We start from the raw sequence: 57,240 nt of genomic DNA on the forward strand, positions 1-57,240 counted from the left end.
GGAGCCGCTCCGCGGCACATGATCGGTATCGCCAATGATCAGCCTCAGGTCGCCAGGGGAGAATCCGAACTGCTCGATCAGCATCAGCTCAAGTGTGGCAAGCAGCCCCTGCCCGAACTCTTCATAGCCGAAGGCAGCCTCGATCCGCCCGTCTCCCGCAAGGGTGAGCCTTCCTCCAGCAAAATCCGGGATGCCCACGCCAAGACCCGAGCCATGCATAAGGTAAGCCGCTCCCACTCCGGTATGCAGCCAAGGCTCCCGGCTGCGCTCCGTCTCCTGCTTCTCGGCGGAATGCCTATCCCTCCAGATCGGCGCTTCCGCCATAGCTTCCCATGCCTGGCGTGCTCCGTCCGTTACGGCAATCGGCTGGCCGAAGGGACCCGGGTCAGCAGGCTCACGCAAATTTATGCGGCGCAGCTTCCAGGGATCCATGCCCGCGGCCAGAGCCAGCCGGTCCAGCTGACCCTCCAGCGCGAAGACCGCCTGATTTCCTCCGAAGCCGCGGAATTCTCCGGACATCCCGTTATTGGTATAAACGGATATGCTTTGAATATCCGTATGCTCATAGCGGTAGGGGCCAAGCACATGCTCGGTAGCGAAATTCAGCACCTCAGCTCCAAGTGTCGCATAAGGGCCGGTATCCGCCGTTATTTGAACCTCATGCGCCATAATCCGGCCGTTCCCATCGATCCCTGTCTTCATATGGATGGTCATGGGGTGGCGTTTGAGTCCGGCCCGCACCGATTCCCCGCGGGAGTTGTGAATACGGACCGGACGCTTCGCAGCCAGTGCCAGAAGGGCGCCATACGGCTGTACATTCAGCTCGTCTTTGCCGCCGAAGGAGCCGCCGATAGGACTCGATATGACGCGAATCCCGCTCTCCGGCAGTGCGGTGATGCGCGCCAGCTGCAGCCGGTCAAGAAAACCATGCTGCGTTGGCGCATATACAATCAGACGGCCATTCTCGTCAGGAACAAACAGACCGCCTTCCGTTTCCATATAGGTATGCATCTGCCTTGGCGTTGTATAAGTTTCCTCCACGATATGGCGGCATTCGGCAAATCCGGTTGCAATATCGCCATGACTGTAACCGGTTCGATGAAGCACATTGCCATGGGCATGGAGCAGCGGCGTTTCCTCCTGGAGCGCCTGAACGGGATCCCCGATAACCGGCAGCACCTCGTAATCGACCTCAATCAATTGCAGCGCCAGCTCTGCCAGCTCTGCCGTTTCCGCTGCGACCGCTGCGACGGCATCCCCAACGTACCGGACCCGGTCCGTACAGAAGACGGGCTGGTCCTGAACGGCAATGCCGAAAGCATTCAGCCCCGGGACATCCCCGCTTGCAAGCACCGCATGAACGCCGCGCAGCTGTTTGGCTTTATCCACGCGTATTTCAATGATCCTTGCATGGGGATGGGGGCTCCGCAATATACGGCCAACCAGCATTCCCTCAGCGGTCATATCCGTCAGGTAGGCGAGCTTGCCTGTGACCTTGCCCGGACCGTCCGGTCTTACCCGCCAGCGCTTGCCGCTGGCCTTGCGGTTTAACAGCATATTCTCCACCGCCTCTGTTTTGGAATCGGTTGTCAGGCAGATCACAACGGAGTACATCACATATATCGGGTATCGCCGTTACTATTCCAGCTGCGCCAGATCCTTGCCGCAATGAGATTGGCAGCCGTTTGCTTGCGGTATGCAGCGGATGCAAAGGCATCGCCAATCGGCTGATATTCAATAAGAATCTGCTCATAAAGGCCGCCAATAAGCTCCTCATCGACAGATCTGCCCTCCAGCAGCGTTTCAGCCGCATGCAGACGGACAGGGACCATCTGTCCCCCGCCAGCGGCAATGCGGACATCTGACAGCCGGCAGCTTCCATCCATGGCTCCGGTTAACGCCGTTGTTACCAAAGATGGCGTAAAGCTCTCCCTCCGCCCCACTTTCTCATAGGCATAAAAGTAATTTTGCGGAAGCACACCGGATGGAAATGCTATCTCCCGGATATAGGGCAGCTTGACCTGAAGCAGCAAACTGCCCATTCTGCCGCTTCCGGTTGTTGACCGCTGATTCAGCCACTCTGCAAGCGGCTCCGTAATCAGCCTGCAGCCGTCATGCCAGATCAGCTCGGCTCCATATACAAGAAGGGCAGGAAGAGAATCGCCAATCGCTGACACGATATTTCCGCCGATTGTGGCCAGGTTGCGGATCGAAGGCGCCGCAATGACGCAAGCCGCATCCTGCAGCAGGTGAAAGGTTTCAGCCAGAATCGGATTTCGGCGAACAGCAGACAAGGTGGTGCATGCGCCAATTACAATGGAATCGGAGTGAATGGAGATACCTCTTATGCCGCTTACAGCGCCCAAATCAATCAAATGCTTCGGAGCCTTGGCCTGCCCCGATTCCCACTGGGTGCGAAGCAGCGTTGTGCCTGCCGCGTAGACGGCCTCACCTCCGTATTTCAGCTTGAGCCTGCAGGCTTCGGCGGCATTCGCCGGCTGCCAGACCAAGGGCGGCTCCATCGCATATTCTTCATCTGCCGCCATCATCGCCTCTCCTCCTTCCTCATCTTTGCTGCGGCGCATCCTTTGACTTGAAGTTGATCTGATCCATCCTTGGTCTGCTCCGGCTGGCTTGCCGTTCATGTGGAGTAGAATAAACCAATAAATCCCTCATGCAAGGGATTTATCGGGAGCTTAATATGATTGCAGCAGCTTTATATAACATCAGATTATTTCACTTTTATTTGCAGCTCCGACCAGATATTTCTCGCTCTTGCCAGCTCCTCCGGCGTATCCACATCCATAAATGCCCATCCCGCCGTATGCGGGACGATGATCCCGCGGTATTCCGGCGATTGAAAAATATGCCTGGCTCCGGCATCGCCGGTCAGCTTCTCCAGAACCGGAAACAATGACCGCCCCAGCACCGCAGGCGGGGCTGCCGCCGATACTCCCATTCCCCCCGCCACATAATCGGCATCCGGATTTTTCGCAAATACGGAAATCAGTCTTTTCAATAATGCGGCGGTAATGAACGGCTGATCCGCCAGCGCGACAACAATAGCATCCGGCTCTTCGGACAGCAGCGCAGCAAGCCCGTCGCGGATGGAATGCGACATGCCCAAATGAGCATCCTTGCATGCGACAATCCGGTATTTGGCAAGCGGACTCCTGTAATCCTTCCGGTCATATAACCAAAGCAGCGGATCCTCCGGACGGACAACCACCGTCAATGAATCGAGCCCGCACTGACGCATTTCACGAAGTGCCCGGCTACCGAGTGTTATTCCGGGAGACAGCTCTAGCGACAGCTTCGTCTCTCCCATTCTTTTGCTGGAACCAGCTGCCAAATACAACCCTGCGACTCTGATTGCGAGCAGCCCCTTTCTTGACTGTTATGTCGTATCCTGCCTTGACCGCGATAATTTCGGCGGCAATGCTGACTGCGATTTCCTCCGGCCCTTCGGCGCCGATAGCCAAACCTACAGGCGAATGCACATTGGATGTGATGGCCAATCCTTCACTTAATTGATGTATCCTGGCCCGGGAACCGAGTATTCCCACATATCGCAGCCGGTGCGGCAGCAGCAGCTCCAGCATTTCCCGGTCGCGCTGAAGCTGGTGGCTGCATATCACGGCATAATCACCGCTGCCCGGATGCAGCTTTTCTATAATAGACTCCGGATTTCCCGAAGCAAATTGTACGTCCTGAAATCGTTCCTCCGTGCACAATCCGGCCCGCCAATCCGCAACAACAACGCGGAAGCCGATTTTTCGGATCAAATGAACCATAGGAATGGAATCATCGCCAGCACCGAATATGATGACTCGCGGAGGCCGCTTGAACACGGCATCGAAGAATGGTTCAGCGCTCTCCGGAATACCGGACCTGAATGGAATTGCTGCGCCGTCTTCGGGTATTCCAGGCAAACGATACATCAGCGCGTCCCCGCTGAATCTCCGCCTCAGGCAGACATTGCCTCCGCTCTGCACTCTGGCATAGATCGCCGCCATTATGCCTCGCAGCTTGGCAAGAACCGGTTCAAGCAGAACCCGGACGGATCCGCCGCAGCCGACGCTCCCGCCCCATACCGCATCTTCGCCGGCATTCAAGTTATAGTCGATGATTTCACAGCTGCCGGCTGCAAGCAGGTCATGAACCCTTTCTTTAAGATCGGATTCCAGACAGCCGGGACTGAGGCTGCCTGTCGTACGTCCATCCTGCCAGAGAATCATGGACGCGCCTGCCTTTCGATAGGCATGACCCTTCACGCCAATCAACGTAGCCATCACGGCAGGTTCGTCACGATGAACAATTGTCTCAAGGACGGAATAGTTATCCATGCAGCAAACCTCCTCCAAAGATCTTTTCGGACTGCGGAAGTCTTACTGTAATTAGCGAAAGCGGCAGGAAAAACGGTGTAATCCGGATGTTAGGACAAGGTAAACGGAGATGGGTTTGAAAAAGGAGATTCAGCTTTTCGTTAATGTTATATTACTTAACATGATAATCCCATTTCGATAATTTTTCAATAGTTATGTTAACTTATGTAACACAAAAACAGCCCTTAATCCCTGAATCATCAGGAACTGGGCTGTCAGAAGATCAACCACGCAACGGCATGTTTTAAAGGATCAGCTCTTCCAGGCGAATGCCTTCGGGCATGACGGACTCGATATACGGTCTAAGCTGGTGAGAGCCGGATGCTTCTTCATACAGAATGGAGACGATGCCGGTATCCGAGCTCGTTCGGATCAAGCGTCCGATCCCCTGTCTCAGGCGAAGCAGCATATAGGGCAGATCCACCTCGTGAAAGGGGTCCTTCGCGCTGCCGCGCTTGGCCATGAAGACCGGATCCTGAGGAGGAAAAGGCAGCGCCCAAATAATCACATTGGACAAGGATGGGCCCGGCACATCAAGCCCCTCCCATAAGCTGACCGCACACAGAATGCTTGCTTCATCATTCTGGAAGAGGTCAATCAGCCGGCTGATTTCGCCATCCCCTTCAAACAGAAAGGTCATGCCGAACACTTCCGGATAAGTGGCGATCTCCTCTTTGAACTGCTTCAGCTCTTCTCTGGACGGGAATAAAATCAAGGCCCTGCCTTCGGTCCGCTTCAACAGATGAACAGCCGCAGCCATCTTCTCTTCGAATCGGCCGCCAAAGGTCCATGAAGGTGCGAATGCCTTCATATGGGATGCATAATCATAGGGCGATGCCGCCGAGAAGGACAAATACTGCTGAATGCCCAGGCTGTCCGCCACGTAATCGAAGGAACCGTCAACCGACAAGGTAGCCGAGGAGAAGATGATCGGCATATGCGAGTCGAACACATGCTCCTTGAGCACTTCCTTTACCGTTCTGGGCATGATGGACAGCGTCGGGCCGTCTTTGCCCTCGGTGAGCCAGCAGATCAGGGAATCCGAGATGAAAAAGAGCGCCAACGCCTTCTGCATCATCTCCAGATGCTCCTCCACAATGCGCAGCTGATAATGGTTCAATACGAATAGCTCGCCTTCGAAAACCAGTTCATCCTCGATCGAGGCGAGCAGCCCCCTGAACTGGTTCACTTCATGCAGCAAAGCGTCATCCAGCAGAATCTGCTTGCGGTCCGAGCCGGGGATGACCAGACTTTTGCGCTGCAGCGCGGCGAACATTCTCTCGCTCTGAAGAATCGCATCGTCGATCAGCAGTGCAAGCGATTCCCGGATTTCATTCTGCAGCAGCCGGATAATCAATTCTTCGAACACATCATGCTTGATCTTGTAGCTGAGCGCCTTCTGGCTGGCTGACTCCAGCAGATGCCCCTCGTCAAAAACAACCGCGCAATGATCGGGCAGCAGCGGCAGCTGTCCTTCGCGTTTGCGGCCTTCGTAAGTCCACACATGCTCCATATAATAATCATGGGAGCAAATAATCAGATCCTGTGAACGGCGGTAATGATCGCGGGAAAGCGTCTGGCCGCAGCGGTGCCTTTTCTCGCAAATAAAGCAATCCTGGAAGGAATCCCAATTGATCTTGTTCCACTGCTCATCACTAAGTGTCGGATAATCCTTGCGGTCTCCATAGGAATGAAAGGTCTGCATAGCCGCAGGCGTCTGGACAAATGTCGGGAGCTCCTTGGTGATGTCCTCGAACAATCCCGCTTCATCATCTCCTACTCTGGCATGCTCAAGCTTGATCAGGCACAGATACTGATCCGGAGACTTGCCAAGTCTCGCATCGATCGCAAGCCCCAGATGCTCAACCAGCTTGGCAATATCGCCTTCCGGCTTCACCAGCTGCTCAATAAGCGACTCATCGGCACAGGCGATCACGGCCGGCTTTCGCATGTAACGCGCATAGCATACCGTATAAAGGAGATAAACAAGCGTCTTTCCCGTACCGACTCCAGCTTCCGCAAAAATCGTCTTCTTGTCGGCAAAAGCGCGCTCTAATTGAAAGGCCATATAAATCTGTTCATCTCTGACTTCAAAGCCGTGCTCCGGCAATATATCATAAAACACATCCGCGATCCATTCGCCTGCCTGCTGAGCGAAGGAAGAGCGGGACGGGTCATATTCAAAAGGGTATCGTTCCACAGTCTGTTATCCTCCATAAGCAAAATATCATAATGCCGCGCAATAGATAATTATCACATGGCTTGCCCATAAAAACAACCTTGAATGAAATGGCTGCGCGGGGTTTGACGTAATGGAAAAAGCATGTATAATAAACAGGCAAACATACGTTTGCCTTCTATCTTATCCTACACATTAGACACAGGAGGTATTATGAAAGGAACCACCCATCTTACCATCGGCGTCGCCATTGGCGCAGCCGCAGCCGCTTATTATCCTTTTACATTCAAGAATGCCGCGATTTATCTGGCTGTCGCCGCCTTCTCCGCCCTCAGTGCGGATCTCGACGGGACAAGCATGCTAAGCAGCAAGCTCGGGAAGGCGTCCAGGCTGCTTCGAAGCTATGTATTATGGGGCAGCATCCTGCTGGCAGGAGGGCTCGCCTATATGTATTTCATGTATGACCAGATGCATCCGGAATTAGCCGTGGCATCCATAATTTTGTTCCTGCTTGGCTTCATGACCAAGGAAGGCGTGATCCGCAATGCCATGGTAAGCATAATCGGCGGCGGACTGCTCTATGCGGGCATTCGCTATGAGATGAACTGGCTTATGGGCTTTGGTTTGTTCGTGGCCTGGGTTCCATGGCTGAAGCATAGGGGGATGACCCACACGTTATGGGCGGTGTTGATCTGGGGAGCGATCAGCCGCGGGCTGGAAGCGCAGCTGCAGCTGGAAGGCATTACGATGGTCGCAACTGCCGGCTACCTCTCCCATCTGCTTGCGGACACCTTGACCCCGAGCGGGGTCAAATGGTTTTATCCGCTTTATAAGAAATCCGTCAAGCTACCGGGCTAACTACGTGAATGCCGGTCGATGATGTGGCTCGACCGGCGTTAGCTCCTGATTTCATTTCAATAAACCGTTGAACAGCTCTCCGCATGCCATGACTTCATGCCAATCGTCCTGGCCATCCTCTACAGACCACCAGGCAGAAAGCACACAATGGCATACTCCCCATGAGATCATCCGCTCACGGTCCAGTTTCAGATGACTGGCAAGCTGATCAATGCGCCTCTCCAGCACCTGCCCTGGCTTGTCATGCTTCATCAGATGATTGCGCAAGTAAGCAATCACTTCGAATTCGGACTCCCCGATCAATCCCTTTGGATCGATGGCGAGCCATGGCTCCCGCTCTGCGGAGAGAATGTTCCCATGATGCAAATCTCCGTGCAGCACTCTTGTTTCCTTCATGCTGGACAGCAGCTGCGGGTAGAGCGCTTCCGCCCTTGCGACAGACCGGTCCGGAAGCGGCCCGGTGCCCCCGTCATATTGGCTGCGCAGGCGCTCAAGTCCCTTGGCCCAATCTGCCAGAGCGGGAAACGGGAACGGATCGCTTGCCGGCTCCGCCGTCCACAGCTTCCGCATCACCTCAGCCGCAATCTCCGTCGCTTTCTCCTCTGACAGCACACTGGACAGAACGTGACCGGGCCGCAGATCCTCCAGCAGAAGCACACCTTCGGAAGCGCTGGAATCGATCAGGTTCACCATACCTCTTCCGTTATAATACCGAAGCGCCTCAATCTCGCATAAACCTTCAGCGTGAGGCACACCTAGCTTGACAATCAGCTTCATTCCTTCCTTCGCCGTAGCAGGAGCTACATAGTTATAAGATAAATCCAGAAAAGGCTGATGGATCGTAATCTCCCACCGCTTCTCACAGTCTCGTATAAGCGAATCAAGCTGCCCGAGCCAGTTAATCCCTGCATCCCGGTGCACGCCGATTATGGTTTGCCGCCATTTTTCCAGGTGATCCGGCTTTGTCATGAATTGAATCATCTCCTTCCAGAGATAAATTGTGATTAGCGCCTTTACAGGAGCCTTCTTAAATTACCGTCAAATATTTCTGCGGTCATAAATAAACAGGGATACCAGCCAGGAGAGCAGCATCAAGGCCATGCATCCGGCGGCAAGCCAGATCACGGATGCCAGTGTGTCACCGGTGAGCAGTCCGGATATACGGAATCCCAGGTTGATCCCGGACCATTCCAGCACCCTCAGTGTAATGATCACAACTCAGCCTGTTGTGAATAGGACAATAAGATCAAGCGTCTGCACGATGCGTGAGCCAAAGGCAAAGAAAAGCGGAAAATAGATCGAGTAGAAGATCAAAAGAGCGCCAATGGTCAAAATCGTCGACTGCAGGCTGAACCAGGGCAATTCCCCTTCCGGCAGCAGGAGCGAAGCGGCTATCCGCCAAAAGCATGTCAGCAGGAAAGCTAAGAGCATAAACATAAATATGCCCGCATACTTGGAAGTCACAATGTCAAATCTCCGCAGAGGAAATGAAGCCAGCATTCGTCCGTTATGATTCCGCTCGTCATTTTGCTGGACACCACGATCAGAAAATGGCTGAAGATAGCTGCGGGCACAGAGAGCGGCAGCCCTTTAAAAGCCCCTAGAGCAAAAAAGACTATGCCGATAAAAATAAAACCAAGAATCAAAAACGGCTTCTGGATTCTCAGATCCTTTACAAGAAGCTGAACCATGACTACCGCACCTCCCGCGTATAAACCATGATATCATCCAGAGAAGGCTGCTCCACCATACAATGATTTTGGAGCATGAAATCGGTACAATAACGTCCCTTGGCCAATAAGCCTTCAAAACCAAGAGCGTTTTTCTGTAAACCGATAACGTCCAGCTTTTCGGAGTGCAGCAGCTCAAGCGGCCCTTTGACCAGCACATAGCAATCGAGCAAATCCTCTTTCGCGCCGCTGAACTGCAGCTTCCCGCCCTGAACATAAACAATATAGTCGGCAATCCGTTCCAGATCCGAGCTGATATGGGTCGAGAACAGTACCGAGCGTTTGCCGTCCCCGATATACTCACTCAACAGACCGAGCACCTCTCTGCGAAAAACAGGATCCAGGCCTGAAGTGGGCTCATCCATAATGAGCAGCTCCGGTTCATGGGACAAGGCGACCGCCAAGGCGAATTTGGTCCGCATTCCTTTGGACAGCTCGCGCACTTTTCTGCCCTCGGGAATGCCGAACTGCTGCATATAGCGGTGGAAAAGAGCATCGTTCCAGGTCGGGTAAAAGGCCGCCGCGATTTTCTTCATTTCATGTACCTTCAAGTGATTATAGAAAAAGTCCTCATCATATACAAAACCGATTTTGCGTTTTATTTCCCGTTCATGCTCCTTGTACATTAAACCAAACATTCTTACCTCGCCTTGATCCGGACGGACAAGGTTCATCATCGAGCGGATCAGAGTGGTCTTCCCCGCCCCGTTAGGCCCAATAAGTCCCGTAATATAACCGGTCTCCACATGAAAGCTTAATTCGCTTATGCCAAAATCCCCATTTCTTTTGGAGAACTGCCTGAATTCAACCGCCGTCATGCTTCACTCTCCTCCCCATAAAAAATTTCGAATAATTGCAGGATTTCCGCTTGTTTCAAGCCCAGGCTCCGGCCTTCCGCAATCACTGCTTTTACTTTCTCCTCCAGCTGCCGGTATTTCACTTCCCTGATGGACTGCTTATTCTTCTCCGATACAAAGGTGCCCTTGCCCGATACGGATGTGACCAGACCCTCCTGCTCAAGCTCGTCATAGGCGCGTTTTGTTGTGATGACGCTGATCTTCAGCGTTTGGGCAAGACTGCGGATGGACGGCAGCAGCTCTCCCTCCTTCAATAGTCCGGTTATTATTTGTTTCTTGATTTGCTCCTTGATTTGCAGGTATATCGGATCTCCGGACGTTAAGGATACGGAGAGATTCATGTATTCACCTCGCATCTTCTGTATATATCGTATATAAACAGTATATATTAACTGCTGCTCTTGTCAAAAATTCCGCAAAAAAACCCTCCATACAACATGCTGCGGAATGCTCTTTCTAGCGCTCCACAACATATGTATAAAGGGCTGTCGGTCCTTCAAGCTTCGTCTTAAAGCTTTTATTGAAATTGCTGCGTTCCTGATTGTTGGGAAGAAGCATCTAGATTGGACATCGTGCGCTGCACCAGTTGCTCAGCCTGCTGCAGCTGCTGGTGAATATTTTGGATTTGGCGCTTCTGGGCGTCCATTTGCATCTGCAGCTGATTCTCGGCAAGCTGCAGCTCACGGCCAATGCTTTGCAGCTCGAGCACAACCTGATTGACCTGCTGCGAGCGCCCGTCCAGACCTACGTTGCGGAGTGCCTGCTGGGCCAGGATTCTCTCCTGCTCCTGCTGACGCTGAACCTGCTCCTGAAACTGCTGATAGCTAAGCTGCTGACTATTGTTCTGCTGCCCTGGTTGACCCTGCTGGTTGTACATTCCCTGTTGGCCTTGCTGACCTTGATTATCCATAGATGCGAACCCTCCTGTTGGTCTTAACGTCCACATTTAAGGTGTCCCGCCTAATGGATATTTATGTATGAGGTCAGCTTACCGTCCGCCTTTATCCTCACGCTCCAGGATACGCTGCAGCTCCTGATCCGTAATCCTTTTGCCGCCGTAACGGACTTCGCTGTATGGCTGTGCCAGAGGTTCGGAGGGAGTCTTGCCTGCCCGCTGCTCCTGCAGTTCATTGTCCGTTTCCAGCGGCGTCAGGAAGGGCTTGAAGGAATAGCCAGCCTTTATCTGCCTTCCAAGCCTTTGCCGGTACAGATAGCGCAGCCGGGACTCATTATCCTGAAGATCCCTGTAGCGAATGCGCGGTTCCTTCGATTTGCTGCGAAAAAATCCGCCAAGGCGGCCTGTCTTGGGAATACTTGCCACCTCATCGACATAGCCTTGAGCCATATTTATCTTTTCCCGGCCGAAGAGCTTCAGCATCTGCTCCCGAAGCTTCTTTAACCATTCCGGCAAATGACGGAGCTTTCGCAGAAGCAGATACAAGACAAAGAGTCCGACCAGCGCGACAATGCCGTACATTATATAATCAACCCAGGGAGGCAGAGTTTTCGCGTCTCCCTGCGGCAGTGCCGGCGGCGCGGCTGGAGGCTCCGCCTGTGGCGGAGGTGCATTCTCTGTCCCGCCTCCGGCAAACAGCTGCTGAAGCCAATTCCTGAAAGCATTCCACAACGCGGTAAGTGCGGCCTGGATCTGATACGTAAATACAATCAGCACTGCGATGGCCGCTATGATGCCAACAAGCATACGGTTCTGTTTGCGTACCGTTGGCTCGACGGATGGACGATCGCTTCCGGATAATGACTCGTCATTGACATAGCTGCTGTTGGAAGCAAACAGCGTCAGCATCAAGACAGCAAGACCGAAGACGATCAGCGGAATTTTATAAGACTGGAACGCCTCCGCCCGGCCAAAAAACAACGAGACAAAAAAATAAACAAAGATCCCGATGATGTAATGACGGGCCTGCAGCCTGAATAGCCGCATGGAGACTGCCATCAGCCCGCCCCTTGAAAGACTGGCCGACAAGACGACCGCGCTGAGCGCTCCTGTCTTTGTGACACCAAACAAGAGCGCGCTGCAGGCGCAGCCTATCACAATGCCGACCAACGTGATCATGAAAGGATGCTTGAAGGTAAAGAGACGATTAATGAGAAGTCCTGCCGGATAACCGAGCAAAGCCAGAATAAGCCATAGCCAGCCCGCTTCATTGCCCAGCAGGAAGGCCTGAATGAGAAAAGCCACCGGCAGGAAAAGCAGAAGCTCAACCGCGCCCTGCAGCAGTACTCTGGAGCTGTCGCGAATGTTCCCCGTCACGCTGCATCACCTGCCTGTATTGCGAGCGGCAGCCACTCGACACCATGCCCGCGGCTGAGCAGCCGCTCGACCGCAAGCTCGATCTTGTCGCTCATGAAAGCCGACACAATCACCACATCGCACCGCTCGTCCATTTGCTCCTCAAGCTTGTCGATAAGCAGATAGAAGGGCGTAACGCTGGCAATAGCAAGCTTCGCCATCCGCTCAAGCATATACAGCAGATGCTCGCTGCCGCTGCTCATCTCCGTTATCACGGGCAGCCCGGGTATGTCTAAATCATGGCCGTTAGTGGCAAAACCCGTCTCAAGTCCCTGCTCGGTGGCGTATTGGACAAGCGCGGCTGCCAGCCTGATTCCCTGCTCGATAAGCGCCGTATTATTCACGATCTCCCACATATCCGCATGGTCTTCCACATTGAGCAGCACCATGAGCCTGTAATCGGCGGTAAAATCCCTTCTGTGCACCTGCATCTTGCTTGACCGCGCAGTCGCATTCCAGTTAATGGACTTCAGCGAATCGCCGGCCTGATAGTCGCGGACGCCTGTCACATAGAATGGATCCTCGACAATCCAGCGGCGTACCGAAATATCGCCCTGCCAGCTGCGCGAGGGCAGCTGGATCAGCGAGCGGTCCGCCGGCATGGGATAGACGATCAGCTCCTCCTGCAGGGTTACGGACTTCCACGACCTGAATAATCCGAACAGATCCCCGAATGTGATGGATGCGCTTGTCAGCCGGTAGCAGCCTCTCTGCACGCACTGCACAGGATGGCGGCGGGTCAGCTGCTTATTCCCCATCAGGCTGAACAAGCTCTTGTGGTTCTGATAGAATTGTCCATTGCTTACATCAAAATTAAAAATATTTTCAAACTTCAACCCCGTATGTAGAATCGATTCCACCCGCATCCACGGGACCGGGAGCCATTTGCGGTTCTCCAGACGCTCAATCATCTCAATCTTGTCACCTTCAAAGCAGCTTTTTACACTAAATTCCCTCGCATAGCTCAGCCGTTTCATCCCAAACCGGCGGAAGATCCAGCCCTGTATTAGAATAACTGCAGCAGCGCTTAAAATAAACCAATGTATACCCATCGCTTGCACCTCCCACTGTGGACCGACCTATGCCCGTGTCATAAGCGGCGTATCCGACGGGACCGCAACCGTCTGCAGGAGCGATTCGACCAGCTTCTCCGCTGCTTCGGGACGAAGCCGCTGCGCGCTCCGAAGTGCGATCCGGTGAGCAAGCACCGGAATAGCCATAGCCTTTACATCATCGGGCATCACATAATCTCTGCCTTTCAATGCCGCATAAACCTGGCTGGCCTTCAGCAGCGCCTGACTGCCCCGCGGACTGACGCCAAGCGCCGAATCCGCATGTGTTCTGGTTGCTTCGACAATGGCCATCATATAGCGGAGCATGTCCTCGCTGACCCGAACAGACGTATAGGCATTTTGTGCTTCCTGAATATCGGCCGTGCTTGCAATCGGTTTCAACAGCTCAAGCGGGTTGCCCGACATGAACCGTTTCATGATATCGATCCCTTCCTCCGAGGACGGATATCCCATTTTGACCTTGAACAGAAAACGGTCCAGCTGAGCCTCGGGCAGCGGAAATGTCCCCTGCTGCTCGATTGGATTTTGTGTGGCGATGACGAGAAAAGGGCGCTCCAACACATGAGTCGTCCCGTCAATGCTCACCTGGCGCTCTTCCATACATTCCAGCAGGCTCGACTGCGTCCGCGGCGTTGCCCGGTTGATTTCATCAGCCAGCACGATATTGGTAAACAAGGGGCCTGGCCTAAATTCAAACTCGGAAAGCTTCTGATTATAGAAATGGATCCCGCTCAAATCGGAGGGCAGTAAATCCGGCGTGAACTGGATCCGTTTGAACGAGCAGGCAATGGATTTGGCAAGCGCTTTCGCGAGCAGCGTTTTACCGGTGCCGGGCACATCCTCGAGAAGGACGTGTCCGGATGCAATGATGGCGATCAGCATTTTGTCAATAATCTCTTCTTTGCCGATAATAACCTGGCTGACGTTGTTGCGGATACGATCCGCTAATTGATGAATGGCTTCAATACTCATAGTCGAAGGTGCTCCTCTCTTCTCTCCAAAAGGTGGTATGCTCTATTATGCCACATTACAGATCCTTACAGAGGCAAATTTTTCTCTCCCTGGATCGGACTGACGCCGGAATTGACCAATGTATGGCTCTCTTTCCGTTTGGTTCTGTATTGAACGATGGCAAACAGGATCAACAGGACCAGGCAGAAAATGATATACGTAATGGTCAGCCATTTGATATCCGTGCCGGGCATCAATATCGTAGAGCTGATTATACCAAACAGCCATATATGGGATAAATTCCCTAATAGCGAAGACCAAATATAAGAAACAGAGCCTATTCTTGAAACAGAGGACATAAAAGATATCAGGTTATTAGGCATGATCGGCAGCGTCCGCAAAAAAATAATCGCCCAGATTCCATAACGCTGGAAGGAATTCTGCCACTTCTCATAACGCTGTATCCGCTTCGACAGCTTGCGGTCCACCCATCCGGAAATGAAATAACGGAACAAATAAAAAATCACAACGGATGCAAATGTTCCTGTCAGCCAGCTCATGACCAGCCCCGCTTCCAATCCAAGCGCGGAAATATAAAGCAAAATAAGCGTTGTAAAAGGAAAAAAACCAAGCAGCCCCTGAATGACAGCCAGCGGTAACGTAACGAGCAGGATACCATAGCCATCCAGTGACGTGACCTCAAGCAACCAGTCAATTCCATCCGAAATAAACTCTCCCATAAACCGATCGCCCCCTTTAAAGAAAACATGCTCAGAACCATAAAATCCATGTTCATAAATCTGACTATTTCCGCAGCTTCGTATCCGCAAGTACTTTCTTCACTATAACACATTCCCGCTCCTTCGTTCATGCCGATCGGACTAAAGTCCTTCCGGGAATAAGATGCAAAGCGTATCGTGAATGACAGCGGAGCCTAATTCTTCCCATAATCTAAGTGAAAGAGGCATGCCAGAAATACTTGCACTCTCCATCAAATTAAAGAAGAGGGGCTTCGCCCAAATGGGTGTCGCGCCCTCTTCATCCATAGCTTTAACCGGTGATCAACAGCTTGTCAATTCCCTTCATATAGGGCCGAAGCGCTTCAGGGATGACTATGGTACCGTCCTCCTGCTGATGATTTTCAAGGAGTGGAATCAATATTCTCGGGCTGGCCACCATCGTATTGTTGAGCGTGTAGGCAAACTGCAGATTGCCCTGTTCATCCCGGTAGCGGATGCGCGAGCGTCTGGCCTGAAAATCAAGCAGCAGCGATGCAGAATGCGTCTCGCCATAACCGTTCCGGCTGGGCATCCAGGTTTCGATGTCAAATTGCTTGTAGTTTTTCTGCGACAGATCCCCGGTGCAGACGGCGACCACGCGGTAGGGAAGGGCAAGCAGACGGAGCAGCTTCTCCGCATGCGATGTGATGAGACGCAGCATCTGCTCGGCGAGTTCAAGCTCGGCACGGCAGATGACCACCTGCTCCACTTTGGCAAATTGATGCACGCGATATAGACCATGCACGTCGCGTCCGGCCGATCCCACTTCCTTGCGGAAGCAGGGGCTGCAGGCCGCAAGGAGCCTTGGTTCGGCAAGGTCAATCACTTCCCCGCTGAACAGCGAAATAAGCGGCACCTCCGCCGTTCCCGCCAGCCATTTGTCCTCTCCATCGATGCTGTAGGTCTGATCCCGGTTTCCGGGGAAAAATCCCGACGAGACCAAGGTTTCCTCTTTCACCATCACAGGGACGTCGAACAGCTCAAACCCCTCTTCCTGCAAAAGATCAAGCGCCAGCTGCTGAACGGCCCGATGAAGCAGCAGCCCGGCATTTTTGAGCACCACCTGACGCGCGCCGCCGATCTTCACCCCCCGCTCCGAATCGATCATTTGATGCAGATGGCCAAGCTCGACATGGCTCAATGGCGTAAAAGGAAACACCGGTATCTCGCCTGTCCGGCGCACCTCCACATTATCTTGATCGCTAAGGCCGACAGGCGTTTCCGGTGAAACAAAATTAGGCACATCCAGCATAAGCCGTTCGTATTCGGCATCGATGATCCGCAGCTGCGCCTCTCCTTCCTTCAACCGCTGAAGCAGCGCTGCGACGGCAACCTTCTGAGCTTCAGCGTCCGCTATCCGGTTATCCTTCAGCAGCCTCGGCACCTCCTTGGAGCGGACGTTCCGCTCTGCGCGGAGCCCCTCCATCTCCGTCATCAGCCTTCTTCTTGCTTCATCTGCTTCCAGCAATTTCGCAACATCCAGCTTGATCCCTTTAAGCTTCGCCGTCTCCTGCACCTTCCGAACCTGTTCCCGAATCGTGCGAATGTCCAACATGGGCAGCACATCCTCTCGCAAAATATAATAAACGCGCCCCTCCATCCCATATATGGGACGAGGAGCGCGCTCGCGGTGCCACCCAAATTAGCCGGCGCCTGATGCACACGACTCTCTTGATCCGCAGGTAACGGTGCGGTCTCCGGACTACTTAAGGACGCTTGCAGCAACAATGCCGCACAGATTCCGTTCGCAGCGCCTCCGAGTTGGATTCTCTTCATCGGCCTGATCTACGTATACGGTTATTGTTTGCCATTATAACAAAGCAGTCAAAGCAATTGCAATAGCGTGCTTGTTTTTCCGCGTATTCCACAGCTGTACACCTTGTGCCCGCGAAGCTTACTCGTATTTTTTCAGAGCAATAACCGCATTATGACCGCCGAATCCGAAGGAGTTGGACAATCCGATCGTCAGTTTTGCCTCGCGTGCCGTTTGCGGAACATAGTCCAGATCGCATTCCGGATCCTGCTGCTCGAGGTTAATCGTAGGCGGGATAATGTTCTCCTGCAGGCTCTTGATCAAGGCTATCGCCTCGACTCCGCCTGCTGCCCCCAGCATATGGCCTACCATGGATTTGTTCGCCGTAACCGGAATACGGTAAGCGTCCTCTCCGAATAACTTCTTAATGGCTCTCGTCTCCGAAAGGTCCCCAAGCTCCGTGCTCGTCGCATGAGCGCTGATTACATCCACCTCGCCCGGAGCGATGCCCGCATCCTGCAGCGCTATTCTCATGGCCCGGTAAGCACCCAGACCTTCGGGATGCGTAGCTACCATGTGGTAAGCGTCGGAGCTTGCGCCATAACCGATGACCTCAGCGTAGATGCGCGCCTCTCTACGGAGGGCATGGGAGAGCGATTCCATGATCACGATCCCTGCACCCTCCGCCATAACGAAGCCGTCACGGCCCGAGTCGAAGGGTCTGCTTGCCCGCACCGGTTCATCATTGCGCGTCGATACGGCTGTAGCATTGCCGAAGCTCGCGAGCGAAATATCCGTTATTGCCGCTTCCGCTCCACCGGCAATGACGATATCCGCTCCTCCTGTGCGGATGAGACGCGCTGCCTCGCCTATTGCCGTATTCCCCACCGAGCATGCCGTAACGGGGCAAAGCGTCGGACCGACTGCGCCAAACTTGATGCTGATCATCGCCGCTGCCATATTGGCAATCATCATCGGCACCAAGGTCGGGCTGACCCGTTCGGGTCCGCGGCCCTGAAGGACATGATCCTGATCAAGCAGCGTCTGGATTCCGCCAATGCCTGAACCGACATAGACGCCCATCCGCTCCAGATCGACCGCATCCAGCTTGATGCCGGCATCCTCAACAGCCTGCTCCGCCGCCGCTAACGCAAATTGGCAAAAGCGGTCCATACGGCGCGCCTCTTTGCGCCCGAACCGGCCGTCCGCATCAAAATCACGGACCAGTCCGGCGATTTTGGATTTATGTCTGCTCACATCAAATGTATCGATAAGCGTAATGCCCGATTGCCCCTGCTTCATCCGTCCCCAAAAGGTGTTGACATCGTTTCCCAGCGGCGATATTAATCCCATTCCGGTTATGACTACTTGTTCCATTTCCATTTCGGACACCTCTTTCTGGCATTGACTTCCTGCTAGCTTGTATATTGTCACAAACTTTATCCTATTACAAGTTGCTCTTTATTATAGTATAATCACTACCAGTATAAACTTATATTTAAAATGGAGGCTGCCATGAACCGGCAAGCAAGACTTGAAGCCTTATCGGCTTTCCTAAAAACGCAGCGAGCCAAAATTCTTCCCCAGTCTGTCGGGCTTCCCGTCGGAACACGCCGGAGAACGCCAGGGCTCAGGCGGGAGGAGGTCGCCCAGCTCGCAGGCGTCAGCCCTACCTGGTATACCTGGCTGGAGCAGGGGCGTGACATTACCGTATCCGCTACCGTTCTGGATTGTGTGGCAGCCGCTCTGCAGCTCACCGTCGATGAGCATAAATATTTGTACGCCCTGGCCCTGGACGCAAGTCCAAGCTTCAGCGTGATGAAAGAAGAACGGCCGGAGATCAGCCCTTCCTTGACCCGGATTTTGCAGGAGCTGCGCAGCTGCCCCTCCATTATTTCCGACAGACGCTGCCAGATTGTAGGCTGGAATGAAGCGGCTTCGCATGTTTTTCTGGATTTTGAGAAAATTCCGTTCGATAAGCGGAATATGATTCAGCTTTTATTTGCAAGGAAGGAATTCCGGAGGCTTGCTGTCAACTGGGAGCATTTTGTCAGCGGCTTTCTGGCTATCTTTCGGGCCTATTACGGCCAATATGTCGAGGATGAGTGGTACGAGCGGTTTCTTACCGAGATGAAAGTGCTGCATCCCGATTTCGAACGTTTATGGGCGCAAAGCCAGGTGAGCTCAGCGCCCGAGGTACTGATTGAATTCAGGCATGCCAAGGCGGGAAAAATGCTGTTTCATCTGACCTCCCTGCAGGTGCATGGAAGTTCCGATTTGCGCTGCAGCATTTATACACCTGTTCCCGAGTCGAATACGGAGCTGAAGCTGCAGCGGCTGATGGAAGCCAAGCCGTCAATGACCTGACCCGGAATAGGATAATTCATTGAATCTACCTGGATACATGCCTGCATCGCAAATACAGACAATGATCCGCACTAGCGGCAGGAAGTATGATCTTAATTCAAACGAACGTTGCTGCTGCTGTATACAAAATGCCCCCGCCGCTCTTCCGATGATATCTCCATCAGAATATGCGCCGGGGGCGTTTATATCGTTAACATGCCGGATGCTCCTACGCACCTGTCTGCATCGCCAGCGACTGCTGCATATCGAACTGGGTGGTATAGAGCTTGCGGTACAAACCGCCGGCCGCAATCAATTCCTCGTGCGTGCCCTGCTCCGATATGGTTCCATTCTGCACGACCAGAATGAGATCGGCATCCCGGATCGTCGACAGCCGGTGAGCGATAATGAAGGCGGTTCTCCCTTCCAGCACGGTCTGCAGGGCGGCCTGAATGTGCTGCTCGGTTTCTGTATCGACGCTGGAGGTCGCTTCATCCAGGATGAGAATTCGCGGGTCGGACAGCAGGACGCGGCCGAATGCCAGCAGCTGGCGCTGGCCGACCGACAGCTTGGAGCCCCGCTCCTCGACCTGCGTTTGATAGCCATCCGCGAACTGCGAGACGAACCGGTCAATGCGCACATTTTCCGCGGCTCTGCGCAGCGCTTCATCGGAAGCGTCCTCATTGCCGTAGCGCAAATTCTCCTCAATCGTACCGGAGAAAATAAATGAATCCTGCAGCACAATGCCCATCTGTCTGCGCAATGAATCCAGCGTAACGCCCTTCACATCCTCGCCATCGATGAGAATCCGGCCTTCTGTCGTATCATAAAACCGCATCAGCAGATTCACAATTGTGCTCTTCCCTGCTCCTGTCGGCCCAACAAGCGCAACCCGCTGGCCCGGTTTAATCCGCAAATTGACATCGCGAAGCACCTGAGGCTTGTCGTCCCCGTAGCGGAACCCCACATTCTCGAAAACGACCTCGCCGCGGATCGGTTTCATCGGCTTCGCGTTCGTCCGATCCGCTACCTCGGGGTCCGTATCCAATATCTCGAAGATCCGCTCAGCCGATGCCATAGCGGAGAGCACCTGGCTGTATACCTTGGACAGCGCGCTGAGCGGCCCCCAGAAGCGCCACAAGTAATTGATGAAGGCCATCAGAAACCCGAGCGTCAGCGCATCGTTCATCACCTCTCTGGCGCCAAACCAGATGACGATGCAGGTACCGATCATGCCGATCATCTCCACAGACGGCCATACGGTGGATTCCAGCGTAATCGCACGCATGAAAGCCTGCTTGTTGTTGCCGTTGAGCTTGTCGAAGCGGCGGTTGTTCTCCTTCTGCCTGGAGAAGGCCTGAATGACGCGGATCCCTTGAATCGTCTCGTTGAGATTGCCGTTTATAGCCGACATCGTCTTGCGCGAGCGCGACCAGGAGCCTTCGATTTTCGGCTGCAGAACGACGATAATCAGATACAATAGCGGCATTGTGATAAAAGAAAGCAAAGCCAGCTTCCAGTCCATCCACAGCAGGATGGCGACAATGCCGATCAAATGCGTAAACTCCATTACCATCGTGATCAGACCGCCGTTAATCAGCTCGCCAATGGCATTCGTATCATTGGTAATCCGGGACATGATCTTGCCGGCCGGCCTCCCGTCGAAGAAACGGAAGGAGAGCGTCTGCAGATGATTAAACAGCTGCTGGCGCAAATCGAACAGAATGCGCTGCCCCGTAAAGTTTATCATGCGCGTATCCAAATACCCGAACAGCCAGCCCAGCAGCCGGATTCCCAGCAGGACCCCGCCAATCCAATAAATAATCGTGAAGTCCTTCTTCAGAATTCCTTCATCGATCAAATATCCAAGCAGAAGCGGCTCCGCCAGGCTGAGTGCCATATTAACCAGCACGATCAGGACAACAATGCTCAAAATTCTTTTGTAGGGCAGCAAATATTTGATTAACCGCTTCATGTACTGACGATTAAAGGGCTTTTCCTCCAGCTCGTCGGAATCCCATTCCACCTGACTCATGCGCTCACCCCAAACTATAAATAATGGCATTAATTATTAATATCATAAAATATAAATAACCGCGTAAATGCTGCATCGTCTATGCTGCCCTTCTGAATTATGAGCTAACGGAAGCCACTTCCTGCATTTCGAACAACCCGCGGAAAAAACCGCCCCGTTCATACAATTCCTTATGGGTGCCCTGCTCCACAATCCGCCCCTTATCCAGCACGATGATGCGGTCGGCCCGCTTCACCGAAGACAGCCGCTGGGCAATAATAAAGGTGGTCCGTCCCTTCATCACTTCGAGCAGCGCCTCATGGATTGCCGACTCCGTTGCGGTATCGACACTGGCTGTCGCTTCATCCAGCACCAGGATCGGAGGGTCCATGAGGATTGCCCGGGCGAGTGCGACCCGCTGGCGCTGACCGCCGGAGAGTCCTACGCCGCGTTCCCCGATCAGAGTGTCATACCCGAACGGCATCGATTCGATAAATTCATGAATCTGCGCTTTGCGCGCCGCCCATTCAATCTGTTCGCCGGTAGCTTCGGGCAGACCGTAAGCGATATTGTCGCGAATCGAGGCCGAGAACAGGAAAGTCTCCTGCGGCACAATGCCGATTTTGCGGCGCAGCCCGTCAAGCTCATAATCCCGGACGTCGATGCCGTCGATCAGCAGTCTTCCTCCGCTCACATCGTAGAAGCGCGACATAAGCGCGATCAGGCTGCTTTTACCGGAGCCCGTGGCTCCAAGCACCGCAACCACCTCTCCCTGATTGATGCTGAGCGATATGTCGTTTAGAACACCAGCTTCCTTCTCCGCGTCCTGATCGGCAAAATGGAAGGATACCGCTTCGAATGACACATTACCGGTTATCCCCTGCGTATCCGCTCCGCCATCCTTGTTCGTGTCGATATCGGCGGGGGTATCCAGCACTTCAAAAACACGGGGCGCCGCTTTTATCGCCTGCTGCATCACGTTGATCTGCCAGCCCAGCATATTAAGCGGCCAGATGATCCCCCAGGTGTACCATTGAAAGGCCATAAAGGTGCCAAGGGTCATTTTATCGTTGGCCATATAGAGCGCGCCGACGACAATCATAAGCAGGAATGTTACCCCGCCATAAAAGCCCATGAGCGGAAACGCTTTGGCCTCGAGCTTTGCCCGTTCCATATTCGTCTCAAAATTCTGATCGTTCCGCGATTCGAATTTGTTTTTCTCCGTATTCTCGCGGGCGAAGGCCTTCACTACCCGGATTCCGGAGATATTTTCCTGCAGAGTTGTGGTAAGCCGCCCCATCTGCTCGCGTATTTGTCCCCAGGCCGGGCCGACTTTCTTGTTGAACCGCAGGAGGGAGAGAACCAGCAGCGGAATGGCGGCCATACTGATCAGCGTAACCTGCCACTGCATCGCCATCATGAAAATAATCGTTCCGATAAAGGTGAGCAGGCCGCCGAACATCATCATGGAGCCGAAGCCAATGAAATTCTTGACCGCTTCGATATCTCCGGTCATTCGCGACATAATCTGTCCGGTCTGAGCTTTGTCGTAATAGCTGAACGATAATTTTTGCAGATGCGTGTACAGCTCCTTCCTGAGCATAAACACCACATTTTGCCCGACAAGCTCCTGAGAGCGGCCCTGTACAAAGCTGCCTACGCTCTTGACCACCTGGATTCCGGCAAGGGCCAGAGTCAGCATCAGGATCAGATTCACATTTCGTTTGTCGATGCCCTTATCGAAAATTTCCCTGAGCAGCCAAGGCGCCACAAGATCAATTAAGGTAGCTAAAATCATGAGCGAAATTGACAATACAATCCATTTGGTACTGGGCCGCAAATACTTCGTCAATCTAAGCCATATTTTCATTTGTCCCTCTCCCTGGGCGCTAGCAGTTACCCGCCCCAGACTATAATAAATTCATCCATCCAATGACGATCTCACATTCCTTGTCATGTTCCGGGCGATAAAAAAGAGACTTCAAGCCATAGTGGCTCAAAGTCTCTTTGTAAGCGCCAGTCAATTGTTACGCAGGAGCTGTAAGCTCAGGCTGCGTGTGACAGGGCATGCAAAAAGGAGGGCCGATGGATCGAGTTTCCTATCCAGTTAAGCTGCTGGTTAAACATTAGGAATTTCATAGCCATCACCCTCCTTTCGTCGTTTACCTATTATTGGAACAACCAAATCTTATCATCTCTTCCAGCTGCTGCGCAAGAGGCTATTGCAAAATAAATTTTTTATATATCCCGGTGCGTTTCCCAGTCTTCCGCTGAGATTCCCTCTTCCACCGCAAATTCGTAATCCTCGATATCATACATTTGAACAGGCACCTCGGCTTCGATCAGCCGGTCCTGGAATTCGAACTGATCGGATAACAGCGGCACATTGAGCTTGAGTGAAGTAAGCAGCAGCTCCGTCTCGATAGGGTCAAACATCTCTCCGTAGTGCGCATTATCCACTGCATATACGACCGTAAACTGAATCATATCATTTAGAAGAAGCGGAGAGCTCTCACGCCAGGGCATCTGCAGGGAACGCTCGATTTTTTTGCGGTTGAAGGGGTCCTCGAAAAACTGGATCAGCTCGCCTATTTTCTCTTTGACATGAGCGTCGTCCTGGGGATCGTCCATCACCGGGTCGGTCCCTTCTTTCATTTCGTAGAGCTCCATGATGGTCGAATAAGGAAGGACAAAATCGACCGGCTTGCTGGGTACAAGCAGCTGCCCGTATGTGGCAACCATTACGGCTTCTATTACAAAGCGCCGTCGCATTCTATCACCTCTTCTGCACTTGTCTTCGGTTACTAATTCAGCTTATTATACAACATTCAGCCGCCTGTACACAGAGCTAATTGCCTGTTCATCCCCCGGAATACGAAGTAATCGTGAACATCCCCCTCCCGGAGGCTGTATCCAGCCTCAACCTGTGCTAAAATGATGCTATCATTCGCAAAAAGGCACCGATTGCTCGTGTTTGCGATTCACAGGGAGGCTCAACCGACTTTTATGAATGAAGAACAAGTGATTATTATCGGCGCAGGCCCATGCGGTCTCGCCGCTGCCATAGAGCTGCAGTCGATTGGGCTTGCGCCGCTTATTATCGAGAAAAGAAATGTCGTCCACTCCATTACGCAATATCCGATAAACATGCATTTCTTCAGCTCCCCGGAGCTGCTGGAAATCGCCGATATCCCCTTTACGACAGCCAATGAGAAGCCTTCACGTCTGGAGGCGCTCAATTATTACCGCAATGTCTCTTTGCGCCGGCAGGTGCGGATCCATGCTTATGAAACAGTGAAAACCGTTGCTGCGCTGGAGAGTGGAGGCTTCGAGCTTCAAACGATGGACCGCTATGGTGAAACGATTGTTTACCGGGCCGGCACCGTTATTGTAGCCACCGGCTACTTTGATCATCCCAATCGTCTGGGCATTCCCGGCGAGGAAATGGATAAGGTCAGTCATTTCTTCCACGAGTCCCATCCCTATACCGGCATGCGGGTCGCTATTATCGGGGGCAGCAACTCTGCCATTGACGCTGCGCTGGAGCTTGAAAGAGTCGGAGCACAGGTGACCGTCGTATACCGCGGAGCTGCATACTCCCCCAGCATCAAGCCCTGGGTAAGACCCTCCTTTGAGAGCCTTGTCAACAAGGAACGGATCGGCATGCGCTTTTCCTCCCGTATCATTGAGGTCGGACAGCGTACGGTCACCATAGAGGGGCCTCCAGGAACTCAGCTGGAGTATCTGCCCAATGACTTCGTGCTAGCCATGACCGGCTTTCATCCCGACAGGGCCTTTCTGAGCTCCATTGGCGTCACCATCGAACCTGAAGGTTATCCCACCTTTAACGACAGCACCATGGAGACCAATATCCCCGGAGTTTACCTGGCCGGCGTTGTCGCATCGCGCCGGGAGGCCAATGAAATATTCATCGAAACCGGCCGCTTCCACGGCCGCAAAATCGCCGCTCATCTGATGGAGCTTGGACAAAGCTGAAGCTCCTCCGCACTGCCGCTTGATCGATAAAAAAAGCTCACGTTGCAAGGAGAGTGTCTCCAAGTAACGGTGAGCTTTTTCAGCTTCAAATAAACCCATGTACGATCCCGATGGTCCCGGCTCGACTTCACTTACATTTCCTCGCGATCCGATCCGGCAAAGGTGATGAGGGTATCGATTTTTTGCAGGCGCAAATATTCATTGTTCAACAGGTCGGTCCGGAAATAGGCAAACATATAGACGGCTTCCATAAAGGTCAAGGCGGGGTATACGGCTATATTCTGGTTGGAATACGGATTATCCAGCAGCACCTGCCACTCCCCTTCGCGTCTGGCTTTACCGATTGAAGCCAGCACCTGCCTTTTGGTCTGGATGATGCCCTCGAACTCTTTCCAGATGTATACCCAGGAGGGACTCATGCGGCCCGGCTCCGGAAGGGCGGCCTTGGCATATTGAAGCAGCTCCGCGGCGCGTTCGCCATCTTCATCTCGAAATTCCCGCAAATAGGCACGGAAATCATCCAGAAAACGTCTGACCGCAGTGAATCCTCCGCCAGCCAAATGCTCGCCCAGCCGGGCCGCGTCCCTATAGCTGTTTAGCCCTATCAACTGCTGAAAATGGACATGGTCCGCCGCATTCAAGGCCATGCGCATCCTCCTTTCTAATCTTTATCCTTGAGAACAAATATCAACCCGTCACGATCCAATATCAGCCTGCGCTGACCGTCATTGTTCAGCTTGACGTTGAAAATCTTCAACCGCTCCTCCTTGACTTCAAGCCGGTCCCAGTCCCGCACATCCTCATATCCGGCATCCTGGAGGCCCTGCTGCATCTGCTCCTCCGCAGTCTCTTCATTCTCCCACCACAGCGCGCCGTAGTAATCAAAGTGGTACACGTTGCGCAGCTTGCCGCAGGCGATCTCCCCCGTATGCCGGTGCCGAAGTACGATTGGCATTGCTTGCTCCCCCTCTCCCTGACCTGTCAGAACCTGTGCGGCATAGCCGGACACTGCTGTTTTCTTCTATGCTGGAAACACAACAAACAGGACGCGAGCAGCTTCTTCTGGCTGCGCCCTGCTTGCCGAACCGCAAATCCCCACAAATTAATTCATGTGATTAATCCTTATAGATACGCATTTTCGTGTTTGGCTTTCAGCCGCATCCAGCGCCGCTCGACCTCGTCCTCGAACGATTTGAGGGCATCGGCATACTCCGGTCTCGTCAAATGCTTCGTCTTGCCCATGTTTTTGAGCCAGTCGCCAAGTGGTATCCGTTTCCCCTTGTCCTCGGGATTGTAGGTGATTGTCGTAATGCCTTCCTCGATATCGTACAGCGGGAAGAAGCAGGAATTCACCGCTTCATCGATCAGCGTCTGTCCGATTTTCTCCTCCGACAGCCAGTTCAGCGGACAAGTAATCAGAATCTTGCCGTAGACAAGGCCGACATTCTGGGCATAATATTGCGCTTTGGCCGCTTTTCTCAGCAGATCCTGAGGAATGGATTCCGAGCCGGTGAACACATAAGGGATGTTCGTTGCAGCCATAATTTGCGCTGTATCCTTATGATGGAACAGCTTGCCGCCCTGATGCTTGCCTACGTTGGACGTGGACGTGCGGTGACCCAGCGGCGTTGAATACGATTGCTGGGCGCCTGTATTCATGTAGCCCTCATTGTCGTATTCCAGAATAATCATCTTGTGATTGCGCAGCGCGCTGCCGATTGCCGGCCCCATTCCAATGTCCATACCGCCATCGCCGGTAATCATAACGAAAGTAAAATCATCCTGCAGTCCATAGCTGTCCAGCTCGCCTCTGCGCTTGCGCTCCCAGAACATCTCGACCACTCCGGAAAGCGTTGCCGCTCCGTTCTGGAACAGATTATGGATATACGTGGCTTTATGCGATGAATACGGGAAGCCTGTCGTTACTACCATCGCACAGCCGGTTTGGTAGAGCGCTACGATATCGCCTTCTATGCCTTTGAAGAACAGCTCAAGCCCGGAGAAGATTCCGCAGCCCGGACATGCGCCGTGGCCGGGAGCAAGCCGTTTCGGCTTCTTCATCAGCTGGCGGATCGGCGGAACCTTGACCTTCAGCTTGCCCGTCGCTTCATCGCGGGCAACGGTTATCAATCCTGTCTTGAGATCCTCATATTTCAGCGGCTCCAGCACCCGTTTCGGCGCATTGTTCGGATCCCCGGGCGTATGCCCGTAATAATCGAAGGGAACAGCCACTTCCTTGGCTGCCGCCGCATCGATAGCAAGCTTGAACATATGATGGCCGTCTTCCGCGTAGAAATCCTTCCCGCCAAGACCGTATATACGGCTGATGACGAGCGTATCGGTCACATGATGCGTGAATAACGCCGCTTTGATTTCGTTCGTCATATTACCGCCATGTGCACCATAGGAATCGGCGCGGTCGCCGATGGTTACGGCTTTTACGCCGCGCAGCGCTTCGGCGATTTGCTTCGCCGGGAACGGGCGGATCATGTTAGGTGCAACCGATCCCGCCTTGATTCCCTGAGCGCGCAGCTGATCGACCACATCCTTGACAATTTCCGATGCGGAATTCATCAGGAATACCGCTACCTCCGCGTCCTCCATCCGGTACTGGTCGAGAATCGGGTAGTCGCGTCCGGTAAGTACCGCATATTCCTGCCTGATTCTGTCGAATACATCAGCCGCGTTGTACATGGCCACAGACTGCTGATAGCAGTTATTGATATAATCCGGTTCATTCATGTATGGACCGACTGTAATGGGATTGTTGCGGTCGAGCACCTGATTATAGCCCTCAGGTGGCTTCTCACCGACGAAAGCATGAACATCGGCGCGGTGGGTGAAGGTTTGGACGCGGCGCTTCTGATGCGACGTGAAATAACCGTCGGACGCGACGAGCACAGGCAGGCGCACCTGCGAGTCCTCGGCGAGCTTCAGCGCCATGATATTCATATCGTAGACCGCCTGCGGGTCGCGGCACATCAGGATCGGCCAGCCCGTATTGAGGGCAAAATACAAATCGGAATGGTCGCCATGGATATCAAGCGGGCCGGAAACCGACCGGCAGACGAGATTCATGACCATCGGGAACCGGGTTCCGGATTGAACCGGCATCTGCTCGAGCATATACAGATAACCGTTGGAGCTTGTCGCGTTGAACACGCGGCCTCCGGCAGCCGACGCGCCGTAACAGATGCCTGCGGAGCCGTGCTCGCCGTCCGCGGGAATAAGCTTGATATCATGCTGTCCGTTTGCTTTCATCAAGTCGAGAAATTGCGCAACCTCCGTCGAAGGCGAAATCGGGAAATAGCCCATCACATGATAATTGATCTGATGTGCGGCATATGCCGCCATTTCGTTGCCGGACTCGTAAACCATACGCTGCTCGACAGTTCCCTGGCTGACCTCTTTATTGATTTCAATAGCCATTGTTTCTCTCCTTTCTTGCTCTTAAGCGTGAACCATTCAATTCGCCCAATTGAAGCGGTGCGGCACCCGGTTCTGCTCCCCGTAACCATCCGTCTCCCTTGCGGAAGCAAGCGCTTCCGTCGGACAAGCCACAACACATTTCAGACAGCCCTTGCAGTATTGATAGTCAATGCCCTGCAGGAACATTTGCGGACGCCCTTTCTTGTCCGGCAGCTCATCCCAGACGAAGCAAAAGTCCGGACAAGCCGTGTCGCAGGCAGCGCAATGAATGCATTTTTCTTCATCAAAATGCGGCATCATGCCCTCGCGGGAAATGCTTAAGTCCTTCAGCACGCTGTTGCCGGGATTGGTGATCATTCCCCCGAGCGGCTGCGTCAAATAACCAAGCGCCGGAATATCCCAGCGGGTCGGCTCCGGCATGGCTGTTCCTTCCGGCAGCGCGAAGGTGTGGAATTGCACCTCGTCGTAGCCTCTCTGGAAGGTGCGGAGCGCAGGTTCCACTGCCTGCGGGTATTTCTTCTCCAGCGATTTGCGGATGATGCCCTTCATATGTTCGAAATCAAGAAAGTCGCAGAGACGGAACAATCCGCCAAGCATTCCCATATTTACCCGATTATTCTCTTCGAGCGAAATCCCCGTCGCATCGACAACTGCAATCGTTCCCCCGAGCAGCTTCAATTTTTCCTTGAGCTCCTCCGGTGTCTTGTTTGAGTTGACAAGTACTACACTGTCTTCATAGACGCCGCTGACAACATTGACAGTTTTGGACAAATTCTCATGAAAAATGCCCACAATATGAGGTCGTTCTACGGGTGTTGTGTCCCTGATGTTCGTGCTCAGATCGCAAAATCGAATATGCGCCTTGACCGGAGAACCTTTTTTCTCAGAGCCGTAAGAAGAAAAACTGACCCCATTGAAACCGCTTCCAACAACACCCGCTTCCGCCAGCATCTTTCCTGCCAGGTTTGCGCCCAATCCACCAATTGATTCAAGCCGAATTTCGAAGAAACCGAGATCGTTTTGCTTAGGCAGAATTGTCAATTCTCTCACTTCCCTCCTAATTATCTGAAAATATTATAAATTCCCAATAATCAGTATATCACTAGAGGTTATGGACGAATAGTGTCTTTTCACAAAATAGCCACATTAAATGGATTCGGACTTCCAAGCTTTGTGTACGCATTCTCCAGGGTGCGTGGACTTACGGCGCAGCAGAACGGCAGGGGCAGAATATGGGCCATATCTATCTATATGGCAGCAGCCAGGTTGTTCATTCGCAAAAGATGCCCTTCACGAACAAGAAGAAACGGCTGCCACCGTCCTTATGCGGCGCAGTCAGTTTCTTCCCTCAAAAATATAAGCAAAGCATGGGTCAAATTTTATACTTTCTTATATTTCAAGAAACCAGGCTGCCTGGTGAAAATTTTATCGAACCTGCTGCTGAAGACACTCCGCGAACAAGCGGTCAAGCTTGTCATGGCGGCGGTCGATCCACTCGCAAACAAAAGCGGCACGGGCAATTTGCCGCTCCCAAATCTCGGGAGAATCAAGACCTTCGGCATAGCGACCGGCAAAATGAAGATACACATCCATCATTCTCAGCTTGATCAGCTCTGGCAGAGCTTCAAGCTCCTGCTCGGATAATCGCACGGCCGAGCCGAAGCCGCGGCAAAACAGCCGCATTCTCTTCATTGCCAGGTCTTCCGTGTCATCCGGAAAATCGGCCAGCACAACGGCCAGCTCCATTGCGGCAGCATCTTTTGTGCAAAATTCAAAGTCAAGCAGTCCCGTAATCGATTCATTACGGGCCAATGCATTTGTAAAGCCGATATCGCCGTGAATCCACTGCTGCGGCAGCCCGGAGAACAAAGGCCTCAGCTCCCTCAAGCGCCGCCTGAGCCCGGCCAGCGTTTCTAGTTCTCCGGCACGGCCTCTCAGAACAGGCGAGCGCTCCGCCAGGACAATTATATTTTCATCCGTCAGTGCACCGTGAGTTTCTTCAAATTCGTAATACGGTTTATACAGCGGCCTCTCCGCGATTGCCGATTGCCTGAGAGCCAGAATGAGCAATCCGGCTGCACGCCCAAGCTCTTCCACATGGTGGTTGTTATGAACAGTGGGACGCTCGCCCTCAATATAATGATAAAGGGCTCCCAGCTTATCGTCCTCTGTCATGGTCACGGTCTCAAGACGCTCATTCGGCACCGGCCGCGGCACAAGATACGGCAGCTCTGCCGATTGCAGCTCATGAAGCACATGATGCTCAAGCCGCACAATATCGGGATCGCGATGATTATCATAGATCCGCATAACATATTTGTCCGCTCCCGCATATACCATGCGGGTTGTGTTATTCATTCCGCTTTCTTCCAGAACGGCACGCCAGGGCGCCGAAAATTTATATTGATCAAGAAGTTCCGCAACTGCAGCTTCGTGCTCCTTACCCATTTACCGTGAATCCTCCGTTCAATCCTGAGCAGCTTCGAGCGCCGCCAGCCTGCTGCCAATCGTTTCCCGCCAGCTGCCTGACAATTCCTCCAGCGCCAGCAGCCTTCTCATTCCGGCTGCATCCTTCTTGTCGAGATACATGATCCGGTTCGCTTCCGCAATGGTGACCCCGGCGGGATGGCGGCTTGCCAGAACCAGCTCGTCGCCTGCGGCGACAATACCCTCCTGCAGCACGCGAAAGTAAAAACCGGAATAGCCTGTCTGCTGCACCTGAAGCGGCAGCTTCGGCAGCCCATGCTTGATCCCAAGCTTGAAGCAGGGCTGGCGCGGCTGGCTGACCTGAACGGCCGCCTCCCCTACGCGGACAATATCGCCAATGCATATCGACTGCTCCGTTATCCGGGACACCGTGAAGTTTTCGCCAAATGCCCCTGCCTCAGCATCTTTGCCCCATTCCGAAGCCCAATAGGGATAATGCACGCTGGAATAGACGCAGACCGCCTTATCCTCCCCCCCATGATTGATGAGGTCCGCCTGGCCGTCTCCGTCCAGTCCGGTTTTGGCGAGATAAAGAGGTCTGCTTGAAGGCTTCTTGAAAATCCCGGTCTCGACTTCCCTCGATCCGTGCAACACAGCAACCGGCAGTGCAATGTTAAGCGACAAAAGCTGGCCTATCACAGACATGGTATCCCTCCATCTATCTAACTTTGTCTACAAAATTATAAGATGAAGGAGAACCGGAAGGCAATCCCGTTTGATTCATGGCATTAATAATAAACTATGCTAATAACAACAATTTCCTTTGAATTATCAGCAATCTAGGACAATATGACCAGGTGTCGAATGCGATCTCATTGTGTTGTTTTGTGCGCTTCCCCGGGAAATGAAGATTCATTTCCGGGAAATTATTGCTGCGGGAATTTTCTTTCTATTCGGATTATTTCCTCTATTGTTCTCCGGTTAAACCGGAAATGTCCTTTTGCCTGGACAGCCGCCAAGGTATGGGATCTCCGGTGTGCAGCCTCCACGCCCGCGATCAGAAGCGCCGCACCGGCGAGCAGCAGGATCAGAACAAAGCCATTCATATAATATAAAGCAATGCCCGCTGACGAGATCAGCCATATTACGGAGACCCTGTCGAGGAAGAGGCCGAGTCGGCCGGGCTGCCATGATTGATGAAGGGCTTGCGATTTGCTCCAGCGCTTGGCGTGTAATTTGAGCGCGATTGGGATGGCATAAGACAGGTGCAGGGCAATGAGACTCGAGCCGACAAGCTGAATAAGCGTTTCATTTCCCAATGAAGCACCCTTTATCAAGCCAATCCCAAGAGAGAGTCCGAGTACCGCTGCTGCAACGGCAATAACAGCAGCCACAGGGGAGCGGAAACGTTCGGAGATTTCAGCCAGCTTCCTGCCCCAGGGAAGCGGAGCGCCGTCACGGGACATTGCGAACAAGCTGCGCACGGAAGCCGTCATCGAGCCCAGCCCGCTCCCCCATCCGGCAAGAGCGATGGCAAGGACCACGATCGTATTTATAGCCCATCCCCAGTTTCCGGCCAGCATGTTCACCACCCAGTGCCCCAACCCGTTATAGCCCGGGAAATCGGAGGTCCCGCCCGGGAACTGGAGCAGCATCATCGAAAATAACACAAAACCGAATATAAACGTATAGACGACCGACAAAAATATCGCCCAAGGCACGCTGGCCCGCGGATCATGGGTCTCTTCGGCAGTCTGGGCAGCAGAGTCGGCACCCAGAAACAACCGCTGCAGCAGCAGCATGCCCAGAACAAGAACAGGCTCATGACCGGATACAGCCGCTGCCTCAGAAGGCGCGACAGGCAGGAATCCATAAAGCATCTCAAGCGGATAAGCGCTCGGCCAGGCAAGCGCAACCAGTCCCGCCAGAACAGCCAGCACACAAAGCACCTGCAGCCAGGCAGCCGCTCTGAATATACCGCTGAGCGCTCCGACTCCCCCCAGCCCCGCAATGGCTTGCGAGAGGATCAGGAGAATAATTATCCCGCAAATCAACGCTGTGGAAGCTTCATAACCGAATCTCGCCTCAACCATCCGGCTTATCCATTGGGCGCATATCACATTCATGGTGACCGTCATAAGCAAACTGCCCGCCAAATGCAGCCAGCCCGCAGCAAGACCAAGCCGTTTGCCGCCCGCCGCTTTGGCCCAGTGATAACAGCCTCCGGCTGTGGGGACTTTCGATGCGAAGAAAGCCATCGAGCATGCCGTTGCGATACCGAACAGAGCGAGGATCGGATAGCCGAAACCGACCACTGCCGGTCCGCCGGCCGCAACAGCAGGACCAAGCAAAAAAACAGCTCCCCCGATAACCGAAAGCGTGGAGAAAGAAATCCCAAATACCGCAAATCCGCTCAAGCGCCGCGTTAATTGCTGGGCATAGCCGATTTGGTTAAGCTCATGCTTATCCTGCATAAAACGGACATAACCGGTCTGGCGATTAAAGGCCTGATGCAGCGGATCGGATAGGCTTCGCTGCGCCAATATGCCGATAACTAAGGCTGCTCCGCACACAGCGACGAACAACAAAAGCCCGAGAATCATAGGTAACAAAGCTTCACCCCCATACTTGACTGTATGAGGACAGCAATCAAATCAGCACCGCAAAGACCGTTCGTCTCCGCTTGGCCCAGCCACCGGGATCGATTAAACGACTTCCGCAGGACAACGATTCCGTTTATCACTCGATATTTTTATGATGTGACATGATTCTTTTCGGGAATGCTTTTTTTTTTGAGATCAACATCGCCAAAGAACGGCTGAAAATCAGCCGTTCTTTTTGTTTCGCTTCCAGGTTGGATTTTTTGCGAATAATTGCTTTATTACGATAACGGACAGTTTTTGTTTTAGGCATGCAACGCTTCACGGCGTCCTGACCCCGGCCATGATGAGGGGGAGTGCCTGCTCTACCAATATCTCCGCCGGCTCACTTCGGGCTTGTTCACTCCATTGCAAGACGATGCCAAAGACTGACCAACTGATCATCGCAGCCTTGATCTCCGGCTTCCGTGAATGCTGGCTGCCGGGCGATTCAAGGTGCTGCATACATTCCCGAACAATCTCATAAAGCTTCTTCTTGGCGTTTGTTTCGATAGAAGCGGACATACGTCAGCTTGCGATTCAGTTGCCGAGTTGTCTCCAAATGCCAGTCACATACAGCCAGCATAAGGCTTCGCACGAGAGCGGAGCCGTCCTCGCCCGGATCGTCGGGAATCCGCCGACGAATCGCTTCTTCCAGCAGCCCACCCAGCGTCTCGTCGAGCAGCTCGAATTTATCCTGAAAATGGCCGTAAAACGTTGCCCGATTCAGTTCGGCCCGATCGGTAATATGTTGAATCGTAATCGAAGAAAACTCTTTCTCGGACAGTAGCTCGATTAGTGCGTTCCGCAGCGACCTTCGCGTTTTTTTGGCGCGTGGGTCGTCTTTGTTTACGTAAGACGTCATCTTTCATCGCTCCCTCCCTGTCTGCTCCGGTGCAATACGTAATCGCCAATTTGGTGAAAATGTCGCTTAGCCTACAAATCAGCGTTTTTGCGCATGGCATTGAGCAAGGGTTGTTGTTTATGATGCTAATTGACAGTTGTCGTGCAGTCAACAGCAATGGAGGGCATACGGATGAAAATTGCGATATTCGGTGCGTCTGGCCGGACGGGACACTTAGTCATGGAAATGTCTTTGCAAGGAGGGCACGACGTCGTCGTATTCGCGAGGCGGCCGGACAACATCCGTCTAAGCCACGAGCGACTCACCGTCATCGAAGGGACGGTCGCGGATCGCGAACGGATCGAACGCGCTGTCGAAGGAGCGGATGTGGTCATCGAATTAATGGGAGCCGTCAGTGAAGGGACGGTGAACATCATTGCCGCGATGAAAAAACACCGCGTGCAAAGGCTGATCGCCGCTTCTGCTCTGAGCGTGCGGGACCCGATTGATCGCTTCCAATTGGGGCGTTTGCTGCTTCTTGCGATGGTCAGCACGATTATTCCTCGCAACGTAAGGGAAGTCCGAAGGGCTGCGGAGCTTATTCGCGCCTCTGACCTGGATTGGACATTGGCGAGAGTTCCGATTTTGACTGACAAAACCGGCACCTTTTCGAAGGCCGGCTATTACGGTCATGAAACGGTCGGCATGATGCTGACGAGAGCGGACCTGGCTGCTTTCATGTACAAGCACCTTTTCGACACGAGATTTATCTGTAAAGCTCCCGCTGTCAGTAGCGGACCCTAAAATAACTGTCTATAGGAGGAATTCAGGTGAAATTTACGATTTTTGGAGCATCGGGAAAAACAGGTCAGCTGCTAACACTAAATGCGTTGGAACGAGGCCACAATGTCACGGCTTACGTCCGATCGCCCGAGCGGTTCGAGATTCGGCATGAGCGTCTATCCGTGGTAGTCGGCACATTGGAACAAGACGAGTCGATCGGGCGCGCGATCAATGGTGCCGACGCTGTGGCGGAGTTGGTCGGTGCCGTCAGCGAAGGAACCAAACGGATCATTACGGCGATGAAACAGCACGGCATTCGTCGCTTGGTCGCAGCGTCCGCGTGCAGCGTTTCCGATCCGAACGATCTCCCTGATGTGGAACTGTCCATGTTGGTTTCGTTCGTGGAAAGTCACCGTATTGAAAATATTTTGGCCGTGCGGAGAGCGGCCGAAATCATTCGCGCCTCGGACCTGGACTGGACGCTGGTTCGTATCCCGGTGTTGAACGACCGCCCAGGCGGTGGTGCTGTCAAGGTCGGCTATCCAGGACGCGACGAGGTGACGATCTACTTATCGCGGGCTGATCTCGCTTCCACGATCCTGAGAATACTTGAGAGTGACGTGCAGATCCGGCAGGCGCCGGTCGTCAGCAATTCCTTGCAGCCGGCGGGCGGTTGTTAACGTTCCACTCAAACTGTGTCAAATTTGCAATAGGGTTAATTATAAATCCACAGATACTGGTTCCATTGAAGTAAATATTCCCAAATCCAAAACAACCCCTACGCCGTCTTCAGGTCTACCTCCTTCACAAAGAAGGCATCTCAACAGAAGTTGAGATGCCTTCTTTCATAAAATGTGACACTTTATATTAAAAAGCTTTATAGATATGATAATGTGCTCCTTTACTTAGCTTCCGATCCCTTCGAGTCCGGAATCGGAAGATACCTGCATCTCTGACATGACAAAGCGCTTCACAAGCTCAATATCAAAGGGCTTTGTGAAGAAAGCAAGGACGCCGAGCTGCTTGGCCATATCAATTTTATCGGGGTCGCCGTAAGCCGTTATCATGGCCACTTTGATTGTCGGCCTGAATTTGCGGATTTCCAGCAAGGCCTCGATTCCGTCCATGTCGGGCATTTTCAAATCGAGCAATATAAAATCAATGGGATTCTGCTCCACCTGCTCAATGGCAGTCCTGCCATGAGGCGCTTCGTATACCGTCAATCCTTCAAGCTCAAACAACTCCCTCAGCAGCCGTCTTATTGCCGATTGATCATCAACAATGAGAATGCTGTAGGGGAGTGTGCCCGGCGTTGGCGGCGGCATATCAAGCTCGGCCGCGGTGTCCCCGGAATCGAACAGCGATCCGAACGCGGGCGGATTGTCCGTTCCGATCCGGACCGGCTCAAAGATGGGGCGAATCTTTTTCTTATTCCATCTCCGAATGCAAAAAGCAATAATGGCTGCAGCTACGGGCAGCAATAAAATCAAATAAATCATCGTAGAACTCCTCGTGTAAGCGTTTCTCCTGATTTATTTTCGACATTTATTGCACCAAATCCTGCAAACCCAAGAAAATGATTGGAATCAATCATTTACGTCCATAGAAGCAAGCGGCCCGGTGGGACTAATAATGTCCGTCAAATCGAAAACGGATATCGGAAAGTAAGGAAATCCAAAGGCATAAGGCGTCAGTTCAAAAAGCGAAAAATAAATCACAAGCGCACGGTCGGCAATATAAAATGGCTGATCGGGGCGAATGGATTGGAACGGCTCCAGGGTTTCGATCTGCCGCTCGGCGATTTGTACCTTGATCAGGTCTGATAAGCGCTTGATATAAGAACTCCCCGGCTTGAACAAATCGGCGAGCGAATAGGATCTTCCGGACACCGTGTCAAAGGTAAGCGATTGCTGCAGCGTCAAGCCGTGCGCGCCGCCTGTAAACGCATAATTGAACAGAGACAGGCTGAGCACGTTTTTTTCATTCGTTTTGATTTCAAAATAACCCATCATCTCCGCACGGGGATCCTCCAGTGACCCCTGCTCCGCCACCAGCGCCCTTACAGCGTGCCGTATGGATTCGTTCATGGTGTTGCGCGCGGCCGCATGCTGAACGCCGCTGACGACGGGGACCCACAATTCCGCTTTGGGAAAAGTAACGCGGGACGCATGGATGACTGCCGGAAACTGAAATGCCATATGGACACCTGCCTATTCGGGTTGATGTTCCATTATATGCGCTTTATCCGGTTCCCTTGCTAGTTCCACTTTCCTTCAGGAGAAATGAGCTTTAGTTCCGCAAATTCCGCTTCATCTCGTGCCACTCGATGCCGCCGTGCCGCGAGGAAGAAATCCCCGCATATTCAAACCCTAAACGCTCATAAAATCCAATCAAACCGGCCTCGCACATCAAAATGATGCTTTCCAGCCTGTCCGCTTCCGACTGCCGGATAAGCGCATTCATCAAAGCGCTGCCAATTCCTCCGCGCCGGCTTCCGGGATCGACGGCAACGGACAAGATGCACAGGTGCAACCCGCTCTCCTCCGCGCCGTGCTCCCCTTTCACATGGTCTCCTCCGCAATCGTCAGCAGAGGTGCGTACGCCGCAGGCCAAGCCGATCAGCACAGCTCCATCCCATGCCGACAGGAAATAATGGGGAAAATGAAGCTGCCGGTAAGCAAACGCCTCGCTGGTAGCAGCAGCCTCCGCCGGATAACAGGAAAGCTCCAGCCGATGGGCGGCCTCAAGCTCGGGTACCCGGATCGGCCGGATTGGAAGATCATTCACCGCTTTGCTCATATGAGCATTTTTTCCCGTTCGGTCAATCTTCTCCCTTTAACGTCCAGTACCAGTTCTCCGCCGCTTAGACCCAGAATCCGGTCTGCGAACCGTTCAGCCCAGTCACCCTGATGCATGACCGCAATAACAGAAATCCCCTGAATTTTGCACATCCTCTTCAAGTCCGACAGAACCTGCTCCGCCGCGTGTGGATCAAGGCCGGATACCGGCTCGTCGGCAAGCAGCGTTTGGGCACCGTGAACCAATGCCCTTGCGATGGCAATACGCTGCTTCTCTCCCCCGCTCAGCTTCTCCCCCTTCTGCTGCGCTTTCTCAAGCAGTCCCACCTTCTCGATCATATCCATGGCTCCCATATAATCGTCATTGCGGACCATTCCGGTAACTCTGCGCCAGACAGGCGTTTGATAAGCGGATCCGATCAGCACATTCTTCAGCGCCGAACGATTCGGATGCAGCGTGGGCTTCTCCTCCATATATGCCATTTCCCGGCGCACCTTCATCGTTCCCGTAAAACCCTTTTCAAAAATATTGACGCCGTCAACGAAATACGATCCGCTTGTCCACTTCTCGCGCAGAGCCAAACACTTCAGCAGCATGGATTTGCCGCTGCCGCTCGCCCCCTTGACCGCTACGAATTCGCCGGGCTGAATTTCAAAGCTGATACCCGACAGAACCTGCGGGCCGCCTGGTATTTGCTTCGTCAATTGAGATACTCTTATCATGAATGGCGCTCCTTTTCCAAGTTAGCGATTACAAGTCTATCAATCTAGTTTACGGGAAACAAAAAATAGTTTCCATCCGAACAAATGTTTGGTATAATCAAAACAAGAACACATGTTCTAATATCCTATTTTCCCAAGGAGGCTGATCATCATGAACAACTGTGAAAATTATCGATTTATTGAGAGGTACCGTCCTTATCGCGATTTGACCTTCAAATTTTACTCTAATGGCTCTCTCACCATTATTGATAATACCGCAGAGGAGGTGATCACGCCCCGGGAACTCAAGGGTGAGAGCTATGACTTTTATGTCCGCAAGCGGCTTGCTTACATCAGACAGGATCTGAGCGCCAAACTGCAGAAATTCGCCTGATGCCATTTAACCCCGCTAATTCATGTCATTTACAGCCCGCGCTAGGATAAGTATCTGTAACGGTTTACAATAATATTCAATTTGACGGCGAATCCATATATGCGGTAGATTGGTTTTACAGCCGAATCATATGGAGAAGGAGCCGTGCCTTTGATGAAGCAACAACTCTTATTTGATCTTGATGATACGCTGATCCATTGCAACCGGTATTTTTATCTTGTCATTGACCAGTTTGCCGATTTTATGTCAACCTGGTTTCGCGGCTATGGTATCCCGAGTGAAACCATTCGGAGCAAGCAAACGGAAATCGATATTGCCGGCGTCCATGCCGTTGGCTTCATGAGCGAGCATTTTCCCCAATCCTTTATTGATACCTACCGTTATTTCACGGAACAGACGGGAAGGGCTCGTTCCGTTATAGAAGAAGATCAGCTGTGGAAGCTAGGCCGAAGCGTCTATGAGCTCGAGGTGGAGCCCTATCCATTTATGGAAGAAACACTGGATACTCTCGCTTCCAATGGTCATGAGCTGCATCTGTACACTGGCGGCGAGATGCTGATTCAGCAGCGCAAAATTCAACAAATGCAGCTGCAGCGTTATTTTGACACCCGCATCTATGTCCGTTCGCATAAGAACATTGACGCGATGGAAGGCATCTTAAGCGAAGGCGGCTTTGAACGCAGCTCCACATGGATGATCGGAAATTCGCTGCGGACCGATGTTATTCCAGCCCTTACGTCCGGTATTCATGCCATTCATATGAAAAGTGAATCGGAGTGGATCTATAATGTTGTCGGGATTGATGTTGAACCGAAGGGCGCATTCTTCACCCTTCATCAGCTATGTGATGTGCCGGATAAGATCCATGGCTATATACGGCAGCAGGAAAGCGCCGTTAATCTCTGAAGGGAGCGGGACACGGCTGATCCGCAACCTTGACCTGAATAGGCTTGCCTCCACATGAGCGGAATTGTTCATGCCGGGAGACAAGCCTATTTTTAATGAAACGCTGTTTCACGATCAGGAAAACACGAACTCAATCGTGCCTTTACTTTGATCTGTTAATATCCACTTCCCTGAATTCGTCGTGACATCCTTGGCTTTGCTTGTTATCTTGCGCGTTTCACCTTTGGCTGCCAGCGCCTTGGCCATCGCTGCCGTGACCGCTCTGCCCTGCTGCTGCTTCCAGATAACGAAGGTGCAGCCTTCCCGGAACCGCAGACAGCCATAGCCTCGTTTACCCTCCACAAGCTGTCCGCCGCAGCCAGGGCGCGGACAATCGGCTATCACCGCAGGAGGTGCCGACGAGCCAGCAGCCGGTTTCTCTTTGGCCTTGGATACAGCCTTGGATGCGGTCTTGGCTACGGATTGCCTGGTACGTGATGCAGCAGCTCTTGCGCTTCCTTCTGCGGCAGCGGATGCTGGCTTTCCGCTGGAAGCATAACGTTTGGTTGTCCGCCCTTTCCCCTTGGCGCCGCCCGAGCTGCCTTCAGCATCTCCAAACAGACTGGACGCTGCTTGCGGCTGATGCCTCACCTTGCCGACGATCATCTCGGCAAACTCCTTCACCTTCTGCATGAACTGTTCATCTGAGGCTTCACCCTTGGAAATCTGGTGCAGACGCTGCTCCCAGCGTCCCGTCATTTCCGGCGAAGCCAGCAGCTCCACGCCCGCTCCGCGTATGAGCTCAATCGCTGCACAGCCCTTGGTGGTAATATCCAGCCTTTTGCCCGCCGTTACGATGTAGCCGACATATTTCAGCCGTTCAATCGTTGCTGCGCGGGTAGCTGGCGTGCCCAGACCGATTTGCTTCATCGCATCGCGAAGCTCTTCATCCTCAATCGATTTGCCTGCGCTTTCCATGGCTTTGAGCAGCGTACCTTCCGTATATGACTTTGGAGGCTTTGTCGCCTTCTCGAGCGCAGCAGCCTCGTCACAATGGACCGGAGCATCCGCTTTCACCCCGAAAGGACGGTCCGTAAGAATGAGCTCGTCCTCCTGATCCTCTGTCGGCTCATCCGACTTTTTCTTGCGGCTTTTTTCTTTGGGAGCGCCGCTGTCATCCTGGCCCAATACGACTCGCCATCCCGGGTCCAACTGTTCCTTCGCGCGGGTCCGAAACAGCTCCTCTTCGACTTCCGTCATCACCTCATGATTGTTGTAGACGGCCGGCGGATAATAGTGCGACAGGAAACGGCGTACGATGAGATCGTAAATATTCTGCTCTTCCGTACTGAGCGTCCCCGGGCGTTTGGGTGTTGGCAGTATGGCATGGTGATCCTCTACCTTAGCAGGGTTGCACACGGCTTTGTTTCCTTTGTGGACACGGCTGCGGTCCGCTCCCTGCGCAAGCTGCCCGTAAGCGGTTTGTTTGAGCATCTGAAGGACATTGCCCATGACCGGGATATTCTCTTCCGTAACATAATTGGAGCTGGTCCGGGGATATGTAATCACCTTATGTTTCTCGTACAGCGCCTGGGCGATATCCAGCGTTTTCTTCGCCGGGTATCCGTATCTCCCATTCGCTTCGCGCTGCAGCAGCGTCAAATCATACAAGCGGTAAGGATACTCCTTGGTTTCATTCGTCTCATAGCTGACAATCCGCGCCGGTTTACCGCTCACCTTGGCTGCCAGCAGCTCGGCTTTTTCCTTGTTTGTAATCCGATCGCCCTGCCAGAGTCCTTTGTAGCTGAAGTCCGTCTGGCTGAAGGTCGCCTGAACCACAAAATAGGTTTCACTATTAAACGCGGTTATTTCCTTGTGGCGATCGTAGAGAAGCGCCAACACAGGCGTTTGGACGCGTCCAACCGACAGAAGGGTTTTGTGGCGGATTGTAAAAGCCCGCGAGGCATTCATGCCCACAAGCCAGTCAGCCTCGCTGCGCGCTCGTGCTGCCCGCGTGAGCGGATCGTAATCCTGATCATTCCGAAGCGAGTCAAAGCCGCGCCGGATCGTCTCCGGCGTCAAGTCCGAAATCCACAGCCGCTCCGTGGGCTGCGACATTTTCAAATACTGCCTGATCAAATGGAAAATGAGCTGCCCTTCGCGACCGGCGTCGCAGGCATTAACCAGCCGGTCGCTGCGCTTGGCGAGCTCGCCGATCGTTTTCAGTTGATCCCTGGTTTTGGGATTGGGCCAAAGCTTGAAGCGGTCGGGAATAATCGGCAGATCCGCCTCGTTCCATTTTTTATATTTGGGATCGTATTGATCCGGCTCCGCAAGACTGACCAGATGTCCGATCGCCCATGTTATGATATAACGCTCGCCTTCCAGATAGGATCGTTTATTTTGCGCTTTGGGCTCGATAACAGCCGCAATCGTGCGTCCCATATCAGGCTTCTCCGCAATGATTAATGTCTTCAACTAATCCCCTCTTTGCTGCTTAATGGTCGATCTCAACATAACGTATCATGGCCTGCATGATACTGCGGACCCCTTTGGACCAATTGGGGTCTTCGGCATATTCACGGTTAATCCAGGTTATCGCATCCTCTTTCTCCGGCCTGTCCTTGCTGATGCGCAGTATGGTCCGCACAGCAATCGCGGTGGATTGCTCGATGGTCGTATTATAATCCTGCCAGCTGTAAAAAACATTAAACGGATTGTTCGCTATTTTCTTCGCCTGTTTATGGGTAGTCGGCACAAAAGCCTGCTCCTGTCCGGTAATCGCAAAAAGCAACAGCGGATGAATGTTATTCTCCCTGGCTGCCGACATAATGGCATCATAATAGGGCTGCTCCGCAAGCAGAGAAGATTTGTTGTGCAGATATTGTTTCAATCGGCTCTCATTCACTTCCGTATAGCGCAGTTCAGCGGGCAAACTATTGCTTGCCGGAACTTCCACGGATCTTGCCGGCTGTATGTCTGCTTTCTGCTGCTGCTTGTCCGGCGCTGCAGCCGGCTGCAGCAGGATTCCCCCATAAATCAGGCTGGACATGACCAGAAGCGCCGACAGAAGAGCGTAGAGCATCGATTTGACCCTGGGCGGCTTCACAGCCGCAGGCAGATGGACAATATCTCCTGCACGCTCTTGCTCCAGCCCGATAGAGGGACTCCGCTCTTGAAGGAGCAGAGCTTGATTGGCAAAAAGCGACCAAGCCGAAGCTTCCTCTCCTGCAGCGGCTTCTGTCGCCTGCGCAGCCGTGATCAACTGCTTGTTGAACGGCTCAAGCGGCAGTGAGCATGCCAACCTTTGCTGGGTCCACATATGCAGCGGTTCATACACCGCCCTGTCCTCAAGATTCAAGGCCAGACAGCTTTGAAAGACATGCTCCGGCCCTACAGGCCTCTGCTGCCTGGCTACTACTTGAAGAAGCAGCTCCGCTGTCAGCTTCAGCTTGATTTCTTCGGCAAAATCCGGAAGCTGGCGCATGACAATACGCTGCATTGCATCTGCTACGATTTCCGCCCGGCGCTCAGTCGGCAAATCCGCGTATTTATGCTGTACATAATGGCGAATACTCGATATCTCTGACTTCGTAAGCACACTTGCCGCATTGGATGACATCATCATTCCCCCATGCTTGGCTTATTGGTCTCTCGATTTTACCACAACTTTCCTTTACTTGGGGGCGGCGGATTCCAATATCGCTTTCTGCACGTCCTCTTGTTCGATGTAGGCTTGTATTTGCTCCTTCTCATCGATTGTAAACTGGAATTCACAGTCACAGCCCTCATCCAGAGGCACAATTTGTACAATTGTGCCATTCGTCGTGCAGATGACCAGCGCAGTCAGCTGCGTGATTTCCTCCGGACACGGTGTTGCCGGGGATAACACAAGTCCGAGCTCGATATCGACCCACTGCTCGTCACGCCGTTCAATACGCGGCTCAAACGCCAGAATTTGCAGCTGCGTCACCCGTTCCGACCCATATTGAATCATCGTTTCCCACACTCCATTCCAAGAAAATCGAATTCTTTCCGATATCGTAAGAAGAAACAGCTTCGTCGTCCTTTGGCGGCAAAGTTAGTTTCTTCCCTTAAACCTTATAGAAATTTATAGGCATGAAACTTATAAATTCTATAAGGTCAAGAAGAAACGGCTTCGCCGTCCTTTGGCGGCGCAACAAGTTTCTTCCCTCAGAAATATAAGCAAAGTAGAGGTCAAATTTTATACTTTCTTATATTTAAATAAAAGCGCCCGAAGGCGCTCTTATCGGTAAAACATTATTAATAGCCGCAGCTGCTTATGGCAGCATTGTCGTTCCCATCAGGAAACGGTCAACCTCACGGGCAGCCTCTCGGCCTTCATTGATCGCCCAGACGACCAGACTTTGTCCGCGACGCATATCGCCGGCAGCGAATACTTTGTCAACACTTGTGCTGTAATCGCCATAAGCTGCTTTGACATTGGAGCGGCGGTCCTGTGCAAGACCCAATTGATCAATAATCGTTGTTTCCGGTCCTTCGAAACCGACTGCGATCATAACCAGATCAGCCGGCCATACTTGCTCGGTGCCGGGAATTTCCTTGTAAATCCGGCGTCCGGACTCATCGACAGTACGTTCGATCTGGACGGTGTGCAGCTCCTTCACATTCCCGTACTCGTCGCCTACGAATTTCGTGGTCAGGACGGAGAATGCACGCGGATCCTTGCCAAACAATGCGCGCGCTTCTTCCTGTGCATAATCGAGCGTATACACATTCGGAAATTGCGGCCAAGGATTTTTCACAGGATCACGCTCAAGCGGCGCTTTGGATACGGTACCGAATTGGGTGATGGATTTGCAGCCATGGCGAAGCGCCGTTGCCACGCAGTCTGTTCCTGTATCGCCACCGCCGATCACAATCACATTCTTGCCTTTGGCGGAAACGTAGTTGCCATCCTCCAGATTGGAATCCAGATAGCTTTTGATCGTACCGTTCAAATAATCCATGGCTTTATGAATGCCTTTCAAGTGACGGCCTTCAATGTCAACCTCACGGGCTTTTGTAGCGCCGCCGCATAATACAACGGCATCAAATTCGTCCATGAGCTGCTGGGAGGAAATATCGGTGCCGATTTCAGTATTCGTAACGAACTGGACACCTTCGGCTTCAAGCAAATCCACCCGGCGTTGAACGACTCCTTTGTCCAGCTTCATCGTCGGAATGCCATATACCAGCAATCCGCCAATACGATCGGCACGCTCATACACAGTTACCGTGTGACCCGCTTTATTCAATTGGGCTGCGCATGCCATTCCGGCCGGACCCGAACCAACCACAGCAATTTTCTTCGAGGTGCGCACTTTGGGAGGTTGAGGAACAACCCAGCCTTCCTCGAAGCCTTTATCGATGATGGCTTGCTCAATGGACTTGATGGTTACTGCATCGCCAATCAGGCCTACTGTACAGGAACCTTCGCAAGGAGCAGGACATACACGCCCCGTGAACTCCGGAAAATTATTTGTTTTATGCAAACGGTCAAGCGCTTCACGCCACAAACCGCGGTAGATCAGATTGTTCCACTCGGGGATGAGATTATTTACAGGACAGCCTGAAGCGCCGCCCGGGAGCTCAATGCCCGTATGACAGTACGGAGTGCCGCAATCCATGCAGCGCGCACCCTGCGTACGAAGCTGATCTTCATTGAAGTGCTTATGAAATTCTTCCCAATCCTTGATGCGCTCCAGCGGATCGCGATCTGCAGGCAGCTCGCGCTTGTAATCCATAAATCCAGTAGGTGTAGACATATCGCTTATCCTCCATCTCTTTATCCCCTTGCAGTAAGAAGAACCGGCAGGCTTGTTCAAGGCATGCCCGGATCTCTTCCCCCCTGAAAATATAAGCCAGGCATACAGGAACGTATCCGGATATCCTCTCTTATACCGTCTTGAATATCAGAATGAAAGCAGATGCCTTAAGTAACGCAGCTGCGGATATTTATTCACTCTTATCCTAAAAATATATCGGGATTTCAGTCAACATTCAATATCAAACTTTCCCATTCACATGGGACTTATTTATCATATCGTAGCAATTGGCACCCATACGTTAAATGGATTTTCCGTACAATCATTTGCACTAAATGACAGAATGTTCGTCATATAACGAAAGCAGGATATCAGGAACGCGGCGTTTTTCGGATATAGGTGCGGATGCAGAAATCATAGGCATTCTTCTCATCCCTCTGAAACGGCTCACTGCCCGCCAATTCCCATTCATCCTCATTAATGGCCGGAAAATAAGCATCTCCCTCAACCTCAGCATCCACTTCAGTGAGAAGCAGCTTGTCCGCATAGGGCAGAAACAAGTTGTACACTTCTGCGCCGCCCATGATCACAAGCTCCTCGCAGGTATTTGCATTGTAGCGAGTCATAGCTTCCTGAGCGGTATGAACAACCTCACAGCCGTCATGCGAAAAACCGCTGCTTCGTGTGAGTATAACATTAAGCCTGTCCTTGAGGGGCCTGCTGCCCAGCGATTCAAAGGTCTTGCGCCCCATCAACACGGTTCTTCCTGTCGTGGAACGCCTAAAATGAGCGCTCTCGGCAGGCAGGCGCCAAGGCATGGCATTGCCGATGCCAATTACCCGGTTATGCGCCATGGCGGCGATCATCGTAATAGACATACTGATTCAGCCGCTCCTTCCTATATGGCAACTTCCGCTTTAATTGTCGGATGGTGCTGATAATTCGCAATTTCAAAATCCTCATACGTATAATCGAATATCGAATCCGGCTTGCGTTTGATAATCAACTGCGGCAGGGGCAGCGGCTCACGGGTCAACTGCAGCTTAACCTGCTCGATGTGATTGCTGTATATGTGAACATCGCCGCCGGAATATATAAAATCCCCTACGCCCAAATCACATTGCTGTGCGATCATGTGCGTTAACAGCGCGTATTGTGCAATATTAAAAGGCAGCCCGAGGAATGTATCCGAGGAGCGCATGGTCAGCATGCAGGAGAGCTTGCCGTCAGCCACATAAAACTGAAAGACAAAATGGCAGGGCGGCAGCTTCATATGCTCGATCTCCGCTACATTCCATGCACTGACAATATGCCGGCGTGAATCGGGATTACGCTTGATGGATTCCACCACCTGGGCAATTTGATCAATTTTCCGGCCGTCCGGCGTTTCCCAGGCACGCCACTGCGAGCCATACACGGGACCAAGATCACCATTCTCATCCGCCCATTCATTCCAGATACGGACGCCATTCTCCTGCAAATAGCGGACATTCGTCTCGCCCTTCAGAAACCACAGCAGCTCATGAATAATGGATTTCACATGCATGCGCTTCGTTGTCACGAGCGGAAACCCTTTATTTAAATCGAAACGGATCTGCCGGCCGAATACCGATGTCGTTCCCGTTCCGGTGCGGTCTTCCTTCACCGTTCCGTGATCCAGTACATCCTGCAATAAATCCAAATAAGCTCTCAAAGCAGATTTATCCCCCTTCTGCATTTGTGTCATCCTTCTATTTTAGCATTTATTGAGGGTTCTGTCTTTCCCGTTTTCTCTGCATCCTAAGATCGTAACGTCCTGGAGCAGAAGCATGCAGCGCCTTTTCTTCATCCGTCACCGGTATGACAACGGGCACTCCGGTTGGTTTTCCGGTCTCATCCAGAGCAACAAAAGAGAAGAATGCGGTGACTGCCGTTTTCCGCTTGCCCGTGTACACATTCTCCGTCTGGACCTTCACGAAGACCTCCATCGAGCTTTTATGCGTCCAGGTTATGAATGCCTCGACTTCAATCACTTCCCCGACCCGGATCGGCGCTACAAAATCAAGGCTGTCCGTTGAAGCGGTGACGACCGGCTTGCGGGCATGGCGCATACTTGTAATCGCTGCGATTTTGTCCATATACTCCATGACCTTGCCGCCGAACATGGTGCCGTGATAATTCGTATCCGATGGAAAAATCAACTGCATCATTGTCGACCTTGATTCACTTGACAGCTTGCTTGCTTCACTCATAAGGCCGCCTCCGGAATAGGATTGTTTCAATAGTTTCGATCAGAAAATGGCTCAAGCCGTACGATACGGCCGAGTGCGATACTTCCAATTGAAATATATGCAGCGTATCATAAAGAAACGACAGCATCCATATTTTGTAATACAACTAAATTTATCTCCAATAAATCATATTAAATTTAACGATGTAAAACATTATACATTTCTATAAGTTGAACAAAAGAGGCCACGCGCTCGTGCAGCGGCTCGTGACCTCTTCTTTATATGCTATAAACCTGCTCAAGAATATTATTTCTTGCTCGCGATGGCATGAATCGGATGTCCCAGTGCCACTTCGACAGCGTCGAGAACAATTTCACCCAGCGTCGGATGCGCATGAATCGTGAGTGCGATATCTTCAAGCGTTGCACCCATTTCAATGGCAAGACCAAGCTCAGCAATCATATTGGAAGCTTCCACACCGGCGATTTGCGCGCCAAGCACAAGCTCGTTGTCCGCATCGGCAATGATTTTGACAAAGCCTTCTTTCACGCCGAGCGACAATGCGCGTCCATTGATGTTGAACGGGAATTTGCCGACTTTCACGTTGTGGCCTTTTTCTTTGGCTTCCTTCTCGGTGTATCCTACGCTGGAAAGCTCAGGATCGGAGAAGACAACAAGCGGAATGCATTTGTAATCAACGGCGCTTGCTTGTCCTGCGATCGCTTCAGCCGCAACACGGCCTTCATACATGGCTTTGTGGGCAAGTGCCGGTCCTGCAGTGATATCGCCGATCGCATAGATGTGCGGAATGCTGGTGCGGCACTGCTCGTCAATCTCAATCAGACCGCGGTCGGTCATTTTAAGGTTGATCAAATCAAGGCCAAGCTCTCCATCCGTGTTTGGACGGCGTCCAACCGTAACGAGCAGATAATCAGCCGTTACTTGCTTTTCTTCTCCGCCGACGGTGTACGTAACCGTTACGTCCTTGTCGGTTTGTTCCGCGCCTTTGGCCTGAGCGCCCGTTACGATTTCCGCATTGGCACCCTTCAATTTCTTCGCAACAAGCGAAGACATGTCAGTATCAAAGCCAGGCAGAATGGTTTCGGTCCCCTCGATAATCGTTACCTTCGTGCCGAAGCGCGCATACATTTGGCTGAGCTCGATTCCGATGTAGCCGCCGCCGATTACAACGAGGCTTTTCGGAATTTCCGGCAAAGACAAGGCGCCGGTCGAAGATACGATACGTCCGCCGTATGGGAATGCTTTGAGCTCGATAGGACGGGAGCCAGTCGCGATAATGCAGTTCTTGAAACGGTAGCGCGGAGCTTCGTTATCATTAAACACGCGGGCTTCTGTTTCATTGATGAACATAACCTCGCCGTTGAAATATTCGATTTTGTTGGCTTTAAGCAAGGAAGCAACGCCGCCGGTTAATTTCTTGACGACACTGTTTTTGAATTCCTGTACTTTGCTCCATTCCACTTTGACGTCCGAAGCGGTAATCCCGAATTCCGAAGCATGACCGATGGAATCGTATTGATGGGATGCGGAGATCAGTGCCTTGGAAGGAATACATCCGACGTTCAGACATACGCCGCCCACATATTCTTTATCCACAACAAGCACGTTTTGTCCAAGCTGGGCGGCACGTATAGCCGCGACGTAACCGCCGGGACCTGCACCGACGACTAACAAATCAATATCTAGTGAAGCGTCACCTACTACCATGGGTTATACCTCCATTACAAGCAATTGGGGATCGGCGAGCAGCTGCTTGATGTAATTCAAGAAATTCTGAGCTGTCGCGCCGTCAATGAGCCGATGATCAAAACTGAGTGATAGAGCCATAACCGATGCCGCGACGATTTCGCCGTTTTTGACAACCGGTTTTTCAGAAATGCGTCCTGTGCCAAGAATAGCCACTTCCGGGAAGTTAATCACCGGCGTGAAGAACATGCCGCCTGCAGAGCCAATGTTGGTGATGGAAATTGTGCCGCCTTTCATCTCTTGAGCGGCAAGCTTGCCGTCGCGGGCGCGACCGGCGAGTTCCTTGATCTCATCGGCGATCATCCACACGTTCTTGCGGTCAGCATCATGGATGACCGGTACGACAAGGCCGTTGTCCGTATCCGTCGCGATGCCGATATTATAATATTTCTTAAAGACAATTTCCTGCGCTTCTTCGTCCAGCATGGAATTCAACTGCGGGAACTGACGGCAAGCAGCGACAAGCGCCTTGACGATGAAAGGAAGATAGGTCAGCTTGACACCCTTCTTCTCTGCAACCGGCTTAGCTTTCGTACGCAGTGCGACAAGCTCTGTAACATCAACCTCATCCATCAACGTTACATGCGGAGCTGTATAAACGGATTTTGCCATGGCTCCGGCAATGATTTTGCGGATGCCTCTGAACGGAATGCGCTCTTCAATGCGATCGCCAGCCGGAACAGCTGCCGCTTGCGGCTTGGATGCGGCGCCTTGAGCTGCTGTTGTTTCCTGTGCGCCTGCTTGCTGGCCTGCAGCCGGCTTGCCGCCGCCTGCCGCGAAAGCTTCAACATCTTCACGGGTGATACGGCCATTCTTGCCGGAGCCGGAAATATCAGCGATGGCAGCGCCCTTCTCACGTGCGAACTTGCGTACGCTTGGCGTAGCCAGAACGAGACTGTTTGCAGCTTTTGCCGGCTTGGCAGACTCGCCTGATTTGGCAGCTTCTGCTGCTTCCGGAGCCGCGTCCTTGGAAGTCTCGGAAGCGCTCGTGTCCGGAAGCTCGGTTTTTGCAGGCTCTTTGGCAGCTGCGGTATCCTGATTTTCCGTTTCCCGCTCTTCCTGATGAGGCAGCTCGCCTTCCGCATCAATGATTGCAACGACATCGCCGACATGGCATACTTGCCCGTCCTTCACGAGAACTTCAAGCACTCTGCCGTTAACCGGGCAAGGAACCTCCACGATTGCTTTATCGTTCTGCACTTCCATTATGATATCTTCGTCTGTTACCGTGTCGCCGGCTTTAATATGCATCTTGACGATTTCGCCTTCATGCAGCCCTTCGCCCAGCTCCGGGAACCGATACTCAAATTTCGCCACGTCCCGTGACCTCCTTCCAGGTCTTCACGACCTGCTTGTCTGTTTAATCTGGATTATGGGATAAAGACAATTAAAAGTTTCTCACGTCGTTAACCGCCTTGATAATGCGTTCAGGCGTAGGAAGCCACGTCTTCTCAATTTGTGCAAAAGGATAAACCGTATCCGGCCCGGCGACACGCAGGACCGGGGCTTCCAAATGAAGAATCGCTTTTTCATTGATTTGGGCAATGATTTCCGCAGCGGCTCCGGACGTTTTTTGCGCTTCCTGAACAACGATAGCCCGGTTGGTTTTTTGAATCGAAGCCACGATAGTATCAATATCAAGCGGCATTAAGGTTCTCAGATCGATAACCTCTGCCTGAACGCCATCCTTCTCCAGCTGCTCGGCTGCTTTAACCGCCGTATGAACCATTGCTCCATAAGCGATAATGGTCACGTCGCTGCCTTCGCGCACGATGTTGGCTTTGCCAATCGGTACGGTATATGCGTCTTCAGGCACATCTTGGCGGAAAGCATGATACAGGTTCAAATGCTCCATGAAGAATACAGGATCATTGTCGCGAATGGCCGAGACCAGCAGGCCTTTAGCGTCATAAGGGTTGGAAGGTACAATAACCTTAATGCCCGGCGTTTGAATCGCAATGCCTTCCAGAGAGTCGGTGTGCAGCTCAGCAGCGCTGACGCCACCGCCAAAAGGGGTACGGAATACGATTGGCGCGTTGTAGCGGCCGCCTGAGCGGTAACGCATACGTGCCGCCTGGACTAGCATTTGGTCAAGCGCTTCATAGATAAAACCGACGAACTGGATCTCCGCTACCGGACGAAAGCCTTGAATGCCCATCCCGACCGCCATGCCGGCAATTGCGGATTCAGCAAGAGGGGTATCGAATACACGGTCTTCGCCGAATTCGCCTTGCAGGCCTTCCGTCGCACGGAAAACGCCGCCGACCTTCCCGACATCCTCTCCGAATACAAGCACATTCGGATCATTTTTCAATTCGACGCGCATCGCGTCGCGAATCGCTTCTTTCATATTCATTTGCGCCATCGCTGAAGTTTCCTCCTAAGAGTTTTTCTGTGATACATCTTGCATATTCATCCTTGTGGAGCAGAAAGACTCACTTCGGAAGCATACACTGAGTTTTTCTGTGATACATCTCGCATATTCATCCTTGTGGAGCAGAAAGACTCACTTCGGAAGCATACACTGAGTTTTTCTGTGATCCTCTTGCAAATCTATATTTACAATTCCTTATTAAAAATCCACTTTTTGCTCTTCCAGATGCTGCGGAGTGTTTTCAAACATCGAATCGATCAAGCCGTTGACAGTCATTTTCTCTGTAGCTTCGGCTTTTTTGATATTCTCGTTGACTGCAGCTTTGGCTTCTTCCTTGACGCGGGCTGTTTCTTCTTCCGACCACAAACCTTTTTGCTCCAGGTATTTACCGAAGCGTACGAGCGGATCCTTCAGACTCCATTCGCCCTCTTCTTCCTTGGTGCGGTATTTGGACGTGTCATCAGCCATGGAATGCGGGCGGTAACGGTAAGTCAGCAGCTCGATCAACGTCGCGCCTTCGCCATTGCGGCCGCGTTCAGCTGCTTCTGATACGGCTTTGTAAACAGCCAGAACATCCATCCCGTCTACTTGAACGCCTTTGATGCCGGCAGCCAATGCTTTGTGGGCAATGGAGTGCGCTGCAGTTTGTTTCTCAAATGGTGTCGTGATCGCATAGCCGTTGTTCTGAACGACATAAATGACCGGAAGCTTGAATACGCCGGCAAAGTTCATGCCTTCATAGAAATCGCCTTCCGAAGAACCGCCATCGCCTGTATACGTAATGGCAACGCGCTTCTCATTGCGTTTCTTGAATGCCATTGCTACTCCGGTGGCATGCAGAATTTGAGCGCCGATAATAATTTGGGGCATCAGCACATTGACGCCTTCCGGAATTTGACCTCCGTGTTGATGACCTCGGGAATACAGGAATGCCTGATATAGCGGCAAACCATGCCATACGATCTGCGGCATGTCACGATAGCCGGGGCAAACAAAATCCTCTTTGTTCAAAGCATATTCGCTGCCGATCATGGATGCCTCTTGTCCGGATACCGGTGCATAGAAGCCCAGACGGCCTTGTCTGCCAAGATTAACCGCACGCTCATCCCAAGTGCGAGTGAATACCATACGGTACATAATTTCTTTCAGCTGATCGTCGGACAGCTCAGGCAGGTAATCTTTGTTAACGATTTCACCATCTGGCGATAATACGGATAGCGGTTGAACCGGTTCTGTCTGAACTTCATAAGGAACCTTACTCATATCGTTCACCTCAGTTAAATATTTGATAAACCGTGAGTCTCTGTTATAGAATGATTATAACCCTGTTTAAGCTGGATGGTCAAAGTATAAAATAGATAAAACCTTCTATTTTTCTAAGTTTCGGACTATTTACTCATGTCATTGTATATGTAACAGATTGAATTTTCTACTGGTACAGAATAGTACACTATCATCAAAAACAGAGCCCGAATGATCATTCCGGCACTAAGGGAGCTTGAACGTTATTCCGTGGATCTCACTTCCTTTTGTTTACCCACAACGATGACAATCCATGCAATTCGAGAGGAGTTATTTATTTATGACGGATCAACGCTATTTAAAAAGAACGATTGTAAAAGAGGTTGTCAGCAGCCAGCACCTGCCGGAGGGGTCACGGGAACTGCGCGTTTATCTGCCGCCGGGTTATAACGAGCTGTTGTCCTATCCGGTCGTCTATTGCCAGGACGGCGAAGACTTTTTCAATTTCGGCAGAATCGCCACACTTGCCAACCAGCTCATTCTCGATGAGGGAGTAGAGCCATTCCTCATTGTCGGCGTGGATGTGGACAAGCAGAAGCGCACGGCGGAATATTCACCCGATGGTGAGCTTTATGACGGATATGTCGCTTTCTTCGCTGAGGAGCTGATTCCTTTTATCGAGGACAAGTACCCTGCCCGCCAGGAGCCCTCGCACCGGATTCTGGCGGGAGACTCGCTCGGAGGTACGGTGTCCCTTCATATTGCGCTCGCTTATCCGGAGCTGTTCCATCAGGTTATTTCGTTCTCGGGGGCTTATTACCCCGAGTCCCGGTCCATAGCTGCCCAAGAAATCGATCTGAAGCGGCTGACTCTCTATATGATTGTAGGTTTGCAGGAGACCGATTACCAGACCGACAGAGGCATCTATAACTTCGTGGAAATCAACCGGGAGATGAAGCAGATCCTGGAGGAAAGAGGGGCCCGTATTCACTATGGTGAACATGAAGGGCGGCATGTGTGGGGTTTCTGGCAGAAATATATTCCGGAAGCGATGCACACCTTCCTGCGCAGCGAATGATTTTTTATAAAATAAAGACCGCAGCTGTGTGGCCGATTTGTAAATCGGACAACAGCTGCGGTCTTTTTTACACCTGCGTTAACTTTTCTTCCTTTATCCGCTCCAGCAGGCGGGCGCAGCCCAGCGCAACCAGCTCATAAACCTCATCAAAATTCCCTGTATAGTACGGATCCGGAACATCGCATGTTTTGCGGTCCGGCAGCAGATCCATAAATTTGAACACCTTGGAGTGGCCATCCGATCTGCTTCCGAATAATTGTCTCACATCGCGCTCATTATTATTGTCCATGCATACGATATAATCATTATTGCTGTAATCATCCAGTCTTACCTGCCTTGCGCGAATGCCTTCGTATGAGATCCCGTACCGGTCCAATAGCCCCCTTGTTCCCTCGTGAGGGGGTTTTCCCAAATGCCAGTCTCCGGTACCTGCGGAATCAACGGCGATAACACCTTCCAGCCCAGCCTGAACCAATTGATGGCGAAAAACGGCTTCTGCCATGGGCGACCGGCATATATTGCCTAAACATACGAATAATACGGAAATCATAGATGACCTTCTTTCTCCTTGTTGTCCTTTGCTTCCGCGGCCCGTTCTTCCTGAAGCTCCTCAGCGTAAACAGATTGAGCCAGTACAAATTTTAGTGACCGGCGCGGAAGTCTCCATCTGTAGTGTACCGATAACATTCTGAAAACAATCACGATCACGAAAAGAAACAGCAGATCCAGAGTGGTAGTAAACCAGCCCAGTCCAATTGCCGCCCCTGCCGCCATAGCCCATACCGCATAAATTTCATCTCTGAGCACAAGCGGCTTCCGGCCGGCAAGCACATCGCGGATCATCCCCCCGCCAATTCCCGTAAGCATGGCGGCTACAATTACCGCACTGAGCGGATGCTTCCCGGTTGCGTACAGCGCCCCTTGAATGGCGAAGGCCGACAGCCCGATCGCATCGAAAAACGCTTCGCTGCGTTTCCAGTGCTTGATCCATTTGACGGGCAGAATAAAAGCAATGGTCATGGCTATGACAGCCGTTTTCAGCAGCATTCCCTGTGTCCACAGCATCGTTACCGGCACATCAATGAGCAAATTCCGGATGACTCCTCCGCCAAATGCGGTAACCAAGCCAAGCACATAGACGCCCAGGATATCGTATTCCTCTTCCATGGCCACAATGGCTCCGCTGACTGCAAAGGCGATCGTACCGATAATGCTGAACACTGTGAAAATGTCCATGTTGAGTTGATAATTCACGTCATACTGCCTCCGATTGCCAACACGGCAGCCAAAGCATTCACCAAAGCGAATGCCTCTTCGCCAGGAGTGACTCGTTTTAATCCTCTCTCATTTTATCCGCGGTCAGCTCAATCGGCAATAGCCATTTGATATTTTTAATACTGGTCAATCTTGGTGCAGCCCGGGTATACTGACAAAAGAATTATTTTGGAGAGGAACGATCCATAGCCGTGCAAATTAATCGCATTCTTATTTTCACCGGAGGCACCCTTGACTTGTGGGCGCTTGATCATATCCAGCATAATGATTATATCATTGGCGCCGATGCCGGTGCGCTTTTTCTCATTACACATGGGATAAAACCCAATATTTCACTGGGCGATTTTGACTCCGTGACCGCAGAGCAGCTGGAGAGGATTCAGGCTGAGAGCGGCGAAACCCTGCCTTGCGACCCCATCGACAAAAATTATACGGATACCGAGCTCGCCTGGAATCTTGCGGTAAGCAAGCGTCCCCGACAGATTATTTTGCTTGGCGCGCTCGGGACCCGTTTTGACCATACCCTTGCCAATGTCCATCTTCTGCGCTTGGCCCACAGTGCGAATATAGACGCTGTCATTATTGATAAACACAATCGTATTTCTTTAACCTCAGATGAGAAGATAATACTGGCCAAGGAATATCCGTATGTGTCCCTGCTCCCGCTCACCGCTGAGGTAACAGGCATCACGCTGACCGGCTTCCAATATCCGCTTCATGAAGCAACCCTGGAAATTGGACAGTCGCTTGGAATCAGCAATGCCATGACCGGCGAGCAGGCAATCATACGGATCAGAGAAGGGCTGCTGCTCGTTATTGAAAGCCGTGACTGAGAACGGCGGGCGTATGCTTACGACTTCTGTTCATCTGGAGGAGTCACTATCTTCAGTCCGGGGACATATTTGCGGCTCATGGTTTTTCTCGTTTTACGGTTTTCCTTGGAATCAAACACAATATCCATATCATATTCACTGTCCGGATAGAGCTGATTCCCGGATATATATAAAGATAATCGTTTGTGATTAAAGGTCAATTTATTCTTCTGCACCTGAACCACTACGTCTCCGCGCTCATCAGCCGGCTTGTAGACAATCCCTGTTCGCTTCAAGGGGCTGATCCAAACGCAGTCACCTACCACAAATGGCTGCTTGGCGTCCTCGCCGGCATTTATTTCGTTTGTGGCGCTCTTCTTGGGCTCAATGACCGGGAAAAAGTCTGGCACCTCCGTTTTTGCTTCTTCTTTGATTTCCACATCTGCTGATTCCGAATGCTGAACCATTCCCGTCCGATAGGCGGCGGCTCTCTCTTCAGCCCTGCTCACCACCCGCTCCGGCAGGCCGTATCGTCTGGCTATGGCAAACGCATAGCTGTC

At 52.3% G+C, this 57,240-nt stretch carries 57 protein-coding genes (2 of these 57 only partly in view); 9 read left to right on the forward strand and 48 right to left on the reverse strand.

Annotated features, from left to right (window positions below; all coding sequences use genetic code 11):
* From pucD to AC0YNV_RS25420, 5 genes are all read right to left on the reverse strand, one after another.
* A protein-coding gene (gene pucD / locus AC0YNV_RS25400; RefSeq protein WP_475770655.1) for a xanthine dehydrogenase subunit D crosses the window boundary here: on the reverse strand, nt 1–1,557 show its 5' portion. Its footprint begins 819 nt before the window's first position; 1,557 of the gene's 2,376 nt are visible here — the first part of the coding sequence; its start codon is at nt 1,555–1,557; the stop codon falls past the left edge of the window.
* A 56-nt stretch (nt 1,558–1,613) separates the two neighbouring features.
* Nucleotides 1,614–2,549 carry an FAD binding domain-containing protein gene (locus AC0YNV_RS25405; RefSeq protein ID WP_475770528.1) on the reverse strand — a complete coding sequence of 312 codons (936 nt, stop codon included), beginning with the start codon at nt 2,547–2,549 and terminating at the stop codon, nt 1,614–1,616.
* 182 nt (nt 2,550–2,731) lie between these two features.
* Nucleotides 2,732–3,328 carry a nucleotidyltransferase family protein gene (locus AC0YNV_RS25410; RefSeq protein ID WP_475770529.1) on the reverse strand — a complete coding sequence of 199 codons (597 nt, stop codon included), beginning with the start codon at nt 3,326–3,328 and terminating at the stop codon, nt 2,732–2,734.
* The gene (locus tag AC0YNV_RS25415) at nt 3,276–4,346 is read right to left on the reverse strand and encodes an XdhC family protein (protein WP_475770530.1); all 1,071 of its coding nucleotides are present in this window, start codon (nt 4,344–4,346) and stop codon (nt 3,276–3,278) included. Before AC0YNV_RS25415 ends, AC0YNV_RS25410 begins: the two co-directional genes overlap by 53 nt.
* A 283-nt stretch (nt 4,347–4,629) precedes the next feature.
* The gene (locus AC0YNV_RS25420; RefSeq protein WP_475770531.1) at nt 4,630–6,585 is read right to left on the reverse strand and encodes an ATP-dependent DNA helicase; all 1,956 of its coding nucleotides are present in this window, start codon (nt 6,583–6,585) and stop codon (nt 4,630–4,632) included.
* A gap of 192 nt (nt 6,586–6,777) precedes the next feature.
* Between AC0YNV_RS25420 and AC0YNV_RS25425 the strand changes: the two genes are divergently transcribed.
* Nucleotides 6,778–7,422 (forward strand): metal-dependent hydrolase, encoded by a 645-nt coding sequence (locus AC0YNV_RS25425; protein ID WP_475770532.1) that lies wholly within the window; start codon nt 6,778–6,780, stop codon nt 7,420–7,422.
* A gap of 51 nt (nt 7,423–7,473) precedes the next feature.
* Here the strand turns inward: AC0YNV_RS25425 and AC0YNV_RS25430 are convergent, their stop codons facing one another.
* The 13 genes from AC0YNV_RS25430 to fabF form a co-directional block, all read right to left on the reverse strand.
* Nucleotides 7,474–8,391 carry an aminoglycoside phosphotransferase family protein gene (locus AC0YNV_RS25430; protein ID WP_475770533.1) on the reverse strand — a complete coding sequence of 306 codons (918 nt, stop codon included), beginning with the start codon at nt 8,389–8,391 and terminating at the stop codon, nt 7,474–7,476.
* Between the two features lie 69 nt (nt 8,392–8,460).
* Entirely contained in the window at nt 8,461–8,637 is a 177-nt protein-coding gene (locus AC0YNV_RS25435) for a hypothetical protein (protein WP_475770534.1), read from the reverse strand.
* A gap of 3 nt (nt 8,638–8,640) precedes the next feature.
* Complete coding sequence (locus AC0YNV_RS25440; protein WP_475770535.1) at nt 8,641–8,922, reverse strand: ABC-2 transporter permease; 282 nt, start codon at nt 8,920–8,922, stop codon at nt 8,641–8,643.
* Nucleotides 8,883–9,113: a hypothetical protein gene (locus AC0YNV_RS25445; protein ID WP_475770536.1), complete on the reverse strand. Its 231-nt coding sequence runs from the start codon at nt 9,111–9,113 to the stop codon at nt 8,883–8,885. Before AC0YNV_RS25445 ends, AC0YNV_RS25440 begins: the two co-directional genes overlap by 40 nt.
* A 2-nt stretch (nt 9,114–9,115) precedes the next feature.
* Nucleotides 9,116–9,970 (reverse strand): ABC transporter ATP-binding protein, encoded by an 855-nt coding sequence (locus tag AC0YNV_RS25450; RefSeq protein ID WP_475770537.1) that lies wholly within the window; start codon nt 9,968–9,970, stop codon nt 9,116–9,118.
* On the reverse strand, nt 9,967–10,350 hold the full coding sequence (locus AC0YNV_RS25455) for a GntR family transcriptional regulator (RefSeq protein WP_210040656.1): 384 nt from the start codon (nt 10,348–10,350) through the stop codon (nt 9,967–9,969). Before AC0YNV_RS25455 ends, AC0YNV_RS25450 begins: the two co-directional genes overlap by 4 nt.
* Nucleotides 10,351–10,526: 176 nt before the next feature.
* Complete coding sequence (locus AC0YNV_RS25460; protein ID WP_210040655.1) at nt 10,527–10,919, reverse strand: hypothetical protein; 393 nt, start codon at nt 10,917–10,919, stop codon at nt 10,527–10,529.
* Between the two features lie 78 nt (nt 10,920–10,997).
* A complete protein-coding gene (locus tag AC0YNV_RS25465; RefSeq protein WP_475770538.1) occupies nt 10,998–12,281 on the reverse strand; it encodes a hypothetical protein in 1,284 nt (427 codons plus the stop codon).
* The gene (locus AC0YNV_RS25470; protein ID WP_475770539.1) at nt 12,278–13,372 is read right to left on the reverse strand and encodes a DUF58 domain-containing protein; all 1,095 of its coding nucleotides are present in this window, start codon (nt 13,370–13,372) and stop codon (nt 12,278–12,280) included. Before AC0YNV_RS25470 ends, AC0YNV_RS25465 begins: the two co-directional genes overlap by 4 nt.
* A 27-nt stretch (nt 13,373–13,399) precedes the next feature.
* Entirely contained in the window at nt 13,400–14,365 is a 966-nt protein-coding gene (locus AC0YNV_RS25475) for an AAA family ATPase (protein ID WP_475770540.1), read from the reverse strand.
* 65 nt (nt 14,366–14,430) lie between these two features.
* A complete protein-coding gene (locus AC0YNV_RS25480) occupies nt 14,431–15,084 on the reverse strand; it encodes a TVP38/TMEM64 family protein (RefSeq protein WP_210040651.1) in 654 nt (217 codons plus the stop codon).
* Between the two features lie 310 nt (nt 15,085–15,394).
* On the reverse strand, nt 15,395–16,678 hold the full coding sequence (serS, locus tag AC0YNV_RS25485) for a serine--tRNA ligase (protein WP_475770541.1): 1,284 nt from the start codon (nt 16,676–16,678) through the stop codon (nt 15,395–15,397).
* Between the two features lie 339 nt (nt 16,679–17,017).
* Nucleotides 17,018–18,253 carry a beta-ketoacyl-ACP synthase II gene (gene fabF, locus AC0YNV_RS25490; RefSeq protein ID WP_475770656.1) on the reverse strand — a complete coding sequence of 412 codons (1,236 nt, stop codon included), beginning with the start codon at nt 18,251–18,253 and terminating at the stop codon, nt 17,018–17,020.
* Nucleotides 18,254–18,391: 138 nt separating this feature from the next.
* Here fabF and AC0YNV_RS25495 point away from each other — a divergent pair, with 138 nt between their 5' ends.
* Entirely contained in the window at nt 18,392–19,243 is an 852-nt protein-coding gene (locus AC0YNV_RS25495) for a helix-turn-helix transcriptional regulator (protein WP_475770542.1), read from the forward strand.
* A 208-nt stretch (nt 19,244–19,451) separates the two neighbouring features.
* Here AC0YNV_RS25495 and AC0YNV_RS25500 read toward each other — a convergent pair whose 3' ends face one another.
* From AC0YNV_RS25500 to AC0YNV_RS25510, 3 genes are all read right to left on the reverse strand, one after another.
* A complete protein-coding gene (locus tag AC0YNV_RS25500) occupies nt 19,452–21,257 on the reverse strand; it encodes an ABC transporter ATP-binding protein (protein WP_475770543.1) in 1,806 nt (601 codons plus the stop codon).
* Between the two features lie 97 nt (nt 21,258–21,354).
* Nucleotides 21,355–23,106: an ABC transporter ATP-binding protein gene (locus AC0YNV_RS25505; RefSeq protein ID WP_475770544.1), complete on the reverse strand. Its 1,752-nt coding sequence runs from the start codon at nt 23,104–23,106 to the stop codon at nt 21,355–21,357.
* A 368-nt stretch (nt 23,107–23,474) separates the two neighbouring features.
* Nucleotides 23,475–24,008: an ADP-heptose synthase gene (locus AC0YNV_RS25510; RefSeq protein WP_475770545.1), complete on the reverse strand. Its 534-nt coding sequence runs from the start codon at nt 24,006–24,008 to the stop codon at nt 23,475–23,477.
* A 234-nt stretch (nt 24,009–24,242) separates the two neighbouring features.
* Between AC0YNV_RS25510 and AC0YNV_RS25515 the strand changes: the two genes are divergently transcribed.
* Nucleotides 24,243–25,232 carry a YpdA family putative bacillithiol disulfide reductase gene (locus AC0YNV_RS25515; RefSeq protein WP_475770546.1) on the forward strand — a complete coding sequence of 330 codons (990 nt, stop codon included), beginning with the start codon at nt 24,243–24,245 and terminating at the stop codon, nt 25,230–25,232.
* 131 nt (nt 25,233–25,363) lie between these two features.
* Here AC0YNV_RS25515 and AC0YNV_RS25520 read toward each other — a convergent pair whose 3' ends face one another.
* The 9 genes from AC0YNV_RS25520 to AC0YNV_RS25560 all read right to left on the reverse strand — a co-directional run bounded on the left by AC0YNV_RS25520 (nt 25,364) and on the right by AC0YNV_RS25560 (nt 34,592).
* Complete coding sequence (locus tag AC0YNV_RS25520) at nt 25,364–25,879, reverse strand: hypothetical protein (RefSeq protein WP_475770547.1); 516 nt, start codon at nt 25,877–25,879, stop codon at nt 25,364–25,366.
* Nucleotides 25,880–25,893: 14 nt separating this feature from the next.
* Entirely contained in the window at nt 25,894–26,187 is a 294-nt protein-coding gene (locus tag AC0YNV_RS25525; RefSeq protein ID WP_475770548.1) for a hypothetical protein, read from the reverse strand.
* A gap of 167 nt (nt 26,188–26,354) precedes the next feature.
* A complete protein-coding gene (locus tag AC0YNV_RS25530) occupies nt 26,355–28,661 on the reverse strand; it encodes a thiamine pyrophosphate-dependent enzyme (RefSeq protein WP_475770549.1) in 2,307 nt (768 codons plus the stop codon).
* Nucleotides 28,662–28,697: 36 nt separating this feature from the next.
* Entirely contained in the window at nt 28,698–29,702 is a 1,005-nt protein-coding gene (locus AC0YNV_RS25535; protein WP_475770657.1) for a 2-oxoacid:acceptor oxidoreductase family protein, read from the reverse strand.
* Between the two features lie 384 nt (nt 29,703–30,086).
* Nucleotides 30,087–31,109: a phosphotransferase gene (locus AC0YNV_RS25540; RefSeq protein WP_475770550.1), complete on the reverse strand. Its 1,023-nt coding sequence runs from the start codon at nt 31,107–31,109 to the stop codon at nt 30,087–30,089.
* A gap of 18 nt (nt 31,110–31,127) precedes the next feature.
* Nucleotides 31,128–31,793: an MOSC domain-containing protein gene (locus tag AC0YNV_RS25545; RefSeq protein WP_475770551.1), complete on the reverse strand. Its 666-nt coding sequence runs from the start codon at nt 31,791–31,793 to the stop codon at nt 31,128–31,130.
* 221 nt (nt 31,794–32,014) lie between these two features.
* The gene (locus AC0YNV_RS25550) at nt 32,015–33,691 is read right to left on the reverse strand and encodes an amino acid permease (protein WP_475770658.1); all 1,677 of its coding nucleotides are present in this window, start codon (nt 33,689–33,691) and stop codon (nt 32,015–32,017) included.
* Nucleotides 33,692–33,827: 136 nt separating this feature from the next.
* Entirely contained in the window at nt 33,828–34,001 is a 174-nt protein-coding gene (locus AC0YNV_RS25555) for a hypothetical protein (RefSeq protein WP_475770552.1), read from the reverse strand.
* A 207-nt stretch (nt 34,002–34,208) separates the two neighbouring features.
* On the reverse strand, nt 34,209–34,592 hold the full coding sequence (locus AC0YNV_RS25560; RefSeq protein WP_475770553.1) for a TetR/AcrR family transcriptional regulator: 384 nt from the start codon (nt 34,590–34,592) through the stop codon (nt 34,209–34,211).
* 171 nt (nt 34,593–34,763) lie between these two features.
* Between AC0YNV_RS25560 and AC0YNV_RS25565 the strand changes: the two genes are divergently transcribed.
* Both AC0YNV_RS25565 and AC0YNV_RS25570 read left to right on the forward strand, forming a co-directional pair.
* Entirely contained in the window at nt 34,764–35,375 is a 612-nt protein-coding gene (locus AC0YNV_RS25565; RefSeq protein WP_475770554.1) for an NAD(P)-dependent oxidoreductase, read from the forward strand.
* A gap of 26 nt (nt 35,376–35,401) precedes the next feature.
* Entirely contained in the window at nt 35,402–36,034 is a 633-nt protein-coding gene (locus AC0YNV_RS25570) for an NAD(P)-dependent oxidoreductase (protein ID WP_475770555.1), read from the forward strand.
* A 225-nt stretch (nt 36,035–36,259) separates the two neighbouring features.
* Here AC0YNV_RS25570 and AC0YNV_RS25575 read toward each other — a convergent pair whose 3' ends face one another.
* From AC0YNV_RS25575 to AC0YNV_RS25590, 4 genes are all read right to left on the reverse strand, one after another.
* A complete protein-coding gene (locus AC0YNV_RS25575; protein WP_475770556.1) occupies nt 36,260–36,853 on the reverse strand; it encodes a response regulator in 594 nt (197 codons plus the stop codon).
* Nucleotides 36,854–36,940: 87 nt separating this feature from the next.
* Entirely contained in the window at nt 36,941–37,552 is a 612-nt protein-coding gene (locus AC0YNV_RS25580) for a DUF3298 and DUF4163 domain-containing protein (protein WP_210040625.1), read from the reverse strand.
* A 91-nt stretch (nt 37,553–37,643) separates the two neighbouring features.
* Complete coding sequence (locus AC0YNV_RS25585) at nt 37,644–38,153, reverse strand: GNAT family N-acetyltransferase (protein WP_475770557.1); 510 nt, start codon at nt 38,151–38,153, stop codon at nt 37,644–37,646.
* The gene (locus AC0YNV_RS25590) at nt 38,150–38,875 is read right to left on the reverse strand and encodes a phosphonate ABC transporter ATP-binding protein (RefSeq protein WP_210040621.1); all 726 of its coding nucleotides are present in this window, start codon (nt 38,873–38,875) and stop codon (nt 38,150–38,152) included. Before AC0YNV_RS25590 ends, AC0YNV_RS25585 begins: the two co-directional genes overlap by 4 nt.
* 151 nt (nt 38,876–39,026) lie before the next feature.
* On the opposite strand from AC0YNV_RS25590, the gene AC0YNV_RS25595 reads away from it, so the two are divergent.
* Nucleotides 39,027–39,248: a hypothetical protein gene (locus tag AC0YNV_RS25595; protein WP_210040619.1), complete on the forward strand. Its 222-nt coding sequence runs from the start codon at nt 39,027–39,029 to the stop codon at nt 39,246–39,248.
* 153 nt (nt 39,249–39,401) lie between these two features.
* Nucleotides 39,402–40,154 carry an HAD family hydrolase gene (locus tag AC0YNV_RS25600; RefSeq protein ID WP_210040617.1) on the forward strand — a complete coding sequence of 251 codons (753 nt, stop codon included), beginning with the start codon at nt 39,402–39,404 and terminating at the stop codon, nt 40,152–40,154.
* 114 nt (nt 40,155–40,268) lie between these two features.
* Here AC0YNV_RS25600 and AC0YNV_RS25605 read toward each other — a convergent pair whose 3' ends face one another.
* The 11 genes from AC0YNV_RS25605 to pdhA all read right to left on the reverse strand — a co-directional run bounded on the left by AC0YNV_RS25605 (nt 40,269) and on the right by pdhA (nt 53,536).
* Complete coding sequence (locus tag AC0YNV_RS25605; protein WP_475770558.1) at nt 40,269–42,611, reverse strand: DNA topoisomerase 3; 2,343 nt, start codon at nt 42,609–42,611, stop codon at nt 40,269–40,271.
* Between the two features lie 19 nt (nt 42,612–42,630).
* Nucleotides 42,631–43,761 carry a hypothetical protein gene (locus AC0YNV_RS25610; RefSeq protein WP_475770559.1) on the reverse strand — a complete coding sequence of 377 codons (1,131 nt, stop codon included), beginning with the start codon at nt 43,759–43,761 and terminating at the stop codon, nt 42,631–42,633.
* A 48-nt stretch (nt 43,762–43,809) separates the two neighbouring features.
* A complete protein-coding gene (locus AC0YNV_RS25615; RefSeq protein WP_475770560.1) occupies nt 43,810–44,130 on the reverse strand; it encodes a hypothetical protein in 321 nt (106 codons plus the stop codon).
* Nucleotides 44,131–44,434: 304 nt separating this feature from the next.
* Complete coding sequence (locus tag AC0YNV_RS25620; protein WP_210040609.1) at nt 44,435–45,922, reverse strand: glutamate synthase subunit beta; 1,488 nt, start codon at nt 45,920–45,922, stop codon at nt 44,435–44,437.
* Nucleotides 45,923–46,293: 371 nt separating this feature from the next.
* Nucleotides 46,294–46,800, reverse strand: a complete 507-nt coding sequence (locus tag AC0YNV_RS25625; protein ID WP_475770561.1) for a dihydrofolate reductase — start codon at nt 46,798–46,800, stop codon at nt 46,294–46,296.
* Nucleotides 46,801–46,820: 20 nt separating this feature from the next.
* A complete protein-coding gene (gene thyA, locus AC0YNV_RS25630; protein ID WP_475770562.1) occupies nt 46,821–47,615 on the reverse strand; it encodes a thymidylate synthase in 795 nt (264 codons plus the stop codon).
* 49 nt (nt 47,616–47,664) lie between these two features.
* Nucleotides 47,665–48,153, reverse strand: coding sequence for an acyl-CoA thioesterase (locus tag AC0YNV_RS25635; RefSeq protein WP_475770563.1), 489 nt, complete (start codon nt 48,151–48,153; stop codon nt 47,665–47,667).
* A gap of 285 nt (nt 48,154–48,438) precedes the next feature.
* Nucleotides 48,439–49,860, reverse strand: coding sequence for a dihydrolipoyl dehydrogenase (lpdA, locus tag AC0YNV_RS25640; protein WP_475770564.1), 1,422 nt, complete (start codon nt 49,858–49,860; stop codon nt 48,439–48,441).
* A 3-nt stretch (nt 49,861–49,863) separates the two neighbouring features.
* Nucleotides 49,864–51,216, reverse strand: a complete 1,353-nt coding sequence (locus AC0YNV_RS25645; RefSeq protein ID WP_475770565.1) for a dihydrolipoamide acetyltransferase family protein — start codon at nt 51,214–51,216, stop codon at nt 49,864–49,866.
* A 70-nt stretch (nt 51,217–51,286) separates the two neighbouring features.
* Complete coding sequence (locus tag AC0YNV_RS25650) at nt 51,287–52,264, reverse strand: alpha-ketoacid dehydrogenase subunit beta (RefSeq protein WP_475770566.1); 978 nt, start codon at nt 52,262–52,264, stop codon at nt 51,287–51,289.
* A gap of 207 nt (nt 52,265–52,471) precedes the next feature.
* The gene (gene pdhA, locus AC0YNV_RS25655) at nt 52,472–53,536 is read right to left on the reverse strand and encodes a pyruvate dehydrogenase (acetyl-transferring) E1 component subunit alpha (RefSeq protein ID WP_210040595.1); all 1,065 of its coding nucleotides are present in this window, start codon (nt 53,534–53,536) and stop codon (nt 52,472–52,474) included.
* A 319-nt stretch (nt 53,537–53,855) separates the two neighbouring features.
* Here pdhA and AC0YNV_RS25660 point away from each other — a divergent pair, with 319 nt between their 5' ends.
* Entirely contained in the window at nt 53,856–54,593 is a 738-nt protein-coding gene (locus AC0YNV_RS25660; RefSeq protein WP_475770567.1) for an alpha/beta hydrolase, read from the forward strand.
* Between the two features lie 67 nt (nt 54,594–54,660).
* Here the strand turns inward: AC0YNV_RS25660 and AC0YNV_RS25665 are convergent, their stop codons facing one another.
* Entirely contained in the window at nt 54,661–55,143 is a 483-nt protein-coding gene (locus AC0YNV_RS25665) for a low molecular weight protein-tyrosine-phosphatase (RefSeq protein ID WP_210040591.1), read from the reverse strand.
* Nucleotides 55,140–55,829, reverse strand: coding sequence for a trimeric intracellular cation channel family protein (locus tag AC0YNV_RS25670; protein WP_210041007.1), 690 nt, complete (start codon nt 55,827–55,829; stop codon nt 55,140–55,142). The genes AC0YNV_RS25665 and AC0YNV_RS25670 overlap by 4 nt, the downstream gene beginning before the upstream one ends.
* A gap of 230 nt (nt 55,830–56,059) precedes the next feature.
* Between AC0YNV_RS25670 and AC0YNV_RS25675 the strand changes: the two genes are divergently transcribed.
* Nucleotides 56,060–56,701 carry a thiamine diphosphokinase gene (locus AC0YNV_RS25675; protein WP_475770568.1) on the forward strand — a complete coding sequence of 214 codons (642 nt, stop codon included), beginning with the start codon at nt 56,060–56,062 and terminating at the stop codon, nt 56,699–56,701.
* 17 nt (nt 56,702–56,718) lie between these two features.
* Here AC0YNV_RS25675 and AC0YNV_RS25680 read toward each other — a convergent pair whose 3' ends face one another.
* On the reverse strand, nt 56,719–57,240 hold the 3' portion of the coding sequence (locus AC0YNV_RS25680; RefSeq protein ID WP_475770569.1) for an endonuclease MutS2. 1,443 nt of this gene lie beyond the right edge of the window; the window shows 522 of its 1,965 coding nt (coding positions 1,444–1,965); the start codon falls outside the window, past its right edge; its stop codon occupies nt 56,719–56,721.

The organism is Paenibacillus sp. JT31N11 (genome assembly GCF_056269285.1).

What these genes read in the sequence shown, in the direction of transcription:
- AC0YNV_RS25540 (WP_475770550.1), bottom strand. Translation starts at nt 31,109, where the DNA reads ATGGGTAAGGAGCACGAAGCTGCAGTTGCGGAACTTCTTGATCAATAT.
- AC0YNV_RS25450 (WP_475770537.1), bottom strand. Translation starts at nt 9,970, where the DNA reads ATGACGGCGGTTGAATTCAGGCAGTTCTCCAAAAGAAATGGGGATTTT.
- AC0YNV_RS25660 (WP_475770567.1), top strand. Translation starts at nt 53,856, where the DNA reads ATGACGGATCAACGCTATTTAAAAAGAACGATTGTAAAAGAGGTTGTC.
- AC0YNV_RS25430 (WP_475770533.1), bottom strand. Translation starts at nt 8,391, where the DNA reads ATGACAAAGCCGGATCACCTGGAAAAATGGCGGCAAACCATAATCGGC.
- AC0YNV_RS25620 (WP_210040609.1), bottom strand. Translation starts at nt 45,922, where the DNA reads ATGTCTACACCTACTGGATTTATGGATTACAAGCGCGAGCTGCCTGCA.
- AC0YNV_RS25580 (WP_210040625.1), bottom strand. Translation starts at nt 37,552, where the DNA reads ATGGCATTTCAGTTTCCGGCAGTCATCCATGCGTCCCGCGTTACTTTT.
- AC0YNV_RS25445 (WP_475770536.1), bottom strand. Translation starts at nt 9,113, where the DNA reads ATGGTTCAGCTTCTTGTAAAGGATCTGAGAATCCAGAAGCCGTTTTTG.
- AC0YNV_RS25575 (WP_475770556.1), bottom strand. Translation starts at nt 36,853, where the DNA reads ATGATTTATTTGATTTTATTGCTGCCCGTAGCTGCAGCCATTATTGCT.
- AC0YNV_RS25635 (WP_475770563.1), bottom strand. Translation starts at nt 48,153, where the DNA reads ATGAGTGAAGCAAGCAAGCTGTCAAGTGAATCAAGGTCGACAATGATG.
- AC0YNV_RS25550 (WP_475770658.1), bottom strand. Translation starts at nt 33,691, where the DNA reads ATGATTCTCGGGCTTTTGTTGTTCGTCGCTGTGTGCGGAGCAGCCTTA.
- AC0YNV_RS25410 (WP_475770529.1), bottom strand. Translation starts at nt 3,328, where the DNA reads ATGGGAGAGACGAAGCTGTCGCTAGAGCTGTCTCCCGGAATAACACTC.
- AC0YNV_RS25440 (WP_475770535.1), bottom strand. Translation starts at nt 8,922, where the DNA reads ATGCTGGCTTCATTTCCTCTGCGGAGATTTGACATTGTGACTTCCAAG.
- AC0YNV_RS25520 (WP_475770547.1), bottom strand. Translation starts at nt 25,879, where the DNA reads ATGGCCTTGAATGCGGCGGACCATGTCCATTTTCAGCAGTTGATAGGG.
- AC0YNV_RS25500 (WP_475770543.1), bottom strand. Translation starts at nt 21,257, where the DNA reads ATGAGTCAGGTGGAATGGGATTCCGACGAGCTGGAGGAAAAGCCCTTT.
- pdhA (WP_210040595.1), bottom strand. Translation starts at nt 53,536, where the DNA reads ATGAGTAAGGTTCCTTATGAAGTTCAGACAGAACCGGTTCAACCGCTA.
- AC0YNV_RS25470 (WP_475770539.1), bottom strand. Translation starts at nt 13,372, where the DNA reads ATGGGTATACATTGGTTTATTTTAAGCGCTGCTGCAGTTATTCTAATA.
- AC0YNV_RS25560 (WP_475770553.1), bottom strand. Translation starts at nt 34,592, where the DNA reads ATGACGTCTTACGTAAACAAAGACGACCCACGCGCCAAAAAAACGCGA.
- AC0YNV_RS25475 (WP_475770540.1), bottom strand. Translation starts at nt 14,365, where the DNA reads ATGAGTATTGAAGCCATTCATCAATTAGCGGATCGTATCCGCAACAAC.
- AC0YNV_RS25525 (WP_475770548.1), bottom strand. Translation starts at nt 26,187, where the DNA reads ATGCCAATCGTACTTCGGCACCGGCATACGGGGGAGATCGCCTGCGGC.
- fabF (WP_475770656.1), bottom strand. Translation starts at nt 18,253, where the DNA reads ATGGAACAAGTAGTCATAACCGGAATGGGATTAATATCGCCGCTGGGA.
- AC0YNV_RS25515 (WP_475770546.1), top strand. Translation starts at nt 24,243, where the DNA reads ATGAATGAAGAACAAGTGATTATTATCGGCGCAGGCCCATGCGGTCTC.
- AC0YNV_RS25555 (WP_475770552.1), bottom strand. Translation starts at nt 34,001, where the DNA reads ATGCCTAAAACAAAAACTGTCCGTTATCGTAATAAAGCAATTATTCGC.
- serS (WP_475770541.1), bottom strand. Translation starts at nt 16,678, where the DNA reads ATGTTGGACATTCGCACGATTCGGGAACAGGTTCGGAAGGTGCAGGAG.
- AC0YNV_RS25415 (WP_475770530.1), bottom strand. Translation starts at nt 4,346, where the DNA reads ATGGATAACTATTCCGTCCTTGAGACAATTGTTCATCGTGACGAACCT.
- AC0YNV_RS25505 (WP_475770544.1), bottom strand. Translation starts at nt 23,106, where the DNA reads ATGAAAATATGGCTTAGATTGACGAAGTATTTGCGGCCCAGTACCAAA.
- AC0YNV_RS25545 (WP_475770551.1), bottom strand. Translation starts at nt 31,793, where the DNA reads ATGTCTGTGATAGGCCAGCTTTTGTCGCTTAACATTGCACTGCCGGTT.
- lpdA (WP_475770564.1), bottom strand. Translation starts at nt 49,860, where the DNA reads ATGGTAGTAGGTGACGCTTCACTAGATATTGATTTGTTAGTCGTCGGT.
- AC0YNV_RS25665 (WP_210040591.1), bottom strand. Translation starts at nt 55,143, where the DNA reads ATGATTTCCGTATTATTCGTATGTTTAGGCAATATATGCCGGTCGCCC.
- AC0YNV_RS25585 (WP_475770557.1), bottom strand. Translation starts at nt 38,153, where the DNA reads ATGAGCAAAGCGGTGAATGATCTTCCAATCCGGCCGATCCGGGTACCC.
- AC0YNV_RS25625 (WP_475770561.1), bottom strand. Translation starts at nt 46,800, where the DNA reads ATGTCTATTACGATGATCGCCGCCATGGCGCATAACCGGGTAATTGGC.
- AC0YNV_RS25530 (WP_475770549.1), bottom strand. Translation starts at nt 28,661, where the DNA reads ATGGCTATTGAAATCAATAAAGAGGTCAGCCAGGGAACTGTCGAGCAG.
- AC0YNV_RS25595 (WP_210040619.1), top strand. Translation starts at nt 39,027, where the DNA reads ATGAACAACTGTGAAAATTATCGATTTATTGAGAGGTACCGTCCTTAT.
- AC0YNV_RS25495 (WP_475770542.1), top strand. Translation starts at nt 18,392, where the DNA reads ATGAACCGGCAAGCAAGACTTGAAGCCTTATCGGCTTTCCTAAAAACG.
- AC0YNV_RS25565 (WP_475770554.1), top strand. Translation starts at nt 34,764, where the DNA reads ATGAAAATTGCGATATTCGGTGCGTCTGGCCGGACGGGACACTTAGTC.
- AC0YNV_RS25670 (WP_210041007.1), bottom strand. Translation starts at nt 55,829, where the DNA reads ATGGACATTTTCACAGTGTTCAGCATTATCGGTACGATCGCCTTTGCA.
- AC0YNV_RS25600 (WP_210040617.1), top strand. Translation starts at nt 39,402, where the DNA reads ATGAAGCAACAACTCTTATTTGATCTTGATGATACGCTGATCCATTGC.
- AC0YNV_RS25405 (WP_475770528.1), bottom strand. Translation starts at nt 2,549, where the DNA reads ATGATGGCGGCAGATGAAGAATATGCGATGGAGCCGCCCTTGGTCTGG.
- AC0YNV_RS25610 (WP_475770559.1), bottom strand. Translation starts at nt 43,761, where the DNA reads ATGATGATGTCATCCAATGCGGCAAGTGTGCTTACGAAGTCAGAGATA.
- AC0YNV_RS25650 (WP_475770566.1), bottom strand. Translation starts at nt 52,264, where the DNA reads ATGGCGCAAATGAATATGAAAGAAGCGATTCGCGACGCGATGCGCGTC.
- AC0YNV_RS25615 (WP_475770560.1), bottom strand. Translation starts at nt 44,130, where the DNA reads ATGATTCAATATGGGTCGGAACGGGTGACGCAGCTGCAAATTCTGGCG.
- AC0YNV_RS25510 (WP_475770545.1), bottom strand. Translation starts at nt 24,008, where the DNA reads ATGCGACGGCGCTTTGTAATAGAAGCCGTAATGGTTGCCACATACGGG.
- AC0YNV_RS25590 (WP_210040621.1), bottom strand. Translation starts at nt 38,875, where the DNA reads ATGATAAGAGTATCTCAATTGACGAAGCAAATACCAGGCGGCCCGCAG.
- AC0YNV_RS25455 (WP_210040656.1), bottom strand. Translation starts at nt 10,350, where the DNA reads ATGAATCTCTCCGTATCCTTAACGTCCGGAGATCCGATATACCTGCAA.
- AC0YNV_RS25460 (WP_210040655.1), bottom strand. Translation starts at nt 10,919, where the DNA reads ATGGATAATCAAGGTCAGCAAGGCCAACAGGGAATGTACAACCAGCAG.
- AC0YNV_RS25480 (WP_210040651.1), bottom strand. Translation starts at nt 15,084, where the DNA reads ATGGGAGAGTTTATTTCGGATGGAATTGACTGGTTGCTTGAGGTCACG.
- AC0YNV_RS25425 (WP_475770532.1), top strand. Translation starts at nt 6,778, where the DNA reads ATGAAAGGAACCACCCATCTTACCATCGGCGTCGCCATTGGCGCAGCC.